This is a genomic window from Deinococcus multiflagellatus (genome assembly GCF_020166415.1).
GTDB lineage: Bacteria > Deinococcota > Deinococci > Deinococcales > Deinococcaceae > Deinococcus > Deinococcus multiflagellatus.
In genome coordinates this window covers 1-54,248 of record NZ_JAIQXV010000012.1, presented here as the reverse complement: position 1 = coordinate 54,248, position 54,248 = coordinate 1, and the positions used below count along the sequence as shown (strand labels likewise).

60 protein-coding genes and 1 pseudogene (1 of these 61 running past the window's edge) are annotated in these 54,248 nt (G+C 65.7%); 14 read left to right on the top strand and 47 right to left on the bottom strand.

All coding sequences use genetic code 11. From position 1 onward, the window contains the following. The 12 genes from K7W41_RS14250 to K7W41_RS14195 all read right to left on the bottom strand — a co-directional run. Positions 1-107, bottom strand: partial view of a hypothetical protein gene (locus K7W41_RS14250; RefSeq protein WP_224609815.1) — the 5' end (the start) only. Its footprint begins 565 nt before the window's first position; 107 of the gene's 672 nt are visible here — the first part of the coding sequence; the start codon lies at positions 105-107; its stop codon lies beyond the left edge, outside the window. A 167-nt stretch (positions 108-274) separates the two neighbouring features. Then, positions 275-2,257 carry a hypothetical protein gene (locus tag K7W41_RS14245; protein WP_224609813.1) on the bottom strand — a complete coding sequence of 661 codons (1,983 nt, stop codon included), beginning with the start codon at positions 2,255-2,257 and terminating at the stop codon, positions 275-277. A gap of 74 nt (positions 2,258-2,331) precedes the next feature. Further along, positions 2,332-4,692, bottom strand: coding sequence for a hypothetical protein (locus K7W41_RS14240; RefSeq protein ID WP_224609810.1), 2,361 nt, complete (start codon positions 4,690-4,692; stop codon positions 2,332-2,334). 81 nt (positions 4,693-4,773) lie between these two features. Further along, positions 4,774-4,944, bottom strand: coding sequence for a hypothetical protein (locus K7W41_RS14235; RefSeq protein ID WP_224609808.1), 171 nt, complete (start codon positions 4,942-4,944; stop codon positions 4,774-4,776). Positions 4,945-4,988: 44 nt separating this feature from the next. Continuing rightward, positions 4,989-6,437, bottom strand: a complete 1,449-nt coding sequence (locus tag K7W41_RS14230; protein WP_224609806.1) for an SLOG family protein — start codon at positions 6,435-6,437, stop codon at positions 4,989-4,991. 86 nt (positions 6,438-6,523) lie between these two features. Further along, positions 6,524-6,946 carry a hypothetical protein gene (locus K7W41_RS14225; protein WP_224609803.1) on the bottom strand — a complete coding sequence of 141 codons (423 nt, stop codon included), beginning with the start codon at positions 6,944-6,946 and terminating at the stop codon, positions 6,524-6,526. A 70-nt stretch (positions 6,947-7,016) separates the two neighbouring features. Continuing rightward, positions 7,017-7,277 carry a hypothetical protein gene (locus K7W41_RS14220; protein WP_224609801.1) on the bottom strand — a complete coding sequence of 87 codons (261 nt, stop codon included), beginning with the start codon at positions 7,275-7,277 and terminating at the stop codon, positions 7,017-7,019. Positions 7,278-7,370: 93 nt separating this feature from the next. Then, positions 7,371-7,877, bottom strand: a complete 507-nt coding sequence (locus K7W41_RS14215; RefSeq protein ID WP_224609799.1) for a hypothetical protein — start codon at positions 7,875-7,877, stop codon at positions 7,371-7,373. Positions 7,878-8,050: 173 nt separating this feature from the next. Continuing rightward, positions 8,051-9,211 (bottom strand): bifunctional DNA primase/polymerase, encoded by a 1,161-nt coding sequence (locus K7W41_RS14210; RefSeq protein ID WP_224609797.1) that lies wholly within the window; start codon positions 9,209-9,211, stop codon positions 8,051-8,053. Beyond that, positions 9,208-9,693, bottom strand: a complete 486-nt coding sequence (locus tag K7W41_RS14205) for a hypothetical protein (protein ID WP_224609795.1) — start codon at positions 9,691-9,693, stop codon at positions 9,208-9,210. Before K7W41_RS14205 ends, K7W41_RS14210 begins: the two co-directional genes overlap by 4 nt. Next, on the bottom strand, positions 9,680-10,501 hold the full coding sequence (locus K7W41_RS14200) for a hypothetical protein (RefSeq protein WP_224609793.1): 822 nt from the start codon (positions 10,499-10,501) through the stop codon (positions 9,680-9,682). The genes K7W41_RS14205 and K7W41_RS14200 overlap by 14 nt, the downstream gene beginning before the upstream one ends. Positions 10,502-10,548: 47 nt before the next feature. After that, positions 10,549-11,340 (bottom strand): hypothetical protein, encoded by a 792-nt coding sequence (locus K7W41_RS14195; protein WP_224609791.1) that lies wholly within the window; start codon positions 11,338-11,340, stop codon positions 10,549-10,551. A 484-nt stretch (positions 11,341-11,824) separates the two neighbouring features. Between K7W41_RS14195 and K7W41_RS14190 the strand changes: the two genes are divergently transcribed. Together K7W41_RS14190 and K7W41_RS14185 are read left to right on the top strand one after the other, a co-directional pair. After that, positions 11,825-12,202: a hypothetical protein gene (locus tag K7W41_RS14190; protein ID WP_224609789.1), complete on the top strand. Its 378-nt coding sequence runs from the start codon at positions 11,825-11,827 to the stop codon at positions 12,200-12,202. Between the two features lie 107 nt (positions 12,203-12,309). After that, positions 12,310-14,976, top strand: a complete 2,667-nt coding sequence (locus tag K7W41_RS14185) for a hypothetical protein (RefSeq protein ID WP_224609787.1) — start codon at positions 12,310-12,312, stop codon at positions 14,974-14,976. Here the strand turns inward: K7W41_RS14185 and K7W41_RS14180 are convergent, their stop codons facing one another. Genes K7W41_RS14180 through K7W41_RS14170 form a run of 3 tightly spaced genes read right to left on the bottom strand, consistent with a single transcriptional unit; the run spans position 14,977 to position 17,254 of the window. Continuing rightward, positions 14,977-15,357, bottom strand: coding sequence for a hypothetical protein (locus K7W41_RS14180; RefSeq protein ID WP_224609785.1), 381 nt, complete (start codon positions 15,355-15,357; stop codon positions 14,977-14,979). It abuts the gene before it with no gap. Then, a complete protein-coding gene (locus K7W41_RS14175; protein WP_224609783.1) occupies positions 15,354-15,905 on the bottom strand; it encodes a C39 family peptidase in 552 nt (183 codons plus the stop codon). Before K7W41_RS14175 ends, K7W41_RS14180 begins: the two co-directional genes overlap by 4 nt. Beyond that, positions 15,902-17,254, bottom strand: coding sequence for a hypothetical protein (locus K7W41_RS14170; protein WP_224609781.1), 1,353 nt, complete (start codon positions 17,252-17,254; stop codon positions 15,902-15,904). Before K7W41_RS14170 ends, K7W41_RS14175 begins: the two co-directional genes overlap by 4 nt. 699 nt (positions 17,255-17,953) lie before the next feature. On the opposite strand from K7W41_RS14170, the gene K7W41_RS14165 reads away from it, so the two are divergent. The 4 genes from K7W41_RS14165 (at position 17,954) to K7W41_RS14150 (ending at position 21,675) form a co-directional block, all read left to right on the top strand. Beyond that, positions 17,954-19,333: a hypothetical protein gene (locus tag K7W41_RS14165; protein WP_224609779.1), complete on the top strand. Its 1,380-nt coding sequence runs from the start codon at positions 17,954-17,956 to the stop codon at positions 19,331-19,333. A 360-nt stretch (positions 19,334-19,693) separates the two neighbouring features. After that, a complete protein-coding gene (locus K7W41_RS14160; protein WP_224609776.1) occupies positions 19,694-19,984 on the top strand; it encodes a PadR family transcriptional regulator in 291 nt (96 codons plus the stop codon). Then, a complete protein-coding gene (locus K7W41_RS14155; RefSeq protein ID WP_224609774.1) occupies positions 19,981-20,553 on the top strand; it encodes a hypothetical protein in 573 nt (190 codons plus the stop codon). The genes K7W41_RS14160 and K7W41_RS14155 overlap by 4 nt, the downstream gene beginning before the upstream one ends. 207 nt (positions 20,554-20,760) lie before the next feature. After that, positions 20,761-21,675 (top strand): CAP domain-containing protein, encoded by a 915-nt coding sequence (locus K7W41_RS14150; protein ID WP_224609772.1) that lies wholly within the window; start codon positions 20,761-20,763, stop codon positions 21,673-21,675. Between the two features lie 46 nt (positions 21,676-21,721). Here the strand turns inward: K7W41_RS14150 and K7W41_RS14145 are convergent, their stop codons facing one another. The 15 genes from K7W41_RS14145 to K7W41_RS14075 all read right to left on the bottom strand — a co-directional run bounded on the left by K7W41_RS14145 (position 21,722) and on the right by K7W41_RS14075 (position 37,082). Beyond that, positions 21,722-23,752 (bottom strand): prepilin-type N-terminal cleavage/methylation domain-containing protein, encoded by a 2,031-nt coding sequence (locus tag K7W41_RS14145; protein WP_224609770.1) that lies wholly within the window; start codon positions 23,750-23,752, stop codon positions 21,722-21,724. Beyond that, entirely contained in the window at positions 23,749-24,201 is a 453-nt protein-coding gene (locus K7W41_RS14140; RefSeq protein WP_224609767.1) for a type IV pilus modification PilV family protein, read from the bottom strand. Before K7W41_RS14140 ends, K7W41_RS14145 begins: the two co-directional genes overlap by 4 nt. Then, a complete protein-coding gene (locus K7W41_RS14135) occupies positions 24,195-24,560 on the bottom strand; it encodes a hypothetical protein (RefSeq protein ID WP_224609765.1) in 366 nt (121 codons plus the stop codon). The genes K7W41_RS14140 and K7W41_RS14135 overlap by 7 nt, the downstream gene beginning before the upstream one ends. An 11-nt stretch (positions 24,561-24,571) precedes the next feature. Then, complete coding sequence (locus tag K7W41_RS14130) at positions 24,572-24,958, bottom strand: prepilin-type N-terminal cleavage/methylation domain-containing protein (RefSeq protein ID WP_224609764.1); 387 nt, start codon at positions 24,956-24,958, stop codon at positions 24,572-24,574. A 473-nt stretch (positions 24,959-25,431) separates the two neighbouring features. After that, a complete protein-coding gene (locus K7W41_RS14125) occupies positions 25,432-25,593 on the bottom strand; it encodes a hypothetical protein (RefSeq protein ID WP_224609762.1) in 162 nt (53 codons plus the stop codon). Positions 25,594-25,769: 176 nt separating this feature from the next. Next, positions 25,770-26,375, bottom strand: coding sequence for a hypothetical protein (locus K7W41_RS14120; RefSeq protein WP_224609760.1), 606 nt, complete (start codon positions 26,373-26,375; stop codon positions 25,770-25,772). Positions 26,376-26,850: 475 nt separating this feature from the next. After that, positions 26,851-28,098, bottom strand: a complete 1,248-nt coding sequence (locus K7W41_RS14115; protein WP_224609758.1) for a type II secretion system F family protein — start codon at positions 28,096-28,098, stop codon at positions 26,851-26,853. Beyond that, positions 28,095-28,772: a hypothetical protein gene (locus K7W41_RS14110; RefSeq protein WP_224609756.1), complete on the bottom strand. Its 678-nt coding sequence runs from the start codon at positions 28,770-28,772 to the stop codon at positions 28,095-28,097. The genes K7W41_RS14115 and K7W41_RS14110 overlap by 4 nt, the downstream gene beginning before the upstream one ends. Before the next feature lie 27 nt (positions 28,773-28,799). Continuing rightward, a complete protein-coding gene (locus K7W41_RS14105) occupies positions 28,800-30,974 on the bottom strand; it encodes a secretin N-terminal domain-containing protein (RefSeq protein ID WP_224609754.1) in 2,175 nt (724 codons plus the stop codon). Beyond that, the gene (locus K7W41_RS14100) at positions 30,971-32,173 is read right to left on the bottom strand and encodes a hypothetical protein (RefSeq protein ID WP_224609752.1); all 1,203 of its coding nucleotides are present in this window, start codon (positions 32,171-32,173) and stop codon (positions 30,971-30,973) included. The genes K7W41_RS14105 and K7W41_RS14100 overlap by 4 nt, the downstream gene beginning before the upstream one ends. Beyond that, positions 32,170-32,736: a type 4a pilus biogenesis protein PilO gene (gene pilO, locus K7W41_RS14095; protein ID WP_224609750.1), complete on the bottom strand. Its 567-nt coding sequence runs from the start codon at positions 32,734-32,736 to the stop codon at positions 32,170-32,172. The genes K7W41_RS14100 and pilO overlap by 4 nt, the downstream gene beginning before the upstream one ends. Continuing rightward, positions 32,733-34,007: a hypothetical protein gene (locus K7W41_RS14090; RefSeq protein WP_224609748.1), complete on the bottom strand. Its 1,275-nt coding sequence runs from the start codon at positions 34,005-34,007 to the stop codon at positions 32,733-32,735. Before K7W41_RS14090 ends, pilO begins: the two co-directional genes overlap by 4 nt. After that, a complete protein-coding gene (locus tag K7W41_RS14085) occupies positions 34,004-35,185 on the bottom strand; it encodes a type IV pilus twitching motility protein PilT (protein ID WP_224609746.1) in 1,182 nt (393 codons plus the stop codon). The genes K7W41_RS14090 and K7W41_RS14085 overlap by 4 nt, the downstream gene beginning before the upstream one ends. 7 nt (positions 35,186-35,192) lie before the next feature. Further along, a complete protein-coding gene (locus tag K7W41_RS14080; RefSeq protein WP_224609744.1) occupies positions 35,193-36,776 on the bottom strand; it encodes a GspE/PulE family protein in 1,584 nt (527 codons plus the stop codon). Positions 36,777-36,908: 132 nt separating this feature from the next. Continuing rightward, a complete protein-coding gene (locus K7W41_RS14075; RefSeq protein ID WP_224609742.1) occupies positions 36,909-37,082 on the bottom strand; it encodes a hypothetical protein in 174 nt (57 codons plus the stop codon). A 191-nt stretch (positions 37,083-37,273) separates the two neighbouring features. Between K7W41_RS14075 and K7W41_RS14070 the strand changes: the two genes are divergently transcribed. Both K7W41_RS14070 and K7W41_RS14065 read left to right on the top strand, forming a co-directional pair. Beyond that, complete coding sequence (locus K7W41_RS14070; RefSeq protein WP_224609740.1) at positions 37,274-37,729, top strand: DUF2227 family putative metal-binding protein; 456 nt, start codon at positions 37,274-37,276, stop codon at positions 37,727-37,729. An 11-nt stretch (positions 37,730-37,740) separates the two neighbouring features. Beyond that, positions 37,741-38,289 (top strand): HD-GYP domain-containing protein, encoded by a 549-nt coding sequence (locus K7W41_RS14065; RefSeq protein WP_224609737.1) that lies wholly within the window; start codon positions 37,741-37,743, stop codon positions 38,287-38,289. Positions 38,290-38,298: 9 nt separating this feature from the next. Here the strand turns inward: K7W41_RS14065 and K7W41_RS14060 are convergent, their stop codons facing one another. After that, positions 38,299-38,721 (bottom strand): hypothetical protein, encoded by a 423-nt coding sequence (locus K7W41_RS14060; protein WP_224609735.1) that lies wholly within the window; start codon positions 38,719-38,721, stop codon positions 38,299-38,301. 321 nt (positions 38,722-39,042) lie between these two features. Between K7W41_RS14060 and K7W41_RS14055 the strand changes: the two genes are divergently transcribed. Both K7W41_RS14055 and K7W41_RS14050 read left to right on the top strand, forming a co-directional pair. Continuing rightward, a complete protein-coding gene (locus K7W41_RS14055) occupies positions 39,043-39,840 on the top strand; it encodes a hypothetical protein (protein ID WP_224609733.1) in 798 nt (265 codons plus the stop codon). Then, on the top strand, positions 39,837-40,829 hold the full coding sequence (locus K7W41_RS14050; protein ID WP_224609731.1) for a tyrosine-type recombinase/integrase: 993 nt from the start codon (positions 39,837-39,839) through the stop codon (positions 40,827-40,829). The genes K7W41_RS14055 and K7W41_RS14050 overlap by 4 nt, the downstream gene beginning before the upstream one ends. Before the next feature lie 152 nt (positions 40,830-40,981). Here the strand turns inward: K7W41_RS14050 and K7W41_RS14045 are convergent, their stop codons facing one another. Continuing rightward, positions 40,982-43,075 carry a UvrD-helicase domain-containing protein gene (locus tag K7W41_RS14045; protein ID WP_224609729.1) on the bottom strand — a complete coding sequence of 698 codons (2,094 nt, stop codon included), beginning with the start codon at positions 43,073-43,075 and terminating at the stop codon, positions 40,982-40,984. Between the two features lie 242 nt (positions 43,076-43,317). Between K7W41_RS14045 and K7W41_RS14040 the strand changes: the two genes are divergently transcribed. Further along, complete coding sequence (locus tag K7W41_RS14040; RefSeq protein WP_224609727.1) at positions 43,318-44,337, top strand: type II toxin-antitoxin system prevent-host-death family antitoxin; 1,020 nt, start codon at positions 43,318-43,320, stop codon at positions 44,335-44,337. After that, positions 44,334-45,239 carry a ParB/RepB/Spo0J family partition protein gene (locus K7W41_RS14035; protein ID WP_224609725.1) on the top strand — a complete coding sequence of 302 codons (906 nt, stop codon included), beginning with the start codon at positions 44,334-44,336 and terminating at the stop codon, positions 45,237-45,239. The genes K7W41_RS14040 and K7W41_RS14035 overlap by 4 nt, the downstream gene beginning before the upstream one ends. Before the next feature lie 49 nt (positions 45,240-45,288). Here K7W41_RS14035 and K7W41_RS23535 read toward each other — a convergent pair whose 3' ends face one another. The 13 genes and pseudogenes from K7W41_RS23535 to K7W41_RS13970 form a co-directional block, all read right to left on the bottom strand. After that, positions 45,289-45,711: a type IV pilin protein gene (locus K7W41_RS23535; protein ID WP_263489851.1), complete on the bottom strand. Its 423-nt coding sequence runs from the start codon at positions 45,709-45,711 to the stop codon at positions 45,289-45,291. A gap of 148 nt (positions 45,712-45,859) precedes the next feature. After that, a pseudogene (locus tag K7W41_RS14025) lies at positions 45,860-45,958 on the bottom strand (type IV pilin protein); the annotation flags it as partial. Then, positions 45,958-46,416 (bottom strand): type II secretion system protein, encoded by a 459-nt coding sequence (locus K7W41_RS14020; protein ID WP_224609723.1) that lies wholly within the window; start codon positions 46,414-46,416, stop codon positions 45,958-45,960. The pseudogene K7W41_RS14025 and the gene K7W41_RS14020, both read right to left, overlap by 1 nt. 21 nt (positions 46,417-46,437) lie before the next feature. Beyond that, on the bottom strand, positions 46,438-46,875 hold the full coding sequence (locus tag K7W41_RS14015; RefSeq protein ID WP_224609721.1) for a type IV pilin protein: 438 nt from the start codon (positions 46,873-46,875) through the stop codon (positions 46,438-46,440). Between the two features lie 29 nt (positions 46,876-46,904). Next, the gene (locus tag K7W41_RS14010) at positions 46,905-47,381 is read right to left on the bottom strand and encodes a type IV pilin protein (protein ID WP_318010911.1); all 477 of its coding nucleotides are present in this window, start codon (positions 47,379-47,381) and stop codon (positions 46,905-46,907) included. Between the two features lie 6 nt (positions 47,382-47,387). After that, the gene (locus K7W41_RS14005) at positions 47,388-47,840 is read right to left on the bottom strand and encodes a type IV pilin protein (RefSeq protein ID WP_224609719.1); all 453 of its coding nucleotides are present in this window, start codon (positions 47,838-47,840) and stop codon (positions 47,388-47,390) included. 8 nt (positions 47,841-47,848) lie between these two features. Further along, on the bottom strand, positions 47,849-48,286 hold the full coding sequence (locus K7W41_RS14000) for a type IV pilin protein (protein ID WP_224609717.1): 438 nt from the start codon (positions 48,284-48,286) through the stop codon (positions 47,849-47,851). Between the two features lie 61 nt (positions 48,287-48,347). Beyond that, positions 48,348-48,725, bottom strand: a complete 378-nt coding sequence (locus K7W41_RS13995) for a hypothetical protein (protein ID WP_224609715.1) — start codon at positions 48,723-48,725, stop codon at positions 48,348-48,350. A 25-nt stretch (positions 48,726-48,750) separates the two neighbouring features. Continuing rightward, positions 48,751-49,248 (bottom strand): hypothetical protein, encoded by a 498-nt coding sequence (locus K7W41_RS13990; protein ID WP_224609713.1) that lies wholly within the window; start codon positions 49,246-49,248, stop codon positions 48,751-48,753. Positions 49,249-49,540: 292 nt separating this feature from the next. Next, on the bottom strand, positions 49,541-49,927 hold the full coding sequence (locus K7W41_RS13985) for a hypothetical protein (protein ID WP_224609711.1): 387 nt from the start codon (positions 49,925-49,927) through the stop codon (positions 49,541-49,543). A 120-nt stretch (positions 49,928-50,047) separates the two neighbouring features. Continuing rightward, the gene (locus K7W41_RS13980) at positions 50,048-50,410 is read right to left on the bottom strand and encodes a hypothetical protein (protein WP_224609709.1); all 363 of its coding nucleotides are present in this window, start codon (positions 50,408-50,410) and stop codon (positions 50,048-50,050) included. 119 nt (positions 50,411-50,529) lie between these two features. Beyond that, positions 50,530-50,946, bottom strand: a complete 417-nt coding sequence (locus K7W41_RS13975; protein WP_224609707.1) for a hypothetical protein — start codon at positions 50,944-50,946, stop codon at positions 50,530-50,532. 83 nt (positions 50,947-51,029) lie between these two features. Next, positions 51,030-51,338, bottom strand: a complete 309-nt coding sequence (locus K7W41_RS13970) for a hypothetical protein (protein ID WP_224609705.1) — start codon at positions 51,336-51,338, stop codon at positions 51,030-51,032. Positions 51,339-51,476: 138 nt separating this feature from the next. Here K7W41_RS13970 and K7W41_RS13965 point away from each other — a divergent pair, with 138 nt between their 5' ends. Continuing rightward, positions 51,477-51,746, top strand: coding sequence for a hypothetical protein (locus K7W41_RS13965; RefSeq protein ID WP_224609703.1), 270 nt, complete (start codon positions 51,477-51,479; stop codon positions 51,744-51,746). A gap of 29 nt (positions 51,747-51,775) precedes the next feature. Here the strand turns inward: K7W41_RS13965 and K7W41_RS13960 are convergent, their stop codons facing one another. Next, the gene (locus K7W41_RS13960) at positions 51,776-52,939 is read right to left on the bottom strand and encodes a hypothetical protein (protein WP_224609701.1); all 1,164 of its coding nucleotides are present in this window, start codon (positions 52,937-52,939) and stop codon (positions 51,776-51,778) included. Positions 52,940-53,181: 242 nt separating this feature from the next. Here K7W41_RS13960 and K7W41_RS13955 point away from each other — a divergent pair, with 242 nt between their 5' ends. After that, the gene (locus K7W41_RS13955; RefSeq protein ID WP_224609699.1) at positions 53,182-53,412 is read left to right on the top strand and encodes a toll/interleukin-1 receptor domain-containing protein; all 231 of its coding nucleotides are present in this window, start codon (positions 53,182-53,184) and stop codon (positions 53,410-53,412) included. 51 nt (positions 53,413-53,463) lie between these two features. On the opposite strand, the gene K7W41_RS13950 is transcribed toward K7W41_RS13955, so the two are convergent. Further along, the gene (locus tag K7W41_RS13950; RefSeq protein WP_104992252.1) at positions 53,464-54,174 is read right to left on the bottom strand and encodes a tyrosine-type recombinase/integrase; all 711 of its coding nucleotides are present in this window, start codon (positions 54,172-54,174) and stop codon (positions 53,464-53,466) included. Between the last annotated feature and the right edge of the window lie 74 nt (positions 54,175-54,248).

Below are 54,248 nucleotides of genomic sequence, written 5' to 3'. Positions count from 1 at the left end.
TTGAGAGACACGGCAAATGGATTGGCGAATTGACCCTGACCACAACCTGTGGTGAGCAGGCCAAACAAGAGGGCCAGGGCGAGGGCGGGCGGGTGTCGTCGTTTCATACCGCCCCACCTTCTTGGGGCGCTGGTGCGACAGGCAAGAGGGCAAAAAAAAGGCGCCCGAAGAATTGACTTTGCTGGTGGCAAAGAAAATTCTTCAGGGTTCACAGGAGTGATTGGTCAGCGTACCCGACATGGTCAGGGAGCGAGAACCAGCGCAGGGTCAGGGTCTACAGATGAATGACCGTGACCTTGGGAAGGATATCGGCGCGGCGGCAGGCAGCAGCTTCCTGAAACAGGGCCGCGTGCCGGGCGTCAACGCAAAAGGTCTGGCCGGCGAAGTACACCGTGCGGTCTGCGGGCGTGGCCAGCAGGACGGTCACTTCAGTGGCCTGGGCAAGCAGCGCAGCGACACTCAGCGGTGTCAGCACACCCAGATCATGGGCAGCGGGCTGAACGTAACCTTCGTAGCCCTGGGGGCGAAGGGACAGCAGACCAAAGGTCACAGGCGCGCGGGACAGCAGATCATCTTGGGCGACGTCCACTGGGATTTTGAGCTTGCGAACCCCGCGGATGAAGCGGGTGCGGCCCTCGACTGGCAGCTCTGCTGGCGTGGAGCCGAGCATGACCGAGAAGCGCGGCGCTTCGGAGAGAAAGGCGTCGACGGCTGGGGCCACCACAGCTTGGGTCACCGGGTGAACCTCGATGCCAGCTTCGACGAAATCAGGAACGAAAGCGTCGCGGCCGTAAGCCACTCGGCGGTCGGTCAGCCGGTCTTGCCGCTCGGTCCAGGCCGCCAGGGCGTGGAGGGTGGGCGAAGACGCACCTTCTTGTTCCAGGAGCAGGCGGGCAGCAGCCAGGGTACTCACGTCCTCAGTCAGCTCCGCGCCGGCCAGTGTCCGGAAGGGCCCAGGCAACGCGCGGAGCGTTCCACTGGCATGGTCGGTCAGCGCCTGGTCCAGGGCCGCCGCATGATCGAGATAGGTGGCCATCGCCGCTTCCCACATGGGGTCGGCGTGACGCTGCCAGAAGGCCACGAGTTCAGGGTGCTGATCGGGCTTGACTTTGACCTCGGCGGCGCAACGCGCGCCACATTGCAGCACCAGCGGCGCAATGTAGACGAGGTCAGGACGGCGCAGGTCATGCACGCTTTGGCGCAGGGCCTGTTCCGCTTGATGACGGTACTCGCCCGTGAGGGTGGCCGCCGCGCGCAGTTGGTCGCCCAAGGTGCGCTGAAACTGCTCTTCCCGCTCCGCCTGCTGGGCGCGGGCCAGAATGCGGGCGTCTTCGCGTTTGTGGCCCAGGGCCTGAAACGCACGGGTCAACTCTGTGATGCGCCCTTTCGGACGTTGAAAGCTGACAAAGCGGCGCAGCGGCGGCAGGTCTGCACGCAGTTCCGCTGGAATCTGCGCCTGGCGCTCGCCGTGAGCGAATGTCTGCTCTTCCGTCACCGCCTGCTCATGGACCGTTTGCAGGTTCAGGGGCGTCGGCGCTTCTTGGAGAAGAGTCAGCAGCGCGTATTCCGGCGCGACCAGCAGCACACCGCTGGGGGCCAGCCGGCTCACCACCTCGGGCCGCAGCAGCAGCTCCTCGGTAACCGGCATGCGCCCTTCCCGGTTGCCGTCTGGCGTGACCTTGGGAACACCGTCGCGCAGCGCGTCTGCCCAGCGCCCAACGGCAACGCCATAGTTGGCGGCGTCTTCTGCCGCTTTTAGGGCGTCTTTGAAGGGAAACGGGCGAAACAACTCCTCCACAAAGTGTTTGAGTGTCACGCTGCGGCGCCGGGTGATCTTGGCGCGCGTGTAAGGCTCCACATTCAGGATCAGTGGCACCTGCGGGTGTGGCCGCCCTTTGGGGGTGCAGGGGCGGGGCCGGAGGCGGCGGTGGTTCCAGGCGCCGAAGCGGCTGAACGGTTCGGTGGCGGCCAGCAGCGCTTGCCGGTCCCGCACAGGCAGGGCCATAAACGCGTCGAAGCCGCCGAACTGATACCGCTGCGCGGCATACAACGCCACCTTGGCCCGTTCAAGGCGTTGGGTGGCCCGGCGGTGCTTGGCGCGGGGGCCTTCTTGGCGGTCATACGGCAGCTGGGCCAGGCCCTCGCGCTGGAGGGCGGTTTCAAGAGCGTGCACGTCCACCCGCGGCGTGGCCGTGGCGGGCGAGGGGCTCAGAACAGTGAACAGGCCGGTGAACAGGTTGGGAAGGATCTGTGTCATGTGGGGTCCCCTTGGGAGACCCACAGCAGAGAACGCGGCGCGGCGGCCACCGTCTCCACTGTGGGGAAGGTGGCTTAAGCCGCGAATTCAGTGATGTGCCGGGCGCTGGCGGCCGCGACTGTCACGGCGTCGCCGGCGATGACCTGCTCGCAGTAGCGAACAGCGTCGTCACAGGCCAGGCTGGCCTCGGCCATCAGCAGCAGGTGACCGGTATCGGCCGCCCGCTCGTAGGCGTCAGCGCAGCTCAAGAAGTGGGCGTGCGCGGTGCACAGGGCCCGGTACTGCGCGGCGGCGTCTTGCATGTCCACCACGTACGCGGCCGTGTCCATCCGGACACGCAGGGCCATGAGGGCCTGCGTCACGACCTGACCTTGACGGTCCAGGTCCAGCAACTCCTGCTCCGCCACGTGTTGAACGGCGCGGCGCGACAGGTTGAGGCCCGGTTGGGGGCGGGCCGAACGGGCAGCGCGGGCCGCCGAACGGTCCTGGGCCAGCAGGATCTCCACCTCTTCAGGCGTGGCCCGGTGGGCTTCGAGTTGCTCGCGGCCACCACTGCACTGGCCATACACGTGAAACGCGCAGGCCAGATCGGTCACGTTCAACCGGGAAGCCACCTGGTCACTGACGCCCAGCGCCGCTTCCTGATGCATCGTCCAGGCGATTACGGCCGGGGCAGCGGCAGTCAGGCGGGCCCGCTCGGCCGTGCCCAGCGTCTCCTCAAACCGGAGGTGGGTGACGCTCAGGGCCTGACGGGCAATGGCTTTGCCCGCGTAAAAGGACACGCCTGCGCGTTTACAGGCGTCCAGAAACGCGCGCTCGGCATTCACGTCGTGCCGGTAGGCCGCGTAGGCCCGGTGCAGGTGAGGGGCTGTGCCCGCAGGGTGAGCGGGGCGCCGAACCGGGCTTGAGGCACTGGCCGTCTCGACGATCAGGCGCGCCTGACGGTTGGTGATGCCCAGGGGCCGCAGCGCGTCGCGCCACTGCGCCTGTGCGTCACCCAGGTGGCGGCCATACCGGCGAAACGCCAGGGTCAGCCGCAGGTAGGGAATGCGGTCTTGGCCTTCAAAACCGTCATTCCACTCGTCAGCCAGCGCCTTGATGCCGCTGATTTGTTCGTCAGAGAGGGTCTCGGCCCAGCGCCCGCCCACTTCGTGGAGCAGGAACCGGGCGTCCCTGGCGGCCGTGTCACAGTGGACACCGGCCTCCCGGCACACCTCTTCCCAGACCTGCTGGGCTTGCCGTTCCCGGTCCACCTGACGGGCGGTCCGGATCAGGCGCCGCAGATCCACGCGGGCCACGTTGAGCGCGGCTGCGCCGGTCTGGGCCAGCAGGTCACGGGCGACATGCAGATCGGCCGGAGCAAATGCGGCCGCGTACTGAGGCCGCAACTGTTCAGGCGCCTGGAGCTGTTCAGCGGGTGAGCGCTCGTCCGTGTCCCGGCCAGCATCCAGGCTGTCGGGCCGGGTCTGACCGCTGAGCCACACCGTCAAGATGTCGGGCGACTCGGCCAGGGTGCGCAGCAGGCGCCGGGGCTGCTCGGTCAACTTGTTGAGCACCGTCTTGACCGCCGCCTCTTCACTGAAGCCCTTCTTGGTGATCAGATCCTGAATCGCCTTGGTGTGGGTGACGCGCACGCGCGCACCCAACCGGGCCACTTCGGCCTCGGCGGCTTGCCGAACGGCGCGCAGGCCAGCGACCCCGAAGCTGACTTCCTCCCGGCGGACAGGCCGCAGGGCAAAGTTCACGGCCACGCTGAGCTTGTCCCACTCGATCAGGAAGGTCGGCGTCAACCACTCACCGTTGCGAGACTCACGCTGATCAGGCCGCTGGATGCATGTTTTTCTGGCGTCCAGTGCACTTTCAGGGCGAAAGGTGTTGCCGAGGCGGTCCAGGCTCGCGGCCCAGGCCTGCTTGGCGAACGCCATGTCCTGCGTGGTGGTGGTGTTGGCCGAAGCGCGGTTTTGCTGCGCCTTTTTCACCATGTCGGTGTTGAACGACAGCACCAGCCAGCCGTGGAGGTTCACCAAGGCCTTTTTGGCGTTGTAGCCCGTGGGCACCAGCGTCACCACGCCCCGGCGGCTGACACTCTGCCGCATGTTGGGCAGCTGAACCTGCATGATCTCGTAGGCGGCCGCCAGGGCGGCGCGCCAGTCACCTCCGAACTGCGAGGCGAAATCGCGGGCGGCCTTCAGGGCCAGAGGGGCGCAGTTAGCACCCAGGGTGTCCCGGAGCCGCGTGCGTTCCTCTGCCCCGCAGGTTTCCTCGTGAAGACGCAGGCACATCTGGTGGGCCTGGGTGTCGGTCAGCGGCCGGTACTCACGGCCCACCTGACGCAACACCGTCTGCCAGGCGTCGGTCGCGGGCTGAGCAAGAAGGGCGCTGATGCTGGCGCGAACGCCGGGCGCATCGTACAGGCGGTCATTCTGGTTGGTCATGGCATCTCCCAGGAGAAGGCAGACACACAAACGCGCAGGCTGACCGCCTGCGACGCGTGTGGTCTCAGGCGAAAGCGGGTATTACTGAACGTTGACTTGGATCAGCCCAGCGCCGCACCCCGGAGGGAGCAGCGGCTGAAAGCGGATACGCATCATGAGTTCGGCATTTCCAGGACTGGAAAAGCCGGTCTCAGGGCCGCAGAAGATCACGCGGCCGAAGAGAATGACCGTCACGAGGTAGGTCTTGTTCATGGGTGCTCCTCATGTGGGGGAGGCGCAGCTGCGCCCGGAAAGGCTCAGCGGAAAGAGACAGCGCGGCCTTTCATGGCGCCCCACAGGGCTTCCCAGGCCGGCCGAAACGGAATGTCCCGGCCACGGGCGTCCAGGAAGCCGCGATTGGCATGAGGCTGCACCTGGGCCAGCAACGTCCGCGCGACTGGCACGTCGATATCGACCGCCGTGTCGGCTTTCAGGCTCTGCAGCCCAGCCGTGATGGCTCCCAGCAGGGTCGGCAGCAGCGGCTGCTGTGCCTCCAGGCGGATCATGCGGCTCAGATCAAGCGATTCCAGACGCACCTGCACTGTCTGCTCCCCGCACACCACGCGGAGCGTGACCTTGCGGCGGCGGGCGGCCATGTGATGCGGGACCACGTGGTCGCCGATCTTGACCGGGTAGGTCCGGAGGTCCACAGGGGTGGACAGGGGCGGCTCGGCAAAGTGCGTCCAGCCCTGGTACACGTCTGTGACCGGCCTGTTCAGGCTGCGGGCGTATTCACGGGTGTGATGGGTGCCGCCGGCGCGCTTGCCTGACCACATGGCGATCAGGTGCGTGGCGTGGTCCACCATCACGTGGTCCCGTTCAAAGAGCATCTGAACGGCGGCCTTGCGGTCAGCGCCGGGGTTCTCACCGAGCACCACGACGTGGTCACTGGTGGCGACCAGGGCGTGGTATTGACGCTGGGCCCAGTCCGGCCAACGCTGCCACTGACCGTCAAACGGTACGGCGGTGATGACCGTGATGTCCCAGCCGGCCTGCTTGAGGCCGTTGGCCGCCTGATGCATGGCTTGATCGACGCCAGCGGCGCCGCCCACGATCAGGGCAACGGGCCGCTGCGGCAAAATCTGGGCCAGTTGTCCGGTCAGATACGCGCGCAGCGCCTCGGCGTTGTAGTTCGGCAGGTCCTTGGGCCGGTGCCCCGTCACCGCATAAATCTCCGAAAACGGGGCCAACACCCGGGTCAGGTCGGCTTCAGCCACGACCAAATGTTGCCACTCGCCGCTGGCTTCCGGGGCCGGGCCCGCTTCAGCTGGCACGTACCCCAGCGCCATCAGGTCACTGCGGACCTTGCGCAGGAGGCGGCCAAGATGGTCCTCGCCCTGACCGTTGCAGACGCCCCAGTAGGTGTCACCCCAGGGGTTGATCTCCGTGATCAGCTCCGGCGCGGTGTCCACCAGTCGCTGGGCCAAGACCGGCTCCCGGAATTTCCAGGCCACCACGTAGCCCATCACGTGCAGGCGGCGCTGCGCCCAGTCGTCATGACACCGGACCTGTCGGCCCGCTGCTTTGGCGCTGGCCGCAGAACCGGTCAGGAACTGGGCGCGGTCCTTTGGGTCAGCGCATTTGCACGCCTGATAGGCATGCTCAGCGCTGGGAAAGACCAGCACCTGCCCATCGCCGAAATCCACCGAAACGGAGGCCGGGTACATGTTGCTGAGGAAGGCCAGTGGGCCTTGAAACTGTTTCATAGGTCAACTCCTTGAAGAAGCTGTCCCTTGGTCCGCGGCGGTCACCGCCGGACGCAAGGTCGGGCGGGAAAGGCGCGCGCAGGCGGTTAGATGCGGGGGTTGCGCAGCCCCTGACAGCCCAGTTGTCGGCCGGTGGGGCCGTAGACCGGCTGGCCAGGGGTCAGAAAGTCGCGCCGTTCGGGGGCGGCGGCGGCCGTGTGGGCACTGACGACCCACAGCACGCCAGGCTCTTCGCCAGGAACGGGAAGGGGCTCGGCGATGCGGACGCGGGGTCCAGGCCGACCGAACAGCAGGGTGCGGCGGATGATGCCCGTGATCGGCACAGGGCCGTCCGGCGTCATCAACTCGGCCACCAGGCCGTAGTCGTCCTGCGAACCAAAGACAAAACCGCTCGGCGCCAGCACCTGCTCAACGGCTGTACCCGCATAGATCACGACCTCATGGGGTGTGCCGTTGCGGAGCTGTTGAGGTGCAGGAAGCGGCGCGCTTGATGCGTGAAGCATGGTCATAGGGTCCTCCGTGCAGGAGCAGTCCTGTGGCCATGACCAGCAGCCAGCGGCCATGACCACGGGGGCGTGGTCATAGGGCCAGGGCGCGGGCGTACTGAGCTTTGGCTCGTTTCAGGCGCCGTTCGGCGCTCCGGTACTCACGCGTTTCCGCCACGAAGAGGCGCCGGACGTGGGGCAACTGCCAGTACCCGTCGCCGTAGTGGCTGTGGGCGGCCGCAGCCAGTTCCATGACCAGGGCCGATTCGACGCCAAGGGCGCACGCGGCTTCCAGCAGTCGCTGGTGGGCTTGGGCGGCGTTGGGACGGAAGCGGGCAATCAAGGCGTTGAGCATGCGTCTCTCCTTCGAGACGCTGCGGGTGCTGGCAGCCTGACGGCTCCACACCCGCAGCAGAACTGGGGTGTGGAGCCGAAGTTGGAGGTGAAACTAGAAGGGGAAGTGCTCTTGCAGCAGAATCTCGCACATCACGAAGCGGCGACCTGCGGCCTTCATGAACCGGGCGTCGGCGCGGCGCGATTCGGGCGTCAGCGTGACCCGCTCATGGATCGTGTTCACCCGGCGCGTGTGATCGTGGGTGGCAAACCGGGCCATGCGGCGCTGCTGACGCAAATCCAGCGGGGCGGCGCGGCCCGGGTAGAACAGCGCCGCGCGGCCAAAGCGCAGCACCCGGTAGTAGTACCGGTGCTCATCGTCAATCAAGACGGTGCGGCAGATCGCCGCGAGGCGAAAGGCGCGCAGCGCCCGGTGAAGATGAACCTGGTCCAGCGCTTGCCCGAACAGGCGGCGGGTGGTGGCCAGCATCCGGCCTTGCTCGTCGCAGTCGGCGGCACCGATCTGCACCGTCACGCGGCCGGGCAGGTACACACACACCCCCTGCTCGGTTTGAACGATTCGGGCGGAGCCCAGGGCCGTACGCAACGCAGTCGAACGCATAGTGTCTCCTTTGAACGAAAGGGACACGGCTCACGTCAGGCTTCCGCCCGGACGTCAGTCGTGTCCGGGCGGAAGGGTTGAGGAGCGGATCTCGCAGCGGCCCCCACAGCATGTTGTCTGGGTGGAGGCGAAGTGCTGCTCACCTTGTTCATGCCAGAAAACGCGGCGAGCTGTCAAGTGGGGCGCAGGGCGCGCCGCAGCGCCTCGTCACTGGGGGGCACGCCAGGGGACCGGTAGCCCTCCCGGACCGCGTCCCGCACAGCGTCGTTCACGTCGCCGCACAAGCGCAAAAAGGTCATGGTCTTTTCCAGTGGCTCCCTTGGGGCCCACATCCGGGCCAGCAGCCCGGCGGCGCGCGCGCGCTGCGACCAGTCCAGGCTGGGCCACGCCTCCTGCAACTCGTCGGTGACCTTCACCCTCTGGGGCCTGGTCGTCTTGTCCCGGGTGGGCAGCCACGGTTCACGCTCCAGGCGCAGGGCCTGCTTCGTGCTGGCCTGGAATTCGGCGTACGTGTAGGGCTCGCGCTGCCCTTTGGCATTGGTCTCTCCCGTCTGATCCACAAACGACCGGCCAATGGCAAGGATCTCGTCTTCCACATAGAAGTTGTTGTGCAGCGCGCGCGCCAGCCAGTACCCCGTGTTGTTGCGGCCTTCGCCCTCACCCAGCTTGGTCAGGGCGAGAAAGAGAATGCGGTCCGCTGGAAACCGGTCGGCTGGGGGCACCGTGACCGGCACCGCCGGGGCGACCCGGACGACCGGCGCGGTCAGGCCAGCGGCCTCGCGCAGCGCCAGCGGCAGTTGCCGCGCGTCGATCAGGTCAAACGGATCGCGCAGGGCCTCGTAGGTGCCCTTGCAGGAGGTGGTTGGCGGCAGCACCGCCAGGCCGCCGTCGCCCCGAATGTCCAGGCCTGGCGGCAATTTCGCGGTGTTTTTACTCGCCAGGGTGCTCACCCGCCAGCCGGGATGGGGCACCCGCAGGTGAAAGCCACCGCTGGGGGTGCGGGTGTGTGGCGTCAGGCCCAGGGTGCCCACCAGCTGCTGCCCCGCCTCACCGTCGAAGTCGAGCGTGACCACGCCGCTGCGCTCGCCGGTTACCAGCGCGAGGCCCACATAGGGGCACTTCAGCCAGGCCCGGAGGACAGCTTCAGACGGCGGCGTGTGCTGCAGCGGGCGCCACACCACCTTGCGGGTGTGGGGATCGGTGTAGCCGGTGCGCGACAACGCCTCCATGTGGGGGTCTTTGTCGCTCGCCGGGCGATGGGGATTTCCGGCCTGAATCGGGCAGAGGCTCCAGCCGTGGTCCAGCGCGGCCAGACCGGCGTCCAGCAGCGTCACGAGCCGGTGCGCTGAAGCGCAGGGCCGTCCTTGGCTTCCGGGCTGGGGTGGGCCCCTGGACTGGGGGGTGGTGTGGTGGCGGGGGGCGGTGTGGTGGCCCCTGCCTCCTGATCCGGTACCGACGCCTGGCCGCTGGGCCGGGGCGTCCGGGGCCGACTGGGCCGGTTGCGGGCAGGGGCAGGCCGCTGATTCAAAAAGGTGAGGAGCCCAGGGGTCAGGTGCGGCAACTGTTGCAGCGCCTCAATGGTGGCCACTGGGGGCAGTTCAAGCGTCTGCATGGCGCTCAGCCAATCGGCGCGCCACTGCGTGTAGGTGGCGCCTTCAAAGGCCACACTGGCGGGCACCGACACCCCGTCGATCTGAATCTCGCCGCGGGCAAAGCCGGGTACCTGTCCAGCGCTGACCGCGTCGTGCAGGGCCATGCCATACGACTGGCGCAGCAGGTGGGGAACAGCAGGGTCATTCAAGTCAATCAGCAGCATTGGTCGTGGCCTCCAGGGTCAAGGTGTCAAACGTGGTGGTGCTAACGATGGCGGGGGAGATCTGGTAGCCCAGCACCCGCATATACAGTTCGGCGGCCTGCGGACTGGGTTCCTCGGGGCTCACGGTCAGCAGGTGACGGTCCCCCAGGCGCAGATAAGGCAGCTGGCCTGTCGCGTTGAACATGTGCAGAGGAATCTGGCGGAACAGATCGCGCTCCAGCGGATAGGTGTGGGGATGGATATAGGGCAGGTCAAGCCGCCGGGCGAAGGCCTCGGCATATTGCTCGGGCGTCACGACCTGGCAGCGGCGCAGCTCTGCCAGACTCCGGTTGCCGAACTCGGTGCGCGGGGTCAAACTGGCCAGCGCCACGGCCTCCGCTTCAGAGAGGGGCGGCGTGTACGGGGTCACCGGGTACGACAGGTCGTAAATCGTTTTCCACAGCTGCGGCGGACACACTTCCAGCCGGACGCGGGGCAAGGTGAACGCCCCACCCGGCACCTTGCTCCGCAGCGCTTCTCGCAGAGGCTGAAGCGACGTGCTGCTGAGAAAAGGATTGGGCGTGATCAGGCGCACGGTCTGGAGCTCAAGCACGTGGCCCAGCACCAGGTACTGCGTGGCCATGTCCCGGGTCAGGAGGTGGGCTTCAAGTGGGCTGGCGTCACGCAGCGCGCCGATAAACAGCCGGTCCTGACTGCGCGCCAGTTCCTGCCAGAGTGCAGGCACATCCAGGTCGGGCTGGACGGCAATCGCGTTGAGGAGGCTGCCACCGAAGGTGCTGAGGTAGGTGTGGATGGCCTCGGCCTGCATGGGACTCAGCAGACCTGCGTCTTGCAACAGATGGAGCGGTTCAAAGTTCACAGCAGGGTGGCGGCCCCAAGCCGGGCCAGGCTGGAGATCGCCGGCAGCGGCTGCCCCGGCGCGGGAAGGGCCTCGATGCGGGGCCGGAGTCGGAGGTCACTCACCTGCTGGCGGATGGCCGTCACGGCAGGGCCTGTCGCGTAAGGGTCCTGCGCCGCCAGACGCTGCTCCAGTTCCATCAGGAGCTTGGCGGTCGCCGGATGGCTGAGGTGAATGTTGACGTGGCTGGCTGACGGCGCCTGCTTCAGGCCCCAGACGACGGCCCCCAGGTCACTGGCAATCAGGTCGTGGTGCGTATCTGTGTGGGTGTAGAGCTTCAAGGTGTTCAGGCCCTGCAGCGCGGCGCAGGTGTACACGTGCCGGCCGTCGGTCAAGCAGCTGACGTGCAGATTGACCACGTTGGGATCGGTGTTCAGGGCGTCGAGCTGACCGGTGACCTGGAAATGCAGGGCCCGCTGCCAGAGCGCGGCCTTGGCACCGTGCGCGCGCTTGTGCTGCAAGTTGGCGTGCCGGCGCGCCACAGCGGCCCGGAGAGCCGGGGGATTCTGACGCACGGCGTCGGCCACCGCCGACTGAGAACTGTAGACATGAATCTGTTCGCCGGCGCGGCACCGCTGAATGAGCGCAATCAGCACTTCCTGCTCGGGCGCGTCGGAGATCAGCGGCAGGTCGTAGGTGAGCGCGGAGTTGCCCTGCACAATCACGGCGCTGGCCAGCTGGCGGGCGCGATTGACGTTGACATACATCGAGGTTTGATTGCGGCGTGGGGGCTTGGGTTCGGTCGTCATAGGTCCTCCGGGGCGGTGCAGTGGGGAAGCGGGCGCAGCGGCGTGGGGACTGACCCAGCGCCGGGCGCGCGCCGCTGCGGGGCACCGTGAAGGAGGGACGCGGCGCGCGCGCCCGGCGGGTCACCGCAGCGCGGGGCGCGTCCAGGTACAGCGGCGCCAGGCGCGTGTAAACCGCCGTGAAGGCGTGCGCCATTGGGCCTACCTTGAACTTGCCGCTTTGCATCAGGGCGTGCAGGGCGTTGGCCGCGTGTGCCTGGCCAATGCCCAGCAGCGCCGCCACGCTCACCGGGGTGACGCTCGGCGTCACGCGGGTGTGCCGTTCCAACAACCGCAGTTGCTGGGGAGTCAGCGTGGTGGGGGCGTCAATTAGCATGTAGGCCAGCCCGGTTTTGCGCCGCGTGCCGAAGGTCCGGATGCGGGGGCTTTGTTCGCGCACAGCGCTCACCACGGCGTTGACCAGGCCCAATGACTTGATCAGCCGGGTATGGCCGATGCCGTTGGGGGCTTCGCGCAGCGCCGCTTCAATGCGGGCGCGCGTGTGTGCGATAAATTCGCTCACCCGGTGGGGCAAGCAGAAGTGAAAGCCGCCAGGAATAGCAGGCTGAATCAGATTGTTGGCGCGCAGGTCACCCAGAACGCTGCGGATGCGCCGGACAGAGGCGCCCAACAGATCGGCGATTTCATGGGCCGTCAGCGCGCCGTTCGGCGTGACCGAAAGCAGTTGGCGGACGGCGTCGTGAAGCATAGGTGTATCGTGGGCGGCCGGTCTTCAGAAGTCGCTAACACCCCAAAACGACGTGCTGGCGCGTATTTCTTGGAAATGGCGACGAATTTGCACATTGAACTGAGTTCAATTTGTTAAGTTGGAAGGGTTCGGCGCGGCGCCAGCCAAGCTGACCGTTATGAATGTGTGAGATTGGGCCGTCTACGCTGCCTCCAACCCGCATGCGTTGTTACGAAGGATGACTTTTGACCACCGCGCCGCTCTCTGCCTCATCGTCTGACCCGCGCGCGCCGCGCTGGGGTGGCCTCATCCGTGACATTCAACTGCACCGCCTGACCCGCGTGGTGGCGCCCGCCGGTTACAACAAGAGTGCGTTCGCAACGTTCATCTACGACACGGTGCCCCGCGCCCACCGCATCACCTTCAGCCACGCGCACACCAGTCTGCACGGCGCACTGACGCACCTGAGTCAGTCCCTGCAACTCGACCACGTGCAGTTCGAGCTGCCGGGTCTGCTCAGCAGCCGGGCGCGCCTGAGTCCGTCCCAGTTCGCCCGGGTGCTTCAACAGGACATGGCGCACCCCAGCCTGGACGGGCTGATGCTGATTCTCGATGACGTCCACCTGTTGGAAAGCAACGCAGCCGCCGTGCTGGTGCAGATTGCGACGGCCCCCACGCGGCGCGTCAACGTCGTGGCGTGCGTTCGTCATCCAGATGAGTTTCCTGCCGACCTTCACTACGGGATGCCCGTGGTGGACATCACCGAGCGTGAACTGGCCTACACGGCTGACGAACTGCGCGACGTGGCCGACCATGCGGACCCGTACGGCTATCCGGCGCTGGCCCACGCGGTGCGCAGCGGGCTCAGCGCCGGCCGGTACATGCGCCGGCTGCTCGCGCTGATCGATGAGGACCTGCTGCTGGAGCTGTGCCGGGCGGCCTTGATTCCCGTGTGGCCACTGTCCCCTGAACAGGCCCGAACCCTGGACGTGCGCCCCCTGTTGGTCCGCGACGCCTTGGCCGCCGACCTCCCGATCATTCGGACCGACCCCACCACCGAGCAATACGTGCCCCATCCAGAACTGGCCGCAGCGCTGCTGGCCATTCTGAAAGACAACGAGCAGCAGTTTCGCGACGCGCACGCCCGGCTCTCCCGCCTCAGCGCGGCCAACGATCCGGTCCTGGCCGTGCGGCACGCCATGCTGGCCCGTGAATCCGACCGGGCGGCCGAGATCGCGGTGGAGTGGCTCAGCCGCTCGGACGACGTGGCGGGGACGCTGAACGACGACCTGCTGCTGACCCTGGTGCCTGTGGAAACGCTCCTGCCCCCCACACTGCGGCTGCGGCTGGCCACCACCCTGTCGCAGCATGGACAGCACACCGAGGCGCTGGGCATCCTCGGTTCCCTGCGAGGCCAACGCACCCCGGACGCCGCTGACCCCGAAGAGGTGCACCTGGGCTTCGCCCGGGTGTACGCCGCAACCGGCGCGTACGCCAAGGCCTTTGAGGAAATCCAGCAGGCCGTGGTCAGCGAGCGGCCCTTCATTCGCGCCTTCGCCGCGCACCTGGTCATCACGATGCACGCCCGCAGCGGTGAAGAACAGGTCGCCCGCAACGTGGGCAGCCTGGACGATGCCCGCCGGTGGAGTGAATCGGCCCTGCAGCAGCTGAGCCGTCAGGACACGGCGTCAACCGACGCCGAACTGATGGCGCTATGCGTGCAGGTGTACCTCGGGCACTGGGAAGAGCGGAGCATGCTGCACCTCCGGGCCCGCCTGGAGCTGCTGCTGCTGCGGGAACAGTTCGAACATCCCGAAACGGGGCACGCCCTGCTGCTGCTGCACCGCTTAATGACCGATCACGGACTGGGCACCCTCGCGGTCAGTCCCCTGGAATCGGCCCGGCGGCTCCTGGCCCTCACGCCAGACGCCCAGGCCGCGCTGCTCTGCGCAGAAGCCCGCGAGGCCCTGCGGCAGGCCGATCCCGAATCGGCGGCCGGCACCCTGCTGGTGGCGCGCGAGAGCTTCCAGGGCACGGACCCTTACCTGCGCACCGAGATCGAACTCCTGCTGACCTGCGCGCTGTACACACTGGCCGACACGCCCGCCGACGTTCTTCAGCAGGCGGCCCGGACCTACGCCGTGGCGGCCGCTGCCACCCCCTCGGCGCGGCATCAACTCAGCGGTTCAAGCCTGCGCGCCCTAGTGGAGCGGCGCCTGTGGGAAGAGGGCCGGAGTGGCTCGAAACTCGACACCCTGAACAGCCAGCTGCGTGAGCTGTTGCCAGACCTGCTGCGGCTGCGGTGTGAAACGGCGCCCGTGGTCTTGATGACCCTGCTGGTGTATGACCTGCGCACCAAAGACCTGGCCATGGAACGCACCTGGCAGGTGCAAGAAGCGGCGCGCACCCTGGGCCGGGCCACCGTCTCGGCTTACCGGGATCTGCTGGCGCCCACCTTCGAGTTCCTGCGCAGCGCAGACCTCTCGGTGCGGGTGATCGGAACGCCCTCGGTGTCGGTCGACGACCTGGAGTTGCGCCTGACCCCCACCATGGCCCTGTTCATCGTGTACCTGGCTGTGACGCGGGGTCGCCATACGCGCAAGCAACTGGCCGACGTGCTGTATGACGGCAATGAATCCACCCTCAACGTGATGCTCAACCGGCTGTACAAAGTGCTCAGAGACCACGGGTTGTCCTCAGATCTGCTGGGCAAGCCAGAAAATGTTCGGCGCGGCGGGATTCATACCACCGACCATCACCGCGTCACGCTTGACATCGACCAGTACAGCGCCAACGCTGCGGGGCTCCGGGCCGCCCTGGGCGCCCGGGGCGTGAGCCACCTGCTGGCCAACTCAGATCACCCGTGGGTCCTGACCATGCGGGAAGTCTGGCGCCGCCAGTATGACCTCTGATCAGGTCCAGCTGGGGTTCAGGGCCGCCTGGGCTGGCAACGCCGCCTCAATCTGCTTCACCAGCCCCTGATGGGCGGCTCGGGCCGCTTCCGGTTCTGCGCTCCGCGCCACGATGCTCCAGTGGTCTCGCTGCACGTGCGCCGTTTGAAACACCTCCTGGCGCATGGCATAGAACTGGAAGAAGGTGACGACCGCGTGGAATTCGGCGTGACGCAGCACGGTGTCCTGCAGGATGCGGCCGCGCGCCCGCCACCAGAAGGCGGGCAATTCCATCCCTGCCGGCACTTCCTCTACTACGTAGTGCGGGCCGTCCAGCCGGAAGATGTGGCAGGGGGCGCCGGATGGCCGCAACGACAGCAGGTCAGCCAGGACGCCGCTCACAGCAGGCCTGCTTTGACATAGGCCGCCCATGCTGGCGGATACAACACCACCAGTAGTCCCTGGTGGTTGGCCCACAGCTGCTGCAGGTCGTCGTAGCCAATGGCCACATGCCCCAGGAGCGGGTCGTGAAAGTTCACGGCGCGCCGCGCGTCGTTGAAGCCGCTGGCCACCCGCCAGTGCGGCACCTTGCCTGGCGTTTTCAAATCAGTCAGCAGCAGGGACGGGACTTTGCGGGCGAGCAGACTCCGCACCGTGTTGACCGTGGCATGGCTCACCAGCAGCGTCTGGAGGCCATACTGCGCGGCGAAGGGGGCGATGGTGTTGACCGGCGTGTAGGCGGTCGGGCTGGGCCTGACCTGCGGCGAGATCACCGCCTGCGGCACCTTCAACCCCCAGTACCCCAGCAGCATCTCCAGGGAGGCTGGCCCACAGGCGTTGTAGGTCTGACGCACGAGCGGCATGGCCAGATCCGTGGCCGTGACGCGCGGCGGTGGGGACGCGGCGTGAGCTCCTGGGCCCAGCAGCAGCAGCGCCAGCAGCCGCCTCATTCGCTCGGCACCAGCAGCACGTGGCTCACGGCCGTGTCCAGGACGGGCCAACCGGGTGGGGCTTGCCCCTGGTCCAGGGCCAGTCGAGGGTCATGGGTGACCCGCACGGCCGTCACCGCGCCCCACGCCGAGACTGCGCCCAGGACCTCCTGACCACCACCATTCAGGTCACCCCCCGCGTGAAGCACCGCCTGCACTGGCGCTTGCAGGGTGATGTTGCCCTGCGCGTAGATCCCCAGAATGTTGCTGGGCTGTTCGCAGGTGTCCTGGGCACAGGGGGGCGCGGCCAGGGTAAGGGGCTGCTTCACCGTCACAGCGCCCCCACTGCGCAGCACCACCCGGCGGGAGACTGAGGGCTGAGAATCGGCGGTCAGGGTAATGTCGCCCGGCGCCGAGATCAGCACGTCGCCGTCAAAATCCAGCGCCGTGCAGGAGAAGCCATAGAAGCACTGGGTCACGCGCTGCTGGCCGTCCGGCGCCACGCTGAGGCGCACCGTGGACCCGGAGAGGGCCACCATACTCCCCCATGTGGCACTGGCCGGACTCGACACGAAGTCCCGCGCGTTCACAGGACCCCGCACACACACCGCCGTGGTGCACGGCTGGACCGGCGACGGTACGAAGGTCATGTGCGTGCCCTGGGTTCCGGCCAGCTTCAGGCCGCCCGAAGGCGTGCACAGTGGTGTGGGCGCGGCGCAGCCAGCGAGGTTGAGTTCCAGATACGCGCCGGTGCCACTCAGGGCGGCGGGGCCCAGCACGTACACCGGTCCGGTGCTGCTGACGCCTGCCCCTTCGGGCAACTGGCCGGCCCACACGGCGTACGTCGCGGCACTGACCGTTCCGAGCGTGAAGCGCAATACCCCGGTGGTGGACTGCGGCTGGTCGCCGCTGGCAGCGTCGGCGACCAGAATGTACGGCACGCGCCAGGTCACTGCGCCAGTCGGCAGGTTCTGGTGGGCCACGTCCGGCAAGCTGAAACGGGCGGGCAGCGCCGCGCCACAACTCCTGGCCGTGACATACAGCCGCAGCCGCTGCTCGGTCACCTCCCGGTGACACATGGTGGCGTCGATAGCCCGTTGAAGCGTCTCCAGTGACATGTGGCCCCCACTGGCACTTCCCTGGACCCACCGGCTGGCCCAGCTCGCCGCCACCCGCTGGCCGTAGATCAGGGCGCTGTACTGCTGAGCGCCCTGCGACACCGCGCGGGTGGTGTCGCTCGCCGACGCTGTCCTCAGCAGTTGATTGACCATGATGAGGCTGGACAGCGACATGATGACCAGGCCTGCCAGCAGGGCGTACAGCAGCGCGTAGCCGTCGGTGGCATGCAGGAGGCGGGGAGGTCGGGACATGGGGGGCATCGTGAAGGGGCGCTGGTGTGACAGGCTAGAGGCACAACGGGTGAGGGCATGGTCTTCTTGTTGTTCGACCATGCCCTCGTGAGCCCCGTGCAGTGATTGTTTCGGCACTGCTGGTTGTGGGAGGGGACCACCGCAGTGGATTAACCTCGCCGGATTGAATGTCCCAACGGTAGACCAGCCCCCCCTTTCTGTCAAGGGGTGTATAGCTGGGGGTCGCGTGCGCGCGCGATGGTGGTGAAACCAAGGGTTTTAAACGCTTTTAAAAAATCTAAAAAATGCAACATCAAAGGCGTGCCGGGAAAACCTCGTGCTGCACAGTATTTTCAAAAATTCACGACAAATACAACGGTGCAATTTGACGAAACTAACGGTGCAATTTGACAAATACAACGGTGGAAAGATACATAAAGAATACATGCGATTCTGTCTAATTCGTAAAAGGCGACGAATATAACGGTGGTGGCGGAAGAATTTCATAGCTAATTTCTGTTGCTGACAGATGAATATGACAAATACAACGGTGGAGCTTATGCACTATCTTCGAAACACGACAAATACAACGGTGGGCGCCCACCGTTGTATTTGTCGTGTTGGGCCGAATTCGACAAATACAACGGACGTCACTGCATGAGGGACACCGCCTGTGCAGGGCGCACCAGCGCCCCTTGACCATTCCGCTATGCTCATCCCATGTCCGAGGCCCGCGTGATCAGCCACGCCAAGCATCCTCAAATCACGGAGCTCAATATTTCCCAGTTGGGGCTGATCAGTGCCACGAAGCGCCTGTCTCTCAAAGCCTGGGAGGCGACGGCTCTGCAAGGGGGGATCACCGGTCAGGTGAAGTGCGAAAGCACCCAGCCTGTTCCCCACGGGCTGGACAACGACACTGTTGCGGCTCTGGTTACGCTGTACTACCTCCAGGACTGTCCTGAGAATTTTTCGATTCGGATCAGCTTCAGTTCGTTGCTGAAAGCCATGTATCTGACCGATACAGGGCCCAATCGCGCCCTTGTTTTGAAGAGTCTGGACCGGCTCAACGCTGCAAAGTTCCGGTTTCAAGACGCCTGGAAGCACGAAGATAGCCGGGTCAGTTTAAAGAGCAGATTTTCCATCGTCGACCGCGTTGACGACATCCGCCGCATGCCCGAACACCAGACCATTGCGGGCCGCGACGAGCACGACCTGCTGATCTACTTGGGCAGTGCCTTGGCTCACAGCGTCAATGCACGGCAAATTCTGACGCTCCGTCCAGCCGTACTGGCTGAACTGTCCAGCTGCGTTGCTCGGAGCGTCTACCGCACCTTTGAAGGTATTCGTATTGCCAGCAGTGCGCCCGACGAGCTGAAGAAGGAATTGCTCCTTGATACGGCGGAACTGGCCGGCTACCTGCGGCTGCTCGCCCCAAACGGTGACATTGCAGACAGCGCCAATGTTCAGCGCATTATCAAACCGGCCTTGACCTCGCTGCAAACTATGGGTTACCTCGAGCGCGTGGACACCATCGGCCGTGGCAAAATGGCCACGCTGCGGCTCACGTTTAGTGGCGAAGCCAACATCGTTGACATGCGGTCTGTGGCGATCCTGGAAACTCTTGGGATTTTTGACGAAACTGCTTTCGATCTGGCCAGAACTCATTCCCGAGATGTCATCGAAGCGGTTCGGGATTATGCCCTAGAAGCACCAGGAATCCGAAGCCCATCGGGCTTCGCTATTAAAAAGCTGACTGCGGGGGAGGGGCCTAACATCCTCAGGGCCAGGAAAGTGAAACAGGCCCGGGCCGTTAAAACTTCAGCACAAAGGGCTGAACCGCAGATTCTTCCGGATGAAGAGCCCCAAGTGGCGCGTTCTCTTGAAGAGCGGGTCAACGAGGTTCACCGCACCGTCTCCTTTTTGCTGAAGAAGCGGTTGAACGAGGATCAGTACGGTCAACTGCGGGCGTGGCTCATCGTCCAGGCAGAGCCGGAAGCCACAGCGCGCGCTGTAACAACTGCAGCAGCAGCCGGGGAACTCGATGCTTTTGCCAGCCAGCTCGTTCAACAGCTGGGTGTCCCGATTGCAGTGTCGCTCTAACTGCATCTGTTTGCTCAGGTACTGCACAGCTAAATTCGCCTGCCCGCCTGAACTGTCCGTTTAGAAGAGTTCTCGTGGCGCCTGATGTCAATCGCGGCTCCTGCGATACGTCCTCTGGCCAAGCGTTCACCAGACGCGTCCATGGGCCCAGACGCCGGGTCAATCACAGAATTGCGTAGCTGTTCAATGCAGTCAGCCGGTTGCAACTCGCAGGGCGAAAGGCTGCCCTCTGGCCTGTGGATGGGACCAGATGATGCACGATCAGAAGCTGCTGCAAGCCTGATGGGCGGCTGGTTCTGTTCGCAGACCTTGACACTCCTATCTCCAAAGGTTGATATTAGGGATATGGGGACAGAACGGGTGACAACCAACGATCTGAAGCTCGCCAAGCACTTGTATGAGGAGATGGATGGTGAAACCTATGCTCTGGCGCTAACCCAATCAGTGGGCCTGAATACGACGGCGTTGTACAACTCTCTGGCCCGCCTGGAGCGCATTGGCTGGATCGTTGGACGATGGGAGGAAGGGACTCCAGCGCAGCTTGGGCGCCCAGCCCGGAAGTATTACCGGTTGACGGAGAAAGGCATGGAAAATTACCGCGAGACCATTCATTCTCTCGTTCCGTCTGCCCTGCTCCGGGGGCTCACGTGAAATGGGCGGACATGACGGGGCCAGAACGCCTGCTGCTTGTGGCGGCCATTATCACTGATCCTGCCAGGGGGGCGGATGCTCACAGAGAGTGGAAAGGATTTTTAGACGAAATCGTCGACGATCCCACGCTCTCAAAAGAGAGTCCGCTGATGTTCTCCTGGCAAATTCTCATTCATGCTTTGGGTCAGCTCTTCCGCTGGCGGCAGTTGACATTGGAGCATCAGGAGGTCATCAATTCCCTAACCCTCCGTCTTCTGTATACCCTGATTCTTCTGGGTTCTCTGGTCCTTGCGCTTTTCGATCTGTTTCAAGGACAGCTTCTCTTCTTTGCAGTCTTTCTCATTTTGTTTTCGCCTGCCCCCAGTATTTACTTTACTTGGGAGTGCTACCATATGAAACTCTATCCCCGTGGTTTCTCCAAGCGAGGACAGTTGCAGCTGTTCAAACTTGGCTTCCTGGGAATGATCCTGCTCATTGTGGTGGGTCCGTGGCCAATCAAGTTGGTCATGACGTACCTGGTCGGTTGGTTGTTGAAGACCTTCTACGACGTTCGCTACCGAAACGGGTGAGTGATTGCTATCACCGGCGCCGATTCGTTGGGTGCCCCAGCACAGTCACGAGCTCTGGCAAGTGACCCGGAACACTTGCCAGAGCTTCTTTCGCGCGCAGGAGAACAATGCGAAACAACCGCTCGCACGTTGAAGGGAGTCTCGCTACAGTGGAGAAGCTCGGCGGCGATTTATCCCCGACACCTACTCTCTCTGACTGAGGTCGCCATGAAACTGATCCTGCTGCCCTTGCTGACACTGAGTCTCCTCGCCGCTTGTGGTCCCGGTGGGGAGGTCACGCCCCCCGAACCACCCCCCGTGGTGAAGCCGCCTGTGGGCGACTGGCCTGCCCTGGGTTCGGTCGTCGTGACGTCGGGCCCGATGGCTGTGGGAGGCGCCTTCCAGCGCCTGACGGTTCAGACGCCCGCACCTGCGGGTTACGCCTGGATGAATGCCCGGCCTTACAGTCTTGGTTACGGCAGCGCATTTAGCCTTACTGTCCAACCTGGAGCAGTGCAAGGTGAATGGGTTGAATTTCAGGTGACACAGAGTTTAGCAGGAACCCAGACATTCACCCTTGCAGCTGACGCGACCCTCAAGCGGCTGAGCGACGGCCAAACGCGGGATTACCGAGGCACCCTGAAGCTGACCGTCACGGGTGGCGGCGTGCAGTACCCCCTGTACCAGGACGTGCTGAACCGGGCGCCGACGGCCGATGAACGCGAGGTCGTGCGGTTGATCAACGAAGCACGGGTGGCTGGTGTGGGGTGCCCCGGCAGCGTGACCCCGATTGGTCCGGGCAAGGCCCTGGTGTGGAACGACGTCCTCGCCCAGGCCGCCCGGCAGCATGCTGCAGACATGGTCCGCCGCAATTACTTCTCGCACGACACGCCCGAAGGTCTGACTGTGAGCACCATCAGCGTATTGCTCGGTGCAGCCATTCGCGGTGGTGGTGGAGACAACCTCGGCTCGACCGGCAACACCAGCCCCCGGGAGGTCGTGAACGGCTGGCTCAGCAGCCCCGGGCACTGCTACCAGATGATGAATCCAGACCGGAGCTACGCTGGGGTGGGTCACGCTGATCCGAATGACCTGACGGGGCGGAAGTGGGTTCTCAACGTCCGCGATGCCCTCGACTTCTGACCGAACGCGGGTAGAACGAAGAATGGCCCCCACTGGGGGCCCTTTTTCATTCTTCGATGCAGTTCACCTGGCAGGGTGGTGGGGGCGGCGGTGGCGGAGGCGGTGGGGGAGGTGGAGGTGGGTCCGATGGATTCGTCGGCGGTGGGGGCGGAGGCGTTGTCGGCGGTGGCGGATCACTGGGTGGTGGTGGGGGTGGTGCGGGGGCTGGCGCGCAGCCCGTGCCGCCGTCGTAACTGCGCCAGATTGTGCGAGTGTAATACGTGCCGTCGTTTGTGGGATTCAAAGAGACAATCGGGCCTTCCACGGTGGTATCGGCGAGACATTGGCCCACCAGCGTATTCGCAATGGCTTGCGCCTGCGGCGTGAGCGACATGATGTCCGACTGAGGTGGGGTGAATCCGAAGGAGCAGACATCGATGCGCACCCGCCCGAACGGACCTGTGGCGACACCGGACGGACATGTGGCGCTGCTTGGGGGCGGCGGGGGTGTCGGCGTGGCCGCCTGCGCGTCATAGCTGAACGTCAGGGCCGTCGTCTGGTTCATGACCACGGTGAAGTTAGCGCCAGACGGCGTGGGCACGTAGGTCGTGGTGCCGAACGTGATTGAGGGCAATGTCAGGGTGTAGGCACCGACCTGCACGTCCGGGTACAGGTATGTGCCGTTCAAAACATCAATTCGCCTCGCGTAACCGCCGATTGAGACAGATCGCCCCGGATCCCCAGGCAAGCCACTGATGCTCACTTGTACATTGCCTTTTTCGGCGAACGTGTTGAAGACCAACGTGGCCGCGCTGGCGGTGCCCGCGTAGACCGTCGCGGTGGTTGGAGCGGCCTGATAGGTCTGGGTGCCGCTGGTCACTGCAGGGGCGCTGATGGTGTAGGTGCCCGGAGCCAGATCGGTCAGGACGATGTCGCCGTTGGCCAGGGTGCGGGTGACCGTCTGCGGGCCGCTGAGGGTCACGGTGGCGCTCTGGCCACTGGGGAGACCGGTCACCCGGAGATTGAGGTTGCCCGTGACCGCCGCGTACACGACCTGCACGTACCCAGTCTGCTGGCGTGACGTGATCTGGGCGGGTGCACCCCGCACCGTGGCGGCGTAGGTGTAGCCGCTGGCCGTCACAGGTTGACTCGTGACCTGGTAGGTGCCCAGGGTGACGGGGAAGACCGCCGAGGTCCCGAAAGTCGAGTTGAGGCCTGGCCCGGTCACGGTGACGTTGCCGCTGGTCAGGCCGCTGGGCAGGGTTACGGTCACCTGCAGGCGGGCGCTGCCGGGCGTCACCGCCAGGCCTGCCTCGCAGGGCAGCAGCGCGCCGCCGGCGGCGGCACTGGTGCCCAGCGGGACCACGGTGCGGCGCTGCTCGGCGCTGCGGCTGTCGACCTGGGCGCTGGCGGTGGTGCCAATCAGCAGGCCGGTCCGCACGGCGCTGCCGGAGGTGGCCCCCAGGCCAGTGGAGGCCTCAGACGTGACGCCATTGGGTTGCCGGTAGGTGTAGCTGAAGGTCAGGGGTGTGTTGGCCGCCGCCAAGACCTCGGGGGCGCCGTTGACCGAGCGCCAGACCTGGCCGCCCGTCTGACGCACCGTGAGGGTGCTGGCGCGGTAGACCACAGCATTGAGGCCGCTGACGCCGTTGCGGCAGCCGTCGTGTTCGATCTGGTTGCCGCTGCGCCCAGTGACGCGCAGCAGTTTGCGCTCGCCGCTGGCGCCCACCAGGTAAAGAAGGTCGCCCACCTGGACAGGGAGGCCGGCGGCGCGCAGCGAGGTCTGCTGGGCAAAGTCGCTTTGTGCCTGCACGGGAACGCCGGCGCCTGTCGTGAAGATGCCGGAGAAGGTGGTCTGATCGGCCACCAGAAACTCCCGGAACGTGCCCTGGGCCGCGAAGTCGTCCGCCAGGGCGCCCGTCACCTGCTCGACGGTCAGGGCGGCGGCCGTGCCCCGAGCGGCGTTGCTGCCGGTGCGGTTCATATTGGGAAAGGCCATGGTCGTCAGGGCGGCCAGCAGGCCAAGCAGCACCAGGCCCACCAGCAGTTCAACGAGGGTGAGGCCCTGACGGGTCACGGGCGGGGGGGGCGCGTTCATTCGGATCCTCCTGGACCAACCACGGTCACGTGAAAGGGAGTGCTGGACGTCAACACCGTGACGCGGTAGGTGGGGGGATTGCCGCCCAGGCCGGTGACGGTGGCCTGCAATTCGGCGGCCGCGATCTGGCTCCGGAGCGTCGGCCCGGAACTTAAGGAGGCGATAAGGTTGGGGGCCAAGTGCACGGAGTGGCCGGTGTCGGGCGTCATGACCGGGTTGCCGCGCGTGATCTCCTGGCTGATCAGAGCGGCGCTGTCGGCGGCCAGCGTGCCTGCACTCAGGGCCGTGTTGTTGCGTTCGGCCTGCACACTCAGCTGCGCGTAGGTGCCCAGCAGGAGGATGAGAATAACCCCCGCCACCAGGACTTCGACCATCGAGAAGCCGTCCGTCAGGCGCCCCTGTTGTTCTGGGGCCGGGGTGATGGGGGCTGCGGTCTGTGGCGTTAGCATGCGGTCTCCGTCACGGTCCCGTAAAGGGTGAGGGTGAAGCGGGTGCAGTTGGTGCCCGCCTGCCGGATCACGGCGCCGCTGACGCCGCCGGGCGTGGCCTGCAGGTTGCTGGTCAGGGCGAGACCGGTGGGGATGGTCAGGGTGCGGCCGGTTGAGAGCCGGGCAGTCTGCTGATCGGCACTGAGGGTAATAGCAGCGCCCTGGGCCCGGGCTGCAGACGGCATGGTCTGCATCAGATTTTTCAGCTGCAGATCGAAGGTCAGGGCGGTGCTGTCGTTTTGGGAATTCATCATCAGAAGGACGCTGCCGGTCAGCAGGCCAACCATCGTCACGGTGACGAGCAGTTCGGTCAGGGTCATGCCGCCAGCCTTCATTGGCCCTCGCGGAAGGTTTGACCGCCAACAGTGACGGTGGCCACGACGCTGCGCGCCGAGGTCGGCGAGAGCACGCAGCCTGTGACCGCGTCTGGGGCGTCCGGATAGGTGGGATAGGTGGCGTTGCTGCCCAGGGTCACGCCTGCAGGCGCGAAGGTGTGCGCCTTCATGCAGTCCAGGCCGTCAAACATGGCGGCGTTGAGGTCGGGCCGCACAGCCAGCACGCTGTTGGTGGTCTGGGCCGCCAGCTGAGCGTGGGCCCGCGCGGCCTGCGTCCGGCCCCGTTCAAGGCTGCCTGCGTAGGTCATCAGCATGATGCTGCCCAGCAGGGCGAGGATCACCACGACCACCAGCAATTCGACAAGGGTGAACCCGCGTTCCATAGCTCTACGGTGGCGGGGCGCTGGTGCGTCCGTCCAGCGAAGTTGTCGGGGGGGTCGGGGGGGGCCTGTGGGGGCACGGCTGGCAAACAGGGGACGACTTGCCCTCAATCGAGGAAAGGATTCTGCCGATAAAGTTTCAGTTCTGCCGCTCGTGGGTTGTGAATGTTCGCCACCGTCCCAGCAGCGTTTGTCGAGAGCGCAAGCTCCTTTGGGCGTCAGGGCTGGATACTGGCTTACGCCAGGTCGAGGCACTACGCCGGCGCAGGGGCTGGCTGGGATTGACACTGATCACGGTGCTCCGCCCGCGGTTGTTCGGCCTGTGGCGGCTCAGCCTCTCGTGGGGCACAAGCAATACGGACACCGCGTGGTGTCCGTATTGCTACCGGGTGCCGATCATCCGCAAGACTCACCGTTCCACCCGTCGCCACCGTTCTGAGGGATACTCACTCATCTTGGTGGGCGCGCAGCCTCGTTCAGTTATTTTGGTCGTTGCGCGAATCTCGTTCTTTTTGCAGGCTCAGCGCAACTTCCGTGGCCTCATGGTGGGTCGCGCCCCTGTCCCTTTCTCTCTGGTAATCCCTGTCAAACTGATCTTGCCTGGCTTGATCGTTATTGCTGGAGTCGTTGCCCGTCATCGCCACTCCTTTGTCAACTCAGCGTGAAGGTGTCTGAGGCGACAAAAGCAGCTTACTCTCTCTGGAGGGCGGCGTAAGTCTGCAACCGTCTATCGGGTAGTAACCACATTCGCCCGAAAACACCCGTTAAGCGGCGACTGATACCGCGTCAGGCTGGCCTCGGTGTGCAGTGCTGCTTACTTGACTTCAACTGGCACCGAGATTTCTTCGGATTCGGGAAGCTCCAAATTGTATTGCCTGATCACGTTACGCAGTTGCGCCGTGTCACGGAGCACCGTGTCATAGATGAAACGGTAGAAGGGCGCCTCGGTCCGCAGCGCGCGGGCGCGCTCCATGCCAATCAGCTGCGCGACACTGTCGATTTCCAGCGTGCACAGGAGGAGATGAAGGTACGTGCTGAACTCGCTGCGTGCGCCTTCTGTCCCACCCACTGGCACGTCGGGGTATAAGCGCTGTAATTCGGGGAGCGCGGCCTGGACAGCGTCATTCCTCAAGTCGAGGTAGGCGTGCAGTTGCTCATGAATGTAGACGCTGAGCAGCATGGGCCAGCGGTCCAGGTCGATGGGCATGTCTGGGTCAAGCATTTCTGCTCGTCCAGAGCGAATCCGAATGACGAACTCACCATCTTGCCGGAGACACTGCCCCATGAACTTCAGATCCCGGTCGATATGGATGTTGCGGGTCCAATTCCAGGGCGTGAGATCGTACCGATGCATGAATTCCAGCAGGACGCGGCGGGTCAGGACTTCGCCTGGTGATCCATTGGCAAGCGTAATCTCCACGTTGAGCAACGTAACACGCCCAATCTTGCGTATTCGGATGGTTGCAGAGAGGGTGAACCCAATCGTCCCGAATGGAGAACAGAGCACCAAGTATTCGCACAAGAGCCATACTGCGAACGTTCAACCCGATGGCGGACAGAGCTGGCGCCAGAGCGGTCATGAAAGTCCCACGAAGTTCGGGGTCAACCTGATAAAGCGAACTGGCTTGCCTCTAGCCCCTGAGCCTCTCCGCGCGCTCGTCTGCCACTCTAAAACACACTGGAAACCGACTGGCACAACATTCAGGCGCTTAGCGGGTGTTTTCGGGCGAATGTGGTTACTACCCGTCTATGGCGCCCCTGGAAGCCGAGGTGCTGCCTGACACGCATAGGCTTTCGTCAGAAGATGCCGTGCTCATTAACCAGTATCGCCTTGGATGTGAACTGGAGCGGGGGGCACCTGCCCCCCGCTCCAGCAACAAGAACCGTGGACGCTCTTACGTGTTCAGCGACTGAATGATCGTGATGATGGGCATCATGACGCCGAACATCACCAAACCAACAAGTGAGCCGATCACGACAATGAGAATGGGCTCGATGCTGTCATTGACCTTCTGCACCGTCTCGTCGACGCGCTTTTCATAGATTTCACTGAGCGTGATCAGCATGGTGTCGAGACTGCTTTTTTCCTCTCCGTTGCGAACAATTTGCGCAAAATCGGTCGGCACAAGTGCGGGGTAATCTTCGAGAATGTCCGCGATGGGATGGCCCTGGACCACCGCCCGCGCGGCGTTCTGAAAGATGGCGTCGTAGAGTTTGTTGCCGGCGATGCGGCCTGTGAGCTCCATGGCCATGTCCTTGGGCACGCCGGAACTGATCATGTCGGCCAGACTCCGGCTGGTCAGCGCCAGAATGTAATTCCGGATGAGCGGCCCAACCAGCGGAAGCCGCAGCAGCAGGGCGTCGCGCGTGGCCTCGCCTTCCGGTGAGCGGGTCAGCACACGGTAAAGCAGCGGCACACCGATGCCCACAGCGGCCACGATGATGACGAAAAAGGGACTGGTCATCACCCGGCTCATGCCCATCACGATCTGGGTCACGAGGGGCACGGCAACGTTCATGTTCTCGATCAGGGTGACGAACTGAGGCACCACCTTCGTGGAGAGCAGGTACATCACGATCAGGGTCAGGGCCAGGGTAAAGATGGGCTTGTTGATGGCCTTGCGGACATCCCCCGCGATTTTGGCCCGCCAGAAGTGGCTGCTGGCCAGGGTGGCCAGCACTTCAATGTCCCGTCCCGTCACGCGCGCTGTTTCCAGAAGCGCCACCGTGACCTCAGCAAAGAGGGGCTGCTGACTCATGGCGGCGGCGAGGTCCTGCCCCTCCTCGCGCAGATCGCGCTCCATGGAGAGCGCGCTGCGCTTGAGTTTGGCATTGGTGGTGGAGCGTCCAGCGCTGCGCACGGCGTCTGGCATCGGCGTCTCGGCGGTGAGCAGGGTCGAAATCTCTTTGAAGAACAACCCCAACTGGTTGTCGCTGGGCTTGCGCTCCAGCAGCACCACGTCTTTGTGCTCCTTGATCGTCGTGACGGAGATGTTCCGGCTTTGCAGCTGCTCCAGGGCCTGCGGCTGGTCAATGGCCTCGATCATGCCCTTGCGGGGCTTGCCGGTGCGGCGGTGAACGCCCTGGTAGCGGAAGGTGCGGACTTTGACGTTCGCTCTGGGTTTGCGCGGTGGATTGATCATTTTGGGGTGTAGGTGAAGCTGATGGGGTAGCGCTGCCCGGTGACGACGTCCACCGCCGCCCACTGCACCGTGATGGGGCCGGGCTGCGTGGTGCGGACCGAAAGGGTGCCAATCTGTGCGCTGCTGGGGGGCAACAGGCCAGGTTGCCCGCTGCTGTCGCGGGTGTTGAGGCGCCCGCTGAGAAACGTCTCGCCCTGCCGGATGGTCAGTGAACTGGGGTCCAGGCGCACGGTCAGCGCCGGACTCCGGTTGGTCAGGGCAAAGCTGATCACGGTCGTGTCCTCCCGGGTCTGGCCTTGAAAGCTGCCCGAGAGAAACGGCGGCAACTGGGTGGGCCCGGGGGCGACCGGGCTGGGGGGTGCGGCCGTCGGCGCAGCGGGAACAGGGGGCCTGGTGCCCGTGGCGTCCGCGTAGTTCGCCTCGAACGCCGTCCGTTCTGACGGCGCGGCAATGCGCAGCGGCGTCGGGCTATAGATATAGATATCGATGCCCAGACCACCGTAATTGCTGATGAGGTAGCGGCCGTCGCCCAGCACGACGGTGCCGGCCGGCAGCAGTTCCAGGGAGATGGGCTGGGTCGTGGCGGGGACGCCTGGCGCCACCGTGGTCACGGTGGCCGGCGCGGCGCTGGTCTGGGCCGAGACCTGGCCAGCGCCCAGCGTCAGACTGAGCATCAGAAGAAGGCGGGACAGGGGCATGGCCTATTTACCCGGGGGCACGATGACGCTGCTGCTCGTGCCGTTGGCGCCTGGGGAGGTGGTGGTGCGCGCAGGCCCGGCCGGGGCCGGGGCGGGCAGGCTGGCGGTGCCGGGGGCCACTGGGCCCACCTGGGGCGTGCCTGCGGCGAGATCCGCGCTCAGGGTCAACAGCAGCACCGCGTGGCCTGAGGAGGCCGTGGTTTTTGAGAACAAAGCGCCCAGGATGGGAATGCGGCTCAGCAGCGGAACACCGGTGCGCTGGTTGAGTTCGGTGGTGGTGATGACGCCGCCCAGCGTGACGCTCTGTTTGGGGGCCAGGGTGACCACGGTGTCCACCTGGCGCTTGTTGACGCTGATGGAGCCGCTGGCGCCAAACGTGGGCGCTTCACCGATGATGGTGGAAATCGTCAGTTCGATGCGGCCGTCCCGGGTGGCGCGGGGGGTGACCCGGACTTCGAGACCGTAGTTGTACTCGTCAAAGCCGGAGGTGCTGGTCTTGCCATCGGTACCGGTCGTGGTTTTGGGCACCATCAGCGTGCCCCCGCTCAGCAGGCTCCCGGTGCGGCCGCTCTGGGCGGTCAGGCTGGTGTCCAGCAGGGTTTTGCCGTTGTTCTTGCCTTCACTGGCATTGAGTTTCACGTTGACGGACGGCACGGTCTTGGTGGGGTCGTAGCCCACGCTCAGGCCGCCGCTGCCCCCGCCCACCGTGACGCCCGCGACGCCTGCCTGCCAGTCGATGCCCAGCGAGCGGCCGTCGCTGGTGTCCACCTGCTGCACGTTCAGCCGCACGTTGACGTTGGGCAGTTCCACGTCCAGGTCCTTGATGATGCGCTGCGCCAGTTCGACGTCGGCGCGGGGGCCCTGCAGGATCAAGGTGTTGCTGCGTTCGTCGGCCAGCACCCGCAGGGCGCCGGAGGCGGCGGGGGCGCCCTCTGATCCGGTGGCGGTGCTGGCAGCCCCGCCGCCCAGCAGCGGCGCCAGTACCGTCGCTTTGGCCACGTCCAGCATGACGGTCACGCTCACCACTTCGCGGGCGGCCGCCGCAGCGGTGGGCTGGTCCAGTTGCCGCAGCAGGCCCGCCACAAGGGCGTGATCGGCCGCTGACGCCTGCACCACGAGCTGGGCGGTGCTGGGCACGTAATCAAAGCTTGCGCCGGGCACGCTGCGCTGGAGGGTGGGAATGAGGTCGGCGCCGCCGTGCTGAACCGGGTAGGTCATGACGGCCTGGCCACTCAGGCGCTGCTCTGCCGCCCGCAGTTCTGCTTGCGCGCGCTGCACCTCACCCTCCGTGCCGGTGAGGAGGTAGGCGCCGGCGTCGAGTGGCTTGGCCGTCAGGGTGCTGCTCACCGCCTGCAACACGCGACTCACCGTGGCTTCGGGCAGCCGCACCGTGACGCGGGCCGTGGTGAGCACCGGCGCCGGTGCCGGTGCGGCGCTGACCTGGGCTGCTGGCGCGGCGGCCACCGCGTCCTGAATCAGCGTGGTTACGAGGGCGGCGGCGCGGTCCAGGACAGCAGGATCGCCAATCAGCACGACGCGCGTGCCCGCTGGCGTTACCGTCAGGGTGGGGTAGGCATTGCGCAGGGTGGTGGCCAGCGTCTCGGCATTCAGCGGCGCCGTGGCCAGGCTGCGCTCCTGAGGCTCGGTGACCGGGTCGGCCTCCTGCGCCGTGATCTGCCCGATCAGGGCGAGCGCGCTGTCCAGCACCTGCGGGGTGCCGGTCAGGACAGCGCGCCCGGCGCCGAAGGGATAGGCCTGAAGCCCGGGGGTCAGCTGCACCAGCGTGCCCAGCTGCTCGGTGGTCAGGGGCGTGGAGATGACCCGGCGCTGCAGGGCGGGGTTGCGCAGGGCCCGAATCGTCTCGCTTTTGGCGATGATCAGGAATTTGCCGTCATACAGCGCGTCCAGGCCGGGAGCATGCACCTTGAGCAGGGTCTCGATGGCCTGCCAGGTCGGCACGCCCTTCAGGCTCTGCGTGACGGTCACGGCCGGCACGTCCTGAATCACCAGGTTCAGCCCCGCGCCCCGCGCCAGGGTGCTCAGGGCGGTGCCCAGGCTGGTCTGGCTGGTGGCGGTGAGGTTGACATTCTTGTTGAACGGGGCGGTCCGGGGCAGGGGGGTCAGGGCAGACGCGGAAGCGGCAACAAGGGCGGCGGTCAGCAGCGTGTATTTGATCATGGGGTCTCCACGCGCAGCGTGATGGGGCGCTGGTCGGCCTGACCAGTGAGGATCACTGCCTTGTCCGTGATGCGGCTGACGGTGTAGGCCGTGCCTGGCACCGCCTCACCGGGAATCAGGGTGGCTTCGCCGCTGGGGGTTTGCAGGGTAACCGAGGCGCCAGCGCCGGTGCTCAGGGCCAGCACCTGAAGGGGGGGTGCTGTGGTGGCGCTGGGCGCCGAGGGTCCGGCGCTGGTCGCAGCTGGCGCCGGCGCCGCGCTCGCGGGCGCGTCGGTGCGCCCCATCTGAACAGGCGTGGGGGGCGCGGCCGTCACCGTGGGGCGCGGGCTGACAGGCAACGGCGTCACGGTCACGACCGACGGCTGAGGGAGGGCCGCTGGCGCGGTCGGCACGGCCGCACTGGGGGCCGCCACGGCGCGCGGCGGGGCGACCGGGGCCGGTGCTGGTGCTGGTGCCGGCAGGGGCACCACAATGGGCGCGCTGCTGACGGGCGGCGCCTGCACCGCGGGCGCCGCAGGGGCGGGGACCGGTGCGGCAGCAGGCGGGCTCGTCACTGGCGTGGGCGCGGTGGGGGTGGCCGTCACCGCCCTGTTGGCATCCCGGCCGGAGGTCCGGAACATGTCGGGGACGTCGGAAGCCGAACTGGGTGCGGCGTCAGGGGTCAGTGGCCGGGGCTTGACCTCAGGCGTCTGGGTGCCCGGCGCCGTGGGGACCGGCGCGCTGGTGGGTGTCGCCGGCTCGGCTGGCAAGGGCACGGGCGTGCTGGCCGCGCCGGCCGGCGCTGTTCCTGGGGGCGGTTCAGGGTTGCCCGTGACCGGGACCGGCGCGCCAGCCGTGTTGGCTGTGGGGGTGCCGGGAGAGGACAGGCTGGGACTGGGGGGAGCGCCGAGGGTGGAGAAGCCCGGCGCCGGCGCCGACCGGTTTTGAAGGCTGCGGCCGCCAACAATTGCGACGGTCAGCGCCAGCAGACCCGTGATCCACAGCAGTTGCCGGCGATCTTTCGGGGTCAGGCGGCCCGGCGTGCTGGGTGTGGCCTCAGCTTCCTGCTTTTTGCCGTATTTCTTGGCGATGCGTTCAGCGGGTGTTTCGGCGCGAACCTTGTACAGCGGCGTGTTGGGCGTGGCCGGGGCAATCTCGGCGGCCGCAGCCACCGGCTCTGCGGAGACGGCAGGGGCTGGGCGGCGCAGTGGAAACTTCATGGGGCTCCTGTGGGGGGAAGGGCCGTGGTCGGCGCAGGGGTGGGGGCAGGCGGAATATTGCGGGCGTACGCCACGATCTGGAGGCTCACGTCCAGGTTGTCGGCGGTGCGGCTCAGGACGCCCCGGGTCACCGTCACGGCCCGGTCCAGGGCGCCCAGCGCGTCCAGATAGGCCTGCAGGCCCGGGTAGGTGCCGTCCAGGGTCATGGCGAGCGAGATGGCGGTGATGCCCGGCAGCGGACTGGTGGCGGCCTGCCGGTTGATGCCCTTGACCCTGAGCCCGTGCTGCGCGGCCAGCAAGCGGAGTTCTCGCAGGAGTCCGCCCAGCTGCTCGCGTTCGGGCAACACGGCGTTCAGGTCCTGGGCCTCGGTGGCCAGGGTTTTGGCGCGGGCTTCTTCAATGGGCAACTGATCGGCGCGGGTTTGTGTTTCGGTCTGGAGGATCTGGGCCTGGATGAGGGCCTCGCGGGCGCTGAGGTAGTGCCGCACCTGCGTGAAGGTGAGCCAGCCGCCCAGCAGGACAATCAGGGCCAGGAGGGCCAGGCGCTGCGTGCTGGCGGTCATGGGGTCTGCTCCTTGATGAAGCCGAGGGTCAGGTCAATGGAGCAAATCTTGTCGCAGGCGACCCGCTGAACGTTGGCCGCCAGGGGCGAGGAATTCACCGTATTGACGAGCTGCTCGGTCTGTGAGGGGGTGGCAAGATTGGCGCTCAGCGCGTAGGTGGCCCGCAGCGCCTGACCGTCGAATTCGGGTGCGGCGGGCGCGGCCGCGCCCGGGCCCTCAATCTTGGTCAGGGTGGCGCCGCTGTCGTACAGGGTCAGGGCCAGGCGGCGCAGGTCCGGGCCCAGCTGTCCCCGGTCCTGGGTCAGATTGCGGGCCTGGTCAAGTTGCTGGGCCAGCTGGTCGTTGGCAGTGCGCAGCGCCTCAGCGGCGGCGGCCTGCTGTTCCAGGGCGGCGGTCTGGGCTTCGACCTGGCGGGTTTCCGCCCGGGTGACGCCGCCCAGCACCGCAAACGTCGCGGCGGCCCCACCCAGCAGCAGGCCGCTGGCCAGGTGGGCCGCGAAGTGCTTGAGGGTGACGGGTTCAGCGGTGGGGATGACCAGCGTGGAGAGGCTGCCGGGCCGCTGTTTGGGGTGGGTGATCAGCAGCCGGGCGGCGTCTTCGTCACTGAGGGCCACCGTGTTGATGCTCAGGTCGGCGCCACTGTCGTCCAGGACAGCGTGGATGTCGTCGCGGTATGCGGCGAGGGTGCCCAGGAGCAAAACCGTGATGTCTCCGGCGAGCTGTTGACTGCTCATCACCGTGCCGATCAGCCCCAGCGCGTGCCCTTCCAGGGTGGCGCCAGCCGTCAGGCGTGTGGTTGCCACGTCGACGCTGGAGGGCGTATTGATGGCCAGGGTGACCTGTCCAGGGGCCTGATCACTCGCATGCAGGATCAGCTGCGAATCCTGGTTGTGATGGGCCGCCGCTTCGATCAGGCCAGTGACCAGCGTGACCTTTACCCCGGCGCCGCGCAGCGCGGCCAGGTCTTCCAGGCCAGTGGTGTCAATGGTGGCCCGCAGCATCTCGCGCCGGCCTGCATTGGCCACCAGAATGGCGTTGGTGGGCAGCGCGTCTGGCGATTTGCGCCCGACGGCAATGGTGGCGGCCAACTCGTCGGCCGTGCCCTCAAAAATCTCGGATTCGCGCTGCAGCGGCAAGATGACCGCTGTGGGGCCGCTCAGGCCGACCCGTTTGGTCAGCGATTTGAGGTCCGTCAGGGGGCCGGAGACACTTTTTTTTGGGGTGACCAGCGTGACCTGGTCGCCTGTAATCAGGACCGCGTTGCGGGTCATGCGGTGCGGCCCACGCGGCCATCTTTCAGGCCTTTTTCAACGGTCTCCCGCATGATGCTGCGGCTCATCGCCTGTTCGTTGGAGATCACGCCCTGCTGCGCGGCAAGGATCAGCTGGTCATCCATTGTGACGTTGCCCAGGTCGCCCGAGGATTTCTGGGCGTCGCGGATCAATTGGATGGCTTTTGTCTCGTCCCGCATGATGCTCCGCACGCCCATGTTGGGCTGCAGGACTTCCATGATCAGCTGGCGCATCCGCCCCTGCTTGTCGGGCTGCGTGCGCTTGACCAGCTGCTGGCTGATGATGGCCACCAGGGAATTGGCGAACTGGTGACGCACGCTCTCTTTCTCGCCCGCGCCGTAAAAGCCCAGCACGCGCTGCATGGTGGTCGGGGCGTCCCGGGTGTGCAGGGTGCAGAAGACCAGGTGGCCTGTTTCGGCGGCCTGCAGCGCGGCCGTCATCGTCTCTTTGTCCCGCACTTCGCCGAGCAAGATGATGTCGGGGGCCTGACGCATCGCGTCCTCCACGCCGTCCAGAAAGGTCGGTGTGTCGTTGTCAGGGCCCACCAGGCGCTGATGGATGATGGACTTGTTCTCCCGGTGGATGAACTCAATGGGATCTTCAATCGTGACGATGTGACCCTCTTCCGAATCGTTGAAGTGCCGGATCATCGCGGCCAGGGTGGTGCTTTTGCCGCTGCCGGTCGCACCGGTCACGATCACCAGGCCCCGGCTGCTGACCACGATGTTCTTCAAGGTGTCTTCCAGCGACGACATGTTCTCTTTCGGGGGTTGGACCAGCAGGCCCAGATCGTCGATGGTGGGCACTTCGCGGCTGATCACGCGCATGATCAGAAATGGCATGCCGTTGGACAGCCCCACATTGATGCGGAAATTCCAGTTGGCAATCACGGTGGAATAGTTCAGGCGCTGGTGCTCGCTCAGGGCCACCCGAACCTTCGCTTCTTCGTTCAAGGACTGATGGGTATTGGCGATAATCGTCAGCAGATCTTTTTCGGTGAGGCGGTGGTAGGCCTTGTAGTGCTTCCAGACGCCATTGAGTCGGGCCCGGGGATGGCCGGCGGGCGAGAACGCAATGTCGCTGATGCCTTCCTGCGTGGCTTCCTCGACGAAATCGTTCAGGTGATCCGTGATGTTCAGCATCGTTTCAGTGGTCATGGTCTCCTCAGTGCTGGGCGCCGTGCCGGTAGGTTTGGACTTCCGAGAGGGTGGTCAGGCCAGCGGCCAGTTTGGTCAGGGCGTCTTCGTACAGCGTGCGGAAGCCATGTTCCCGGGCCAGCGCGACAATGGCGGATTCGGCGGCGTTCGCGCGGATGGCCTCCCGCACAAGACCACGCACCGGCAAAATTTCCTGGATCGCCACCCGCCCCAGGTGACCGTGTCCGTCACACCGCGGACACGCCGGGTTGTTCCCAGCCACACGGATGGGGGTGGTGCTGGGAATGTCAGTCCCGTCGAAGAGGTCGGCGGGCGGCGCCTGCACCACGCTGCAGTCGGGGCAGGGGCAGCGGATGAGGCGCTGCGCAATCAGGAGCCGGACACTAGGGGCAATATCGAATGGGTTGGCATTCATGTCTTTGAGCCGGGTGATGATTTCGGCCGCGCTGTTGGTGTGGATGGTGGCGAGCACGAAGTGGCCGGTTTGGGCCGCCTGCATGCCCAGACGAACGGTCTCGGGGTCCCGCATTTCGCCGATCAGGATGACGTCGGGATCCTGGCGCAGCACGGCCCGCAGCGCCTCCTGATCCCCCAGGCGCATCTCGGGGTTCAGCGCGTCGGGATTGAGCTGCACCTGCGTCACCGTGTCCATGCGGATTTCGACGGGGTTTTCGATGGTGGTGATGTTGATGTCGGGCCGGTCGATGTGCCGGGTGATGGAGTACAGGGTGTTGGTTTTCCCGCTGCCTGTGGGCCCACTGATGATCAGGATGCCGTTGGTGTGGTCAAGCCCCCACTGCAGGAGGGCGCGGTTGGAGGGGGTCATGTGCAGCTCGTCGAGCGGAATGATCTGCTCGGGGGAACTGAGCAGCCGCAAGACGGTTTTCGGGCCGTACACCGTGGGGAGGATGTTGACGCGAATGTTGAAGATCTGCCCCCCCACCTCCACCTCCATATGGGCGTCTTGCGGCTTGACCAGGCGGGCATTGCTGACGCCGCCGCGCACCCGCAGGTAGTTGGTGAACTGGTCGTGGAGGTTGCCGGGAATTCGGGTGAAATCCCTCAGGCGGCCGTCCACGCGCAGCCGCACGCGCGTATCGGTTTTGGTGGGCTGGATGTGAATATCGCTGACCCGGTTGGTTTTCGCTTCGCGCAGAACAGCGAAAAAGAGCTGTGACATCGCGCTGTCTTCGGTGTCCTGCTCGGGCGCGGCTTCCGGACGGGTGCGGGTGCGGCGATCACTCTCCGCCTGCAAGGTTGCGAAGGCCGTGTGCTGGGCGTAGGTGCGCTCGATGTAAGCGTTCAGGTCGCTGACGGTGGCCACCACGAACGTGACGTCGCGGTGCAGGATGTCTTCAATCTTCGCGCCCAGAAACGTCGTGTGCATGGTGGCCACGACGCACACCAGCGCGCCGTCCGGGCCGTTCTGATACGGCACGACGTGGTTCTCCAGCACCAGTTTTTCAGGCAGGAGATCTTTGAGCTGGGGGTTTGGAGGATCACGCCGAAGATTCACCTGCTGGACGCCCTTGCTGGTGGCGTAGGCTGTCGCCAGCTGCTCTTCGGTGATCCGGCCAGCTTTGAACAGCACCTGATCCAGGCTGGCAATGTTCTGTTCACCTGGCTGAATATCAACCCCCTGGGCAATCAGGGAGTCGACGATGCTCTTGCGGGCCGGCGTGGTGCGCCCAGCACTTGCCGTGGTGGTCAGTGAGGGGGGGCGTTAGGCCGGCAGCTTGCTCAGCCCGTTTTGTACGGCGTAGTCCAGCGGATCGGGCGTCGCATTCGGATCATGCGGGTCGGTGACGCTGCCCATGCTGTGGAGGGTCTGCTCGATCTCGCTTTCACTCACCCCCAGGCCACGCAGCACCGTCAGGAGGCTGTCTGACGACTGCATAAAAGCGCCCTTGTACTTGAACCGAGTGCTGAAGTCACTCGTGACGGCGACAAGAAATGCAGATTCTAAGGAAGAGATCTTCGGGCGCACGTATCTACTTTGGCGGGGCGCTGGTGCGCCCAGATACCCCCCGCCCTCCCCCCTTCAGGGGGGGTGTCCAGACCGACCAGCGCCCCTGGAGCCTGCCTCCCATGATGGGTTGGCAGCACACCGCGTTGAATCTGAGTGTCTTTGCGCCTCTGGCGGGCCTGGGCGTGTGGGCCGGCCAGGACCAGGTGGTGCTGGCGGTGGGGGCCGGGTATCTGATCGGCACACTGTACGTGACGCCAGACCTCGATCTGCCGCTGAACGACGCGGCGCGCCGCTGGGGACCGCTGCGCTTTATCTGGGTGCCCTACCACCGCCTGTCTCGGCACCGGGGGATGTCCCACACCTATGTGCTGGGGCCGCTGATTCGGCTGCTGTATCTGGCCGTCCTGATGTGGCCCCTGGTGGCCCTGTTCAGGCCGGAAATCGACACCGGGAGGGCTGCCCAGGTGCTCGCCGGGTATTTGGCGTCCCAGTGGCTTCACCTGCTGGCGGACGGTTATTGGCCGGTGGGGCGCCGGCCCCGCCGCACATTGGCAAAGCGCACCAGCGCCCCTTGATTGTGGGGAGCATGACGCTTGATGCCCGTACCGTGCTGCCCACGGCTCTTCTTTCTGCGCTGGACTGCTTGGGCGATGATCATGGCTGGCGGGTGGCGCAGCTGTGCGGCGGCGTCGCGCTTCGCCTGGGCCTGGACGTGCAGGTGGCCACACTGGCAGGCGCCGTGCACGACGTGGGCAAGTTGGCGGTGCCGCTGAGTGTGCTCAACAAGCCGGGCCCGCTCTCGCCCGACGAGCAGCAGCTGATGCGGCGCCATGTGCCGGAAGGACTGGCGATTCTCTCGGCCCTGTGGCCAGCGGCGCCCGCCACGGTGTATCAAGCGGTGGCGCAGCACCATGAGCGGGAAGGGGGCGGCGGGTACCCGAACGGGGAGACGCGCCTGACGGCCCTGGCGGCCGTGCTGGCCGCCGCCGATGTGTATGACGCCCTGCAGTCGCACCGGCCGTACCGGCCAGCCCACACCCCAGCTGAGGCCTACCGGCTTACCTGCCAGGAAGCGCTGCCCCAGTGGGCGCTGGCCGCGCTGGGCGAAATGGTCGGCATTCGTGTGGCGAGCTGACCCGGCGCGTCAAAGCCAGCTGGGCAGCGCGTCTTCCTGGGCCGCGCGCGGCGTGGTGGTCTTCAAATGGGCCACGGCCTCCTGGTGATGGCGCCGCGCGGCGTCGGCGTCGGCTGCCCGGGCCAGAATGGTCCATCCCGATTCCGTGATGTGCGCGGTCTGGAACACCTCGTCGCGGGGCGCGTAGAACTGAAAAAACGTGATGATCACGTGGAGGCCTTCGAAGGTGCCGTCCAGAATGAACGTGTCCACCAGCCGGCCCCTGGCCCGCCACCAGAAGTCCGGCAGGTCCTGTGCTGGGGTGAGGGCCTGGACCCGGTACTGGCCCTGTTCGAGGACATACACATGGCGTGGGCCAGAGGGGTCGGCATTCGGCGGGGGCTGCAACACGGTCCACAATGAGGCGTTGACCGGCGTTTGATCCGTAGGCATGGGCACGTCCTCCTTGAGGCGTCGTTGGGGCAGTGTAGGTCGGGAACCAGGGGACCGGGAAGATGACCGGCACATTTTAAAACTTTTTCAAGTAAATCTGCTCTTGGCCACAATTGCTCAGCAGTGAGCTGGGGGGTACTAGACCCCTCAAAACTCTTTGCAGGGGCCTTCCTGGCCCTCCTGTGAGGGCGCTCCTGGCGATGCCGTCCATCACAGTGTTTTTTCCTCCGGTCTTTCGACAGCGCGAACCGTGGCTACGAGGCTGCCGCTTAGTCGCCCTCTTCTCTGCTCTAACCCGTATTAGAGAAGATATCTTGAATTGTGACCCGTGTGTTCCCTGAACTCCGATGGCATTTTGACTCCACTGACCACCCCGTTGCGGCTGAGGTCGCACACTGGTTTGAAGACGTCAGGGACTTTGACCTCGTGCCACTAAGTGACGACCCACGGCTTACAGCGGACATCCATGCCCACATGCCCATCCTGAAACATGACGCCGAAGTATTACATCGGCGGTGGATGCCCCCATTGCCTTTTTACGACGAATGTTACGACTTGGATATTCTGATTCGCCAGGTCAACGCTGACCTGTTCACAACGCTTCCAGAAGTCCAAGGCGTTCATGGCCGATACACCTCTGGCGGACGCCCGATGATCCTGCTGCTGTGCGCTGTTTCCGATCCACAACGGCTGTCTGCCACTTTGATCCACGAATTCGGTCACCATCTTAAGTACATGAATGGCCCGTCCAAGGATGGGTTCCCTATGGCGAATTGGCTGCTTGAGGAAATATTGGCTGAACAGTTGGTCGCAGACTGCTGTGGCTTCACGTATCTCACCCATAATAAGAGCTGCCCTCCTCAAGCAAAGGAAACAGTCCATCGCTTCCTGATTGAAGAAGAGGACCGGGACAACTTGGACTTGTATGACGAAATTGTTGATTTCACTGATTCTCGTGACAGCGGTCTACATTGTTACGCGTTGGCAAATGAACTGATTCGCCTCCAGCGTTGGACGTTCGCCGAATTACTGAAGATGAATGACCGCGCTTTCCGTGCAGCACTTCTTGAGAGCACCGACTTGTGGACCGATCAAGGCGACGCGGGTGAGGTTTCGTGACTCTCGCTCAATACCAAGGTGACCTCCTCGCGCAAACTCGGGAATGGACGAATCTGCATGACGATGAACTGCGCCGCCGCGCCGTGAAGGCCGCTGGCGAAAAGGATGTCGGCGCCCTGGTGTCCCTCACCACCGCCTACCTGGCCCACCAAGGTGGCAGTGGTGTGCTGACCAGCTCCCGGACCATTGAAGCCTACGAACTTGGCGCCCGGCAGTTTCTCGAGTACGCCACCGATCAGGCGGTGAACCTCCTGCGGCCGGGCCGGCATGACGCCCAGGGCTACATCAACTACATGCTTGCCAGTGGCCGGAAACCAGCAGGGGTGCAGCTCAAGGTCGCGGCGGCCGGGTGCCTGTACCGCGCCCTGCGCTGGGCCGGGGCCACCGACGCCGACCCCTTCAGGGACGCCAAGGTGCCCAAGGACCGCACGCCGGGCATAGTCAAGCGCCCCCCCTACTCCGAAGACGAGCTGGCCGACGTGCTGGATCACGCCGACGTGCACGTGAAGTTCCTGCTCTTCGTCACCGCACATGCCGGGTTGCGCATCAGTGAGGCGCTGGCGCTGCAGTGGGACGACGTGGATGAAGCGGGTCGGCGCCTGCATGTGCGCAGTGGCAAAGGGCGCAAGGCGAGGCTGGTGGCCATGAGCACCAGTCTTGCGCGCGCGGCCCGGCACTACCGGGGGATGTACGGCCCCGGTGGACCGGATCACAGTGACGGCAAGCGCACCACACCTCGCGAGCACGTTTTTCGGTACGGCCACATGATGACCGCCCGCTACCACGTGGAGAAGGCGTTTCAGGCAGCGGGCGTTCCGTTCAGAGGCTTTCACCCGGGGCGGAAGTATGCCGGCACTCGCCTGCTCCGGCAGATCAAGGACTTTGGCCGGGTGGCGGCGCACCTGGGGCATGAAAGTGTCGATACGACGCGAAAAGGCTACGCGCAGCTGGCCGCCGATGACCTCAAGGATGATCTGGCCGGATGGTAGGTCAGCTAAGCCGAAGAGAGACCATCCGAGGCGCTCAACCTGACTCGTCACCCGGGGGCGTAAGCGAGGTGCATTTCCTTCGTGCGGAGGTGCAGGCGCTGCCCGGTCATGCGGGCATCCTAGCGCGCCGTGACGCGTGAAACCGTGCTGCTTTAACTCGCCTGGAGACGGCTGAGCTCGGCCGGCAGGATGAACGGCGTCATGGGCGCGGCGCCGTTGAGCAGCTCGCCACTGGCGCGGTCGAATTTGAGTTCCTGTTCGCCCAGACTCAAACGGATGGCCCGCCGGGTGACGCGCAGCTTCCGGGCCAGCCGCACACGCAGCAGGGGCCCCTCGTAGACACATACGGCGATGCCTGTGCCGGGCGGCGGGGGGACGGCGACCCTGGCCTGCCGCGCCGCCCGCTCAAACAGTTCCAGGTGCGGGAGGTGGATGGCCACGAACGGTGCCTCGACGCCGCCCAACAGCGTCAACCCCTCTTCCGCCCAACTGCGCAGCAGGCGCCGGTGTTCCTCGGCCAGGGCCTGCAGGCGCTCTTTGAGCAGGTCCAGTGGAATGGGGGTCTCGCCCCCCAGGAGGGGCAAGGTGCCCCGGGGATCCGTGAGCTGGGCCACCCGGGGGCCACGCCGCTGGGGCAGCGTGGGGACCTCGGCCATGCTGGCGGCGGCCGCCGGGTCCACGCGGGGCGCCGCTGACAGAGCCGCGCCTGCGCTGGGAACACCCAATGCAGGCGCCGGGCTCGGCACCGGCCGGGCACCTTCCGTCGCGGGCAAGATGCCCGGCGAGACGAAGTCCTGCACCGCCCAGCGTTCAGCTCCATAGGCAAAGCGCAGCACCTGCTGTGCCCGCGTCACCGCCACGAACTGCACGGCGCGCTCTTCGACGGGGTCGCCCTGGCTCATGGGCATGAGTTCCGGATACAGGATGGTCACCCGGGGCCATTCTTTGCCCTTGGCGCGGTGCACGGAGGTCAGCAGCACATCGGCGTCCCCGTCGTCCCGGCACAGCTGGGCGAGGAGTGTCAGGGCGTCTTCCCGCGTCCCTTCCCCGGTGCCCCTCGACACGACCCAGGCGATATAGCGCAAGCAGCGGGCGACATCGAGCAGTTCGGTCAGGGCGCGCCTGGCCCCCTGGTCGCCGTCGGCCGCGCGGGTGGCCAGGGGGTCCGCCAAGGGGGCGAGGTACGCCCGCACCAGGTCCGTCACGGCGTCGTTGGCAAACGGGCCCTGGGCGGGTAAGGTTCCTTCCAGCCCCTCCCTGAGCCGCTGGGCCAGGTCGCGGCCAGTGACCGCCACGCTGACGTCCTTGGCCATCAACTCCAGGGCCAGACGAATCAGGGGCGCGTTGGTGCGGCACAGCACCACGTCGCCCCGCGTGTAGGTGGCGCCCTCCGCGCTGATGTGCTCGACGCGGCCGGGGTTGGCGCCCGGTGCGGGCCGAATAAAGTCGCTGTGGGCCCGCGCGTAGCGCACCACCTCCTGCGGGCAGCGGAAGGACACGCTCAGGGGCAGTTCGACTGCGTCCACAGCGTGTTTCAGGCGGCTCAGCGCCTCCCGGTCTGCGCCGCTCCAGACGTAGATCGCCTGGTCGCTGTCCCCGACGAAGATCAGGCGCCCGGGGCGGTCGTGATGCCCCGTGAGCCCCAGAAGGTGCAGCACATACTGCTGGCGCAGCGGGGTCAGGTCCTGGGCCTCGTCCACCAGGGCCAGCGGCACCGAGGCGGCGCCGTACCCTCTCGTGGCGGGCAGCCACAGCATGTCGGTGAAGTCGGCCAGGCGCTGCGCCTCCCACAGGCGCCCGCCGACCTCGTGCATCGCCGGAATGAGGGTGACCAGCACCTCGGGTCTGCCTTCCCACTCGGCGCGGTCGGCAAGCTGTTGGGCCTGGGTGTCGTCCAGGGTCAGCCAGTGTTCCTCACGGGCGATGCTCCAGGCGCGCGCGGCCGCGCTCAACACCTTGCGCGTCCCCGTGACGGTCAGGGCCGCGACCTGCCGGGCTTTGTCGTCGTGCAGCTGGACTGGGCCCGAGGCGACGTCGTGCAGGAGGCGGTACCCGTGGGCGTGCAGGGTCATGGCCCGCATCCGGGGTGGAAGCCGGGCCTGCAGGTCGCTGACCGCGTGCTTGTTGTAGGCGAAGTACACGCCGCGCCCCAGGTGCCAGGCGGCTTCGACCAGGGTGGTGGTTTTCCCGGCGCCGGCGGTGGCGCGCAAGAAGACATGCCGCCCCGTGTCGCGGACGACGGTCATGAAATGCTCCTGCTCAGCTGTGAAGTGCGCTGGAATCGCCCGGGTCGTCACGCGCTGCCTCCTTCCTACACGGTAATCCAAGAATGGGTGCCCAAGCAGTGACTGGTCCCAAAGTCGGCGCCCGGCCAGCAGAGAGACGGCCGAACTGGGTCACTCGGACGGTAGGGCACCGCGTGCGGCTGCGCCGAAAAGATGTACCTCTTGTCTTGCAAAAGATGTACATCTTTTTTTAAGATACCGCTATGCCAACGCCGAAGACGCCTCACGCCGTGAAAACGCGTGACCTTCGGGCCGCGCTCGCAGACGTCCTGCAACGGGTGGAGCGTGGAGAGCGCGTCCTGATTGAGCGTTACACCGACCCCGTTGCTGCGCTGGTGCCGCTCGCCGACTATCAGGCGCTCCTGCGCCTGGACGCCCACCCAATCACAAAGGAGCAGTACATGGCACACCGCATCGTCGTCAGCAACATTTCGGGCGGAGAAGGCAAGACGTCCATCACGCGCGAACTGGCCCTGACCCTCGCCGATCAGGGCTTTAAGGTGGCGCTGATCGACTCCGACCCTCAGGGCTCCCTGACCAAGAACCTCGGATTCCACGACCCGGTGGACGGTCTGGAGCGCGCGGAACTGCCGGGGTACCAGCGCGAGCACACCATTCTGAGTGCGTTCGAGAACGACGACCAGCCGCGATTGGGCCCGCCCCTTCAGATCTTTGGGGTGGACGTCTGGGTGTCCAATGACGCCCTGTACGAGGCCGATCAGAAGATCGGCGCGGACCTCACCAAGATGGGCAACCTGCGCGAAGCGGTCGACGACATTGCGCCCCTGTACGACTTCATCCTGATCGACACCAAGCCCGGGATCACCCCGCTGCTCAACGCCGCCGTGTCGGCCGCCGACCACCTGATCGTGCCCATCAGTGGTGACAAAGGGTTCGAGAACCTGGACAAGATCGTCAAGCTGGTTAAAGGTGCGCGGCCCTACGCGCCCGGGCTGGGCATCCGCATGTTCATTCCCAACCGCGTGCGGTCGACCACCAATGTGTACAAGGACATGCTGGCCATGATGCAGGAGTACGCTGCCGTGGCCCCTGTTTCCAGCCCGATCCGGGACAGTGTGCTCATGATGGACGCGCAGCGCGCCCGCAAGCCCCTGGTCAAGCACAAGCCGACCGCCGACATCACCGACGACGTTCGCCGCGTGGCCCGTGACCTGCTGCGGGAACTGGGGGTGGCGACCACCGCCGAGCCGGTGACCCCATGAAAGGCGGCGTTTCCCGCGCGGCGGTTGGGGCCCAAGCCCTTCTCGCCGGTCTGAAGGACGCGCCGGCCGACGCGGAGCTGGCCCTGAGCGCCATTGAAGTGGTGCCGGGCTTTAACCCCCGGCGCCTGCTGGGCGACGAGGCGTTTACGCCCCAGGCCCTGCAGGCGCTGGCCGACAACATCCGCGAGTTTGGGGTCCTGCAGCCGGTCCTGGTGCGGCGTGACAGGGCCCGGATTCTGCTGGTGGCTGGGGAACGCCGCCTGACCGCTGCGGGCCTGGCGGGCCTCAAGACCATTCCGGTCATCTACCTGGACGTTGACGCTCAGCGGGCCGAAGAGATTGCGGTGCTGGAGAACGCCCAGCGTGAGGATCTTGACCTCGTCACCGAAACCCTGGTCGGCTTCAAGTTGCTCGCCCGGCACCTGCAGCGGGATGAGGACGGTGTGGTGGCCTACCTGCAGGATGTGCGCAAAGGGCGCCGGGCCGATGACCTGGGGGCCGAGACGCTGCTGCGCCGCCTGTACGGCACCGGCGTGAGCGTCTGGAGCCTTCAGCGGGCCCGCATCCTGAAGATGACGGCCGCCGAGCGTCAGGCGGTGCAGCGCAAGCAGCTGGACGCCAAGGCGGTGGGGGAACTGGTCCGGCTGCCGGAAGGGCCCGCGCGCGCGGCGCTGCTGGCGCGCGCCGTCGCTGAAGGCCTCAGTGCCCGGCAGGTGCAGGAGCTGGTGCGCGCCTCGGCGGCGCCGGCACGCCGCCCTCTGGACCTGCAGGCCGCCACGCTCCGCAAGCAGCTGGGGCGGGTGACGCGGTTGAAGGGCGACGACGCCCTCCGGGCCCAGCAGCTTCTTGAGGAGCTCAATGCCCTGCTGGGCCCGGAGCGAACCCGCGCACCTCAGCGGTAACCACAGGGACAGGGCACCAGCCGACGGCTGGTGCCCTGTCCGCGCCGCGCTAGAACCGGTGCGACACCGACAGTTTCAGGTTGTCGCCGGTGCTGGTGTAGTAGGACTGGGTGCCCTGCCGGCTGTACACCCAGAAGTTGTACTGGCTGGCATTGGCGCCGATGGTGCCGGCACCGGCCACCGCAGGGCCCGCCACGAAGCCGGCCGTGTAGGGCTGGACCTCGATGCCCTGGCAGGCTTCAGTGACATCGGCGCCCAGCGCGCCCGGCGAGGTGGCGTAGGTCTGGTTGGCAATCTTGTAGGCGGTCTGTGCGGTGATGATGGCCCGGCCACATTGCAGGGCCGCGACGTCGTGGGGTCGGCGCTGCGACTGGCTGAAGGTCGGGAGCAGGAGCGCAGCCAGCACGCCAATAATGGCGATGACCACCAGCAGTTCGATCAGGGTGAAGCCCTGGGTGTGGCGTCCATGCATAGGGTTCTCCAGGTGGGGTGATGGGCGGAGGTGACGCTGGGCTGGTCGGCCCTGTCCGGCGAAGGCGGTGCTCACAGGCCCCACGCGCTCCAATGGGGGCGCTGTTGCGATTCGGTGAAGGTGGGCAGCCGTAGGGCGGCCAGTCGGTGAAGGTGGGCAGCCGTAGGGCGGCCAGGACGCCGATGATGGCAATGACGACCAAGAGCTCAATCAGGGTGAAGCCCTGGGTGCGCTGTGTCGGCGTCATCAGAGACCCCACACGCTCCACTTGTAAAAGAAGAGTTTGCAGGGCCGGCCGTTGCAGGTCGGATCGTTGCCGTTGCTCACGTACGCGCCACTGCCGCTGTTGTTGGCCACGAAGAAGACGGGAAGACCGCGGGCGTCTGTATCGTTGATGGCATACTCACTGCCCGTCTTGGACGTGGGCACAGCGTACGGCATGATTCGCTGCCCTGCACACGCTTCCTGGACGTCCGCACCGAATACGTTGGGGTTGTACGGTGGCGTGGGGAGCGCGCCGCCGTTTGACGCTTTGTAGGCGATCGCGCCCGTGAAAATGGCGCGGCCACACTGGAGTGCTGCCACGTCATACGGTTTCTTCTGCGCCTCGCTGAACGTTGGCAGAAGGATGGCCGCCAGCACGCCGATGATGGCGATGACGACCAGCAATTCGATCAACGTAAAACCTTGGGTACCGTACTTCATAGGGGCTCCTGAGCGCGCAGCTCACCAGGGGAAGAGACGATTCAAGCGGGTCCCGGCCGCCGTCTGGCCGTCATTGCGGTTGAACAGGTAAAACCCGGTGCCGTTCGGATGAAACACCTGAAAGCCGTAGTTCTCAGCGCTGGCGCCGATGCTGTTTGATACGCTCGCGCCGGGGTTATCGGCACGGGCTGTGTCCGGTGTAACCAGGACGCCCGTGGAGATGCAGGCCTCCTGTACATCCGTGCCCATATTGGCCAGGGCTGGCGTGAAACTGCCGCGCTCCAGGCGCGTACTGTTCTGAAAGGTGACGATGGCCCGTCCACACTGCACGGCCGCAGCGTCATTCGGCTTTTTCTGGGCTTGAGCGAACGTCGGCAATAGAAGGGCCGCCAGCACGCCGATGATGGCGATGACGACCAGGAGCTCGATCAGGGTGAAGCCTTGCGTCTTCTGTTTCATGGGTGCTCCAGATGTGTTGAGCGCGAGGCTCACCAGGTGAACAAGCGATTGAGTTTGTTGCCGGAGCCAACGGGGTCGGGAGCGCTCGACAAGTACCGGTAAAAGCCGGTGCCCGACGGGTGCCAGACCTCAAAGGCGAGGGTCGTGGCATTGCTCTGAATCTGGTAGGCCACGATGCCCTGGGCGTAGGTCGCGCCGTGGTGGTTCAGGCGCACCCCAGCCGCCTGGCAGGCTTCCTGCACGTCTGTCCCCAGCGCGCTCAAGTCGCTGGTGTACGTGCCGGCGCTGGCCCGGTACGCCGTGGACGCCGTGACCACAGCGCGGCCACACTGCAGGGCCGCGACGTCATAGGGGCGCTTCTGCGACTCGGTGAACGTGGGCAGCAGCAGGGCGGCCAGCACGCCGATAATGGCGATCACGACCAAGAGCTCAATCAGGGTGAAGCCTTGCGTGCGGTTCAGAGCCGCGTGCGGGTGAGCGGCTGGGGCAGGAGAAAGGGTCTGCATAGGGGATCACCAGCGGAACAGGCGGTTCAGCCTGTTGCCGTTGTTCACAGGGTCGGGCGATTCGTTCCAGTAGCGGTAGAAGCCGCTGCCTTGCGGGTGGAACACGGAAAACGCCAGGGTGTTGGCACCGCTGTTGAGCTGGTATGCGGAGGTGGCGGCCGTGTTGGTGGCCGCGTGTGCGTTGAGTTGCACGCCAGCCGCCTGGCAAGCTTCCTGTACGTCGGCGCCGAGTGCGGCCGGACTGGCCGTGTACGAGCCGGTGCTGAGCTTGTACGCGGTGGCGGCCGTCACCACGGCCCGGCCGCACTGCAGGGCCGCGACGTCGTAGGGGCGCTTCTGCGACTCGGCGAACGTGGGCAGCAGCAGGGCGGCCAGGACGCCGATAATGGCGATGACCACCAAGAGTTCTATCAGCGTAAATCCTTGCTGGCGCGCGTGGTTCTGAGGGCCACTTTGCATGATTCTCCTTAGAAGGGGGTGGCGGTCAGCTGATCGCCAGTCTGGGTGTTGGTGTAATAGATGTGGCGGCCCTGTGGATGCCACACCCAGAATTCGAGGTCGCCATCTGCTGTTGCCGTCACTTCGGCGTTTCCTGCCGCCGTTGGCTGGGTCGGTGCCACGCTGCTGATCTGCACCCCATTGGTGGTGCACTGCCGCGCGACGTCGCGGAACTGGGTGACCGGACCTGGGGGCACGGGTTGGCTGCCCACCCGGTACTCCGTCAGCTGCACCAGAATGGTGTGGTGGCAGGCCTGGGACGCGGTGTCGTAGGGGCGCCGCCGGGTCTCCAGAAAGGACGGAATCATGATGGCGGCGAGGACCCCCATGATGGCCATGATCAGGAGCATCTCAATCAGCGTAAAGCCGTCGGTGGGGCTGCGGGGTGGGTGTCTCTGCCGCGTCATGCCTGGAGCATCATGGGGCGCTGGTGCGCCCGGCACCCTCCCCCCCGGTGGGGGCACCCCCTCACGGCTCCAGAAAGATGAACGCCCCCCGGTCCGCAGCGGCCAAGGCGTCTCTGGCTGAGATCAGGTAGGCGTAGACGACGACGTGACCGCGAAAGCCGCGCCGGCAGGTGGGAATCATGGGCACGCCCGGCGCACATTCGGGGGCCTGAGGGTCATCGTTCCAGATGCGCACCTGGGCCAGTGGGCCTTCTCGCCGCAGGGCGTTTTCCATCTGGGCACGGAACAGCCGCTCGCTGCCGGACCAGTGCGGCCGGACCTGGGTCCCATTGGGAACGCCCCGTCGGCGGTGCAGGTCGGCCAGCAGGTCCTGCACTTCCCGGCGCTCGCTCAGTTCACACAGCGCGTAGATATCGGTGGCGGCGGACAGAGTGGTCATGGGGTCCAGGGGAGGGGGCCTGCCCTTAAATGGCGTCCCACTCGACGATAGGCTGAATGACCCGCACGGCTGTGACCAAGTTGGCCGCACGCTGAAGGTCGTACTGGGCCAGGGTGGTGTCGTGGGGCCGGCGCGGCGTGGTCAGGGCGCCCACATGCTGCTCCAGGGTGTGAAGCAGGGCGTTGAAATGCACGTCCCGCTGCAAGGCATAGACCCGGTCATTGTGGATGAGGGGGGTCAACTGCCGGGTGGAGGCGATGGGCCGGGGGGGAAAGTGCACCACGGACAGGGGCGAGCGGTCGGAGATGTCTTTCAGCACAACCAGGGCCCCGGTCGCGGTCAAGCCTGTCGCTTCCGGCAGATCGCTGGTCACGACAATGAACAGCTGTGGGCAGTGTGCCGCCAGGCCGTGCAGGTGCAAGGCGGTGGGGATCAGGGCAGCTGAGGTCATCAGATGCGACAGGGTGACAGCTCGGGCCTGGGGCGGCAGCGGCAGATTGAGCGGGGCGGGGGTCAGGGTCATGGCCGCACAGTGAGGGAGCGGTGGTGCGGCGTGCATAGGGGGGGACTGGGGGTATCGGTGGGTGCCGTCATGTCTGCACTGGGGGAAGCGAGGTTCACATCAGGCCGATGGGGGCCTGGGCCGCTCCTCAAGTCGGTGTGGCCCAGAGAGTCAGGCCTGGATCGACCACGGCGGCGGGCAATGCGCTGGGCGTGCAGCCCCGGGATGGAGGGGCCCTGTGGAGCTCAGGGTTGCAGGTGGAGAGCGCTGCGGCCCAGTGGGGAGGACAGACATCAGATGGGGTATTCACCCATCATGTTGACCGGCGCTGGGCGTGGATCTGCTGCACGGCCGTCCGGTACGTGGGCGAGAGGCCCACAGGGCGGTCAGGATTCAGCCAGCGGCAGGTGACCACGTAGGCCGCCTCCGCCGCGACATCGGCGGGCCAATCCAGGGCCAGCCGAGCGGGATGGCCGGTGGCCACCAGGAAATGACACAGTGGATCCGGCGCCGTGGCCTGCGCCGCCTGCGTGACGGTGAACTGCACGGCCGGATTGATGCCTCGCCAACGGCCGGGTGCCACGAGGACGACGCCCAGGTGCTGGGCGTTCTCCTCAGCGGTGAGCCAGCCGCGCACGGTTTCCGCCCTGTTTTGAAGCCGAACGAGTTCAAGGGCAACGGGGGCGGGATTGCCGGTCACCCCATGAGCGTACCCCCACCATCAGGCGAAGGGTGGCCCGCCCTGCCCTGCCAGCTCCGGGTGCAAGCCTGCTTCGTCCAGCACTGGTACCACATGAAGACGGGCGAGATTGCCGGAGGCTTACCCGCCCAGGTTGAGAGAAGCCACTGATTTGAGGCCCCGGACAAGGGCAACGTTAAAGATCAGGATCGCCAGGAAAAGGGTCGGCCACCAGATGACACGCCACTGGGGGAGCCGAGAGAACGTCAGGACGCGTGGGATGATCACTATGGCGAGCAAAGCAGTGAGTGTCAGCGCCCAGGGCAGGACGGTGAGGAGGATGCGCAGCAGCCCGTTGGCGCCTGGCGACAGGTCAAAGCTGCCGGTTTCCATGGCCCTGGGGATGGTAAACGACAACAGGAGAAGCGCGTAGAAGTTCACCGTGATGATGGCAGCCTGACTTTCAGGGCCAGTCAGGGGTTCGTGGGCTGTGGGTATGGACATCGGGGGTCTCCTCGTTGGGGCAGGGCTGATCGTGGGGTGTGCGCCGTTCCCGCTCAGCGGTGTGTGGCGGACCGGGTTCGGGGTAAGCGAGGCCACTCTGACTCAGGCGTCTGTTGGAGTCAGTGCGTCACGCGGCCCTGCTGGCCAGCCAGGTCGCGCACAGCGGCGGCCACGCCCGCGAGCATCCCGGCGGTGGTGGCGCCCTGCTCCAGGCCGAGGTAGGCGGCAGAGTGCAGGGCGTGGTAAGCCGCCTGCAGCGGCGCTTTCCGGGCCTGGGTGACCTGGCGGTACCACTCGCGGCCGTAGGCCACGACGTCGGTGTCTGGAAAGCCGGCGAGGGCCGCCAGGTCCTGGGCGTGGCGCTCGATCTGAAAGGCGTAGCTGTCCAGCAGTTCGCGGGTCAGGGGCGCCTCACCCAGGACAGGGGCAAATTCGATGGTGGCAAGCAAGCGCAGGGTGCTGGTGATGCAGGTGTCGAAGGTCTGCTGATTGTGCACCGACACGGCGACATTCAGCGGGGTGTCAGTGGCCGTCATGCCTGTAGGGTGCGGGGGCGCTGGTCGGTGCGTCAAGGACGATGGCCGGAGCCTCTCCTTTCCGGGCCTGGGTCACCAGGCGTTCACGCCGTCAGCAGAAGAACAAGCCGACCCAGACCGAAGCCCAGCCCCCAGCTCAAGCCAGACTGGACAGCCGTGAGCAGCAGGGGCGAAGGTGAGGAGGGCTGTGTGGAGGTGTGTTTTGCTCTCATTACGAACACGAAGACCATAATGGGTACCGCGACCAGGCCCACGATCGCCAGTCCCCGGAAGATGCGGGCAAACGTTTCGGTGCTGATGACGGGCCACTGGAATGTCAGGCCGCAATACAGGCCGGACGCCAGGAGGGCCAGGGAACACAGCACCTGGATGAGGATAAATTGGGTGGCCATAGCAGCCTCCAGAGGAAGAGGGCGCTGGTGCGGCGAACTGTGATGCCAGAGGGCATTGAGGGGCCAAATCGTTCCAGATTGCTCGGCAGGGGTGGGTGGTGCCCGGCTCATTCCCGCAGCGGCCGTTACACTGAACGTGTGATGGAGACGGTGGGGAATGGACTTATTGCCATCGGGGCGACCTTGCTCATCCTGCTGCTGCTCGCGTCCCTTCTCTTTGGCCTGTTCATGTTGACCCCATTCATGAACCTGGCCCTGGCCAGCTGGCTGGAGCCACCGGCCACCCAAATGGGCCTGAAGCGTCTTTGGATGGGCACCGGCCTCCTGGGACTCAGCAGCCTGCTGGCGGGCCTGGCGCTTCAGCGCCGCTCACGCCAGGCCAGACGAGATTCGAAGCAGGCGAGGTGACGTGAGGGTGATGGGCCCGACGGTTCACCCTAAGCCAGCGGTGCGCCGAGCATGATCATGGTGGCGCCCGGCGCATAGGCGCTGCGGCGCACCGTGACGGTCCAGCCAGCCTGAAGGAAGGCGTCAGCTTCGGTGTGGAGGGTCGGGTCCTTGGGCGAGAGGTAGGGCTCATAGGTCAAGACGAGCTGCTGGGTGGCCGCCCCCTTCCAGTACGCGATGTGGTCGCGGATACGCGGGCGCTGGTCGGCGAAGGTCCGGAGCACCTGACGTTCCTGCTCGAACAGACAGCGCACCTCGCGGCGGCTGAGTGCGGCAGGCCCAGCACCTTCCAGGGCGCATTCAGCGATAAAGGCGTCGTACCGTTTGGCCTGGGCTGCGTAATCGGTGGCGGCCCTGTAGCTGAAGGTGAGGTTGCGCCGGGCGTCGGCCATGAGGCTGCGGGCATAGGCGGACTGGGCCTGATAGGTGAAACATGCAGGCACATCAACCAGACGGTGGACCGCGAGTCGGGTGACTCGCCAATCCGGCCGGTTTCTCTCGTATTCGGCCGTGCGGTCGGGTGCGGCTGTGTTCAGGGTGTTCAGCCACGCGTTGATGGTGTGCTCATCGGCATCGGGGCCCAAAGTGGGGAGTGGCATGACGGGCGCGGCGCCGTCGATCAGCAGCCCCGTCTCGGGCGTCCATTCCAGGAGCTGAGCCCGCCAGAGTTGCTGCCGGAGCGCGGGGCTGACCTGTTCCGGCAGGGGCAGCAGGGGCCAGGGCCTGGTCAGCCGGGCCCGTCGGTCGATGGAGACCGGGTGGGCGTGGTCTCTGGGCACCGCCCGGTACACCGTGTCCCGGTCCAGCGGGGGGCCAGCCGGCGCGAAGGGTGCGGCTGACCCAGCAGCGTTGGGCCGCTTCACTGGGGTCGTGGCCTCCGTCTCGGCCACCGGCGCCTCCAACACGGGGAGCGCCGCCTGGGCCCAGCGGAGCGTCACGTCCACACCGTACCGCTGCAGGGCGCGCCGCAGCGCTTCGGCGTCGGCTGGGGGCGTCAGACGGGGCCGGTGGGGCTGGGCGCTGAGGGTGTTCCAGTCGGTGCCGTGTAGGGCGGCGATGACGCTGAGGGCGCGCTGCTGGCCGAGGGGGTTGAGGCCCTGGGCCGCGAGGTAGGCGCGCAGGGTGTGGGCCACGGTCTTGGCCGGGTGGATCATCACGCAGTCCTTCCGGAGCGCGGTCGCGGCGGGTCCCCGCATTCCCGCCACCGCCGCACCCCTGAAGGCAAGCATCGGCATGACGAGTGAACCTGGACTTCACCGTGCAAGTGCGGGGGGCTTAGGCGTCCAGGGGCCACCTCCAGTCTACTCTCCGCTGATGGAAGACGCCATGTAAGCCCAGCCGTCCTTGGGTTCAATTGCCGGAAAACGCGTAACACAGCGCCTCTAGAATGCCTGGTATGACCACACCGCCTGTTGAAGCTGTGAAAGCCATGGTCAGTTACGCCTGGGGCACGCCCGAACACCAACAGCGCGTCAGAACCCTGGTGGATCACCTGATTGACAACGGCATCGATGTCACCTTCGACAAGTACGACCTGCGCGACGGGGACGATGTCAACCGGTTCATGGAGCAGGTCGCGGCCCAGGGCGACATTCAGAAAGTCATCGCCATCTGCGACCCAAACTAGGGGGTGGTTTAAGGAAGCTGCTACCAAGCGCAAAGTGAAGGCTTTCCCGAGCTACACCGGGAAGCGCCCGATCACCCGGTCGTACTCGCGCTGGGCCTCGCCCAGCGCCAGCCGCGAGTAGATTTCTAACGACTGCCGGGAAGCATGGCCGCTGTACGGCTGAATCAGCGCGTCGTCGAGGCCCTGTTTCTTGAGCCAGGTCAGCAGGAAGTGCCGCAGCTTGTGCGGCGACAGGCTGCGATCAATGTTCGCCAGAGCCGTGTAGCGCTCAAACATTCGCCGCACGCCCCGGTCGCTGTACCGGCGCTTCCACGAGGACTCGAACAGGTAGATTCCTCCCTGTTGTCGTCTCTGGCCGATATGAAGCGCCAGCGTCTCCTTGAAGGGTGCTGGGAACGGCACCACCCGGTCCTTGCTCCCCTTCCCCAGGTTTACCCGGATCTGGCAGGCGTCCAGGTCCACGTCCGCGAGGCGCATCATCACCAGTTCGGACACGCGTACACCGGTGTACAGGAAGGTCTTGATCAGCACGAGGTCAGCGGTGCGGCGCGTGCGCCACACCGCCTCGTAGAACGCCCGCACCTGCTGCTCGGTCGGCACCCACGGCAGGCGGCGCGATGGTCCCGGCACCTCCACTTCCAGTTCGGTCCGCAGGTGACGGAACACCTCCTTGAGGTAGGCGTAGTCTGGCCGCTCAGCCCGCAGCAGTTTCGCCAGTTCACGCGCTTTCTTCTTCGCCCCGGTGCGCCGCGTCTGTGTCATGCGTCCACCTCGACCTCCAGCTTGAGCCTGCGAGTCAGGTCCAGTTTGAACTCCCCGTATGGGTTGATGTGGTG

Bases quoted from the DNA above. Each gene is read 5' to 3' on its own strand.
- K7W41_RS14245 (WP_224609813.1), bottom strand. From the start codon at position 2,257: ATGACACAGATCCTTCCCAACCTGTTCACCGGCCTGTTCACTGTTCTG.
- K7W41_RS14240 (WP_224609810.1), bottom strand. From the start codon at position 4,692: ATGACCAACCAGAATGACCGCCTGTACGATGCGCCCGGCGTTCGCGCC.
- K7W41_RS14235 (WP_224609808.1), bottom strand. From the start codon at position 4,944: ATGAACAAGACCTACCTCGTGACGGTCATTCTCTTCGGCCGCGTGATC.
- K7W41_RS14230 (WP_224609806.1), bottom strand. From the start codon at position 6,437: ATGAAACAGTTTCAAGGCCCACTGGCCTTCCTCAGCAACATGTACCCG.
- K7W41_RS14225 (WP_224609803.1), bottom strand. From the start codon at position 6,946: ATGACCATGCTTCACGCATCAAGCGCGCCGCTTCCTGCACCTCAACAG.
- K7W41_RS14220 (WP_224609801.1), bottom strand. From the start codon at position 7,277: ATGCTCAACGCCTTGATTGCCCGCTTCCGTCCCAACGCCGCCCAAGCC.
- K7W41_RS14215 (WP_224609799.1), bottom strand. From the start codon at position 7,877: ATGCGTTCGACTGCGTTGCGTACGGCCCTGGGCTCCGCCCGAATCGTT.
- K7W41_RS14205 (WP_224609795.1), bottom strand. From the start codon at position 9,693: ATGCTGCTGATTGACTTGAATGACCCTGCTGTTCCCCACCTGCTGCGC.
- K7W41_RS14200 (WP_224609793.1), bottom strand. From the start codon at position 10,501: ATGCAGGCCGAGGCCATCCACACCTACCTCAGCACCTTCGGTGGCAGC.
- K7W41_RS14195 (WP_224609791.1), bottom strand. From the start codon at position 11,340: ATGACGACCGAACCCAAGCCCCCACGCCGCAATCAAACCTCGATGTAT.
- K7W41_RS14190 (WP_224609789.1), top strand. From the start codon at position 11,825: ATGGCCGATGCCGTTGGGGGCTTCGCGCAGCGCCGCTTCAATGCGGGC.
- K7W41_RS14175 (WP_224609783.1), bottom strand. From the start codon at position 15,905: ATGAGGCGGCTGCTGGCGCTGCTGCTGCTGGGCCCAGGAGCTCACGCC.
- K7W41_RS14170 (WP_224609781.1), bottom strand. From the start codon at position 17,254: ATGTCCCGACCTCCCCGCCTCCTGCATGCCACCGACGGCTACGCGCTG.
- K7W41_RS14165 (WP_224609779.1), top strand. From the start codon at position 17,954: ATGTCCGAGGCCCGCGTGATCAGCCACGCCAAGCATCCTCAAATCACG.
- K7W41_RS14150 (WP_224609772.1), top strand. From the start codon at position 20,761: ATGAAACTGATCCTGCTGCCCTTGCTGACACTGAGTCTCCTCGCCGCT.
- K7W41_RS14145 (WP_224609770.1), bottom strand. From the start codon at position 23,752: ATGAACGCGCCCCCCCCGCCCGTGACCCGTCAGGGCCTCACCCTCGTT.
- K7W41_RS14140 (WP_224609767.1), bottom strand. From the start codon at position 24,201: ATGCTAACGCCACAGACCGCAGCCCCCATCACCCCGGCCCCAGAACAA.
- K7W41_RS14135 (WP_224609765.1), bottom strand. From the start codon at position 24,560: ATGACCCTGACCGAACTGCTCGTCACCGTGACGATGGTTGGCCTGCTG.
- K7W41_RS14130 (WP_224609764.1), bottom strand. From the start codon at position 24,958: ATGGAACGCGGGTTCACCCTTGTCGAATTGCTGGTGGTCGTGGTGATC.
- K7W41_RS14125 (WP_224609762.1), bottom strand. From the start codon at position 25,593: ATGACGGGCAACGACTCCAGCAATAACGATCAAGCCAGGCAAGATCAG.
- K7W41_RS14115 (WP_224609758.1), bottom strand. From the start codon at position 28,098: ATGATCAATCCACCGCGCAAACCCAGAGCGAACGTCAAAGTCCGCACC.
- K7W41_RS14110 (WP_224609756.1), bottom strand. From the start codon at position 28,772: ATGCTCAGTCTGACGCTGGGCGCTGGCCAGGTCTCGGCCCAGACCAGC.
- K7W41_RS14105 (WP_224609754.1), bottom strand. From the start codon at position 30,974: ATGATCAAATACACGCTGCTGACCGCCGCCCTTGTTGCCGCTTCCGCG.
- K7W41_RS14100 (WP_224609752.1), bottom strand. From the start codon at position 32,173: ATGAAGTTTCCACTGCGCCGCCCAGCCCCTGCCGTCTCCGCAGAGCCG.
- pilO (WP_224609750.1), bottom strand. From the start codon at position 32,736: ATGACCGCCAGCACGCAGCGCCTGGCCCTCCTGGCCCTGATTGTCCTG.
- K7W41_RS14090 (WP_224609748.1), bottom strand. From the start codon at position 34,007: ATGACCCGCAACGCGGTCCTGATTACAGGCGACCAGGTCACGCTGGTC.
- K7W41_RS14085 (WP_224609746.1), bottom strand. From the start codon at position 35,185: ATGACCACTGAAACGATGCTGAACATCACGGATCACCTGAACGATTTC.
- K7W41_RS14075 (WP_224609742.1), bottom strand. From the start codon at position 37,082: ATGCAGTCGTCAGACAGCCTCCTGACGGTGCTGCGTGGCCTGGGGGTG.
- K7W41_RS14070 (WP_224609740.1), top strand. From the start codon at position 37,274: ATGATGGGTTGGCAGCACACCGCGTTGAATCTGAGTGTCTTTGCGCCT.
- K7W41_RS14065 (WP_224609737.1), top strand. From the start codon at position 37,741: ATGACGCTTGATGCCCGTACCGTGCTGCCCACGGCTCTTCTTTCTGCG.
- K7W41_RS14060 (WP_224609735.1), bottom strand. From the start codon at position 38,721: ATGCCTACGGATCAAACGCCGGTCAACGCCTCATTGTGGACCGTGTTG.
- K7W41_RS14045 (WP_224609729.1), bottom strand. From the start codon at position 43,075: ATGACCGTCGTCCGCGACACGGGGCGGCATGTCTTCTTGCGCGCCACC.
- K7W41_RS14040 (WP_224609727.1), top strand. From the start codon at position 43,318: ATGCCAACGCCGAAGACGCCTCACGCCGTGAAAACGCGTGACCTTCGG.
- K7W41_RS14035 (WP_224609725.1), top strand. From the start codon at position 44,334: ATGAAAGGCGGCGTTTCCCGCGCGGCGGTTGGGGCCCAAGCCCTTCTC.
- K7W41_RS23535 (WP_263489851.1), bottom strand. From the start codon at position 45,711: ATGCATGGACGCCACACCCAGGGCTTCACCCTGATCGAACTGCTGGTG.
- K7W41_RS14020 (WP_224609723.1), bottom strand. From the start codon at position 46,416: ATGAAGTACGGTACCCAAGGTTTTACGTTGATCGAATTGCTGGTCGTC.
- K7W41_RS14015 (WP_224609721.1), bottom strand. From the start codon at position 46,875: ATGAAACAGAAGACGCAAGGCTTCACCCTGATCGAGCTCCTGGTCGTC.
- K7W41_RS14010 (WP_318010911.1), bottom strand. From the start codon at position 47,381: ATGCAGACCCTTTCTCCTGCCCCAGCCGCTCACCCGCACGCGGCTCTG.
- K7W41_RS14005 (WP_224609719.1), bottom strand. From the start codon at position 47,840: ATGCAAAGTGGCCCTCAGAACCACGCGCGCCAGCAAGGATTTACGCTG.
- K7W41_RS14000 (WP_224609717.1), bottom strand. From the start codon at position 48,286: ATGACGCGGCAGAGACACCCACCCCGCAGCCCCACCGACGGCTTTACG.
- K7W41_RS13995 (WP_224609715.1), bottom strand. From the start codon at position 48,725: ATGACCACTCTGTCCGCCGCCACCGATATCTACGCGCTGTGTGAACTG.
- K7W41_RS13990 (WP_224609713.1), bottom strand. From the start codon at position 49,248: ATGACCCTGACCCCCGCCCCGCTCAATCTGCCGCTGCCGCCCCAGGCC.
- K7W41_RS13980 (WP_224609709.1), bottom strand. From the start codon at position 50,410: ATGTCCATACCCACAGCCCACGAACCCCTGACTGGCCCTGAAAGTCAG.
- K7W41_RS13975 (WP_224609707.1), bottom strand. From the start codon at position 50,946: ATGACGGCCACTGACACCCCGCTGAATGTCGCCGTGTCGGTGCACAAT.
- K7W41_RS13970 (WP_224609705.1), bottom strand. From the start codon at position 51,338: ATGGCCACCCAATTTATCCTCATCCAGGTGCTGTGTTCCCTGGCCCTC.
- K7W41_RS13960 (WP_224609701.1), bottom strand. From the start codon at position 52,939: ATGATCCACCCGGCCAAGACCGTGGCCCACACCCTGCGCGCCTACCTC.
- K7W41_RS13955 (WP_224609699.1), top strand. From the start codon at position 53,182: ATGACCACACCGCCTGTTGAAGCTGTGAAAGCCATGGTCAGTTACGCC.
- K7W41_RS13950 (WP_104992252.1), bottom strand. From the start codon at position 54,174: ATGACACAGACGCGGCGCACCGGGGCGAAGAAGAAAGCGCGTGAACTG.